49 protein-coding genes and 2 tRNA genes (1 of these 51 cut by a window edge) are annotated in these 52,848 nt (G+C 71.2%); 22 read left to right on the plus strand and 29 right to left on the minus strand.

Going from position 1 to position 52,848, the window contains the following annotated elements; all coding sequences use genetic code 11:
• Positions 1 to 831, minus strand: partial view of a pyruvate dehydrogenase (acetyl-transferring) E1 component subunit alpha gene (pdhA, locus tag ACWCV9_RS20255; RefSeq protein ID WP_450788373.1) — the 5' portion only. 324 nt of this gene lie to the left of the window's left edge; the window shows 831 of its 1,155 coding nt (coding positions 1-831); the start codon lies at positions 829 to 831; its stop codon lies beyond the left edge, outside the window.
• A gap of 175 nt (positions 832 to 1,006) precedes the next feature.
• Here pdhA and ACWCV9_RS20260 point away from each other — a divergent pair, with 175 nt between their 5' ends.
• Positions 1,007 to 1,531 (plus strand): Lrp/AsnC family transcriptional regulator, encoded by a 525-nt coding sequence (locus ACWCV9_RS20260; protein WP_450788374.1) that lies wholly within the window; start codon positions 1,007 to 1,009, stop codon positions 1,529 to 1,531.
• A gap of 113 nt (positions 1,532 to 1,644) precedes the next feature.
• Here the strand turns inward: ACWCV9_RS20260 and ACWCV9_RS20265 are convergent, their stop codons facing one another.
• The gene (locus tag ACWCV9_RS20265; protein ID WP_450788376.1) at positions 1,645 to 2,232 is read right to left on the minus strand and encodes a TetR/AcrR family transcriptional regulator; all 588 of its coding nucleotides are present in this window, start codon (positions 2,230 to 2,232) and stop codon (positions 1,645 to 1,647) included.
• On the minus strand, positions 2,229 to 3,743 hold the full coding sequence (locus ACWCV9_RS20270) for a 3-hydroxyacyl-CoA dehydrogenase (protein ID WP_450788378.1): 1,515 nt from the start codon (positions 3,741 to 3,743) through the stop codon (positions 2,229 to 2,231). Before ACWCV9_RS20270 ends, ACWCV9_RS20265 begins: the two co-directional genes overlap by 4 nt.
• 161 nt (positions 3,744 to 3,904) lie before the next feature.
• Here ACWCV9_RS20270 and paaN point away from each other — a divergent pair, with 161 nt between their 5' ends.
• A complete protein-coding gene (paaN, locus tag ACWCV9_RS20275) occupies positions 3,905 to 5,596 on the plus strand; it encodes a phenylacetic acid degradation protein PaaN (protein WP_450788379.1) in 1,692 nt (563 codons plus the stop codon).
• 24 nt (positions 5,597 to 5,620) lie between these two features.
• Here the strand turns inward: paaN and ACWCV9_RS20280 are convergent, their stop codons facing one another.
• Genes ACWCV9_RS20280 through ACWCV9_RS20290 form a run of 3 tightly spaced genes read right to left on the minus strand, consistent with a single transcriptional unit; the run spans position 5,621 to position 8,393 of the window.
• Entirely contained in the window at positions 5,621 to 6,376 is a 756-nt protein-coding gene (locus tag ACWCV9_RS20280) for a TrmH family RNA methyltransferase (protein WP_450788381.1), read from the minus strand.
• A complete protein-coding gene (locus tag ACWCV9_RS20285; RefSeq protein ID WP_450788382.1) occupies positions 6,373 to 7,632 on the minus strand; it encodes an HTTM domain-containing protein in 1,260 nt (419 codons plus the stop codon). The genes ACWCV9_RS20280 and ACWCV9_RS20285 overlap by 4 nt, the downstream gene beginning before the upstream one ends.
• On the minus strand, positions 7,629 to 8,393 hold the full coding sequence (locus ACWCV9_RS20290) for a DUF5819 family protein (protein WP_450788384.1): 765 nt from the start codon (positions 8,391 to 8,393) through the stop codon (positions 7,629 to 7,631). Before ACWCV9_RS20290 ends, ACWCV9_RS20285 begins: the two co-directional genes overlap by 4 nt.
• A gap of 398 nt (positions 8,394 to 8,791) precedes the next feature.
• Here ACWCV9_RS20290 and paaA point away from each other — a divergent pair, with 398 nt between their 5' ends.
• The 5 genes from paaA to ACWCV9_RS20315 are packed head-to-tail and all read left to right on the plus strand — an operon-like array spanning position 8,792 to position 12,519.
• Complete coding sequence (gene paaA / locus ACWCV9_RS20295) at positions 8,792 to 9,826, plus strand: 1,2-phenylacetyl-CoA epoxidase subunit PaaA (protein ID WP_450788386.1); 1,035 nt, start codon at positions 8,792 to 8,794, stop codon at positions 9,824 to 9,826.
• A complete protein-coding gene (gene paaB / locus ACWCV9_RS20300; protein ID WP_385841602.1) occupies positions 9,823 to 10,113 on the plus strand; it encodes a 1,2-phenylacetyl-CoA epoxidase subunit PaaB in 291 nt (96 codons plus the stop codon). The genes paaA and paaB overlap by 4 nt, the downstream gene beginning before the upstream one ends.
• Positions 10,110 to 10,907: a 1,2-phenylacetyl-CoA epoxidase subunit PaaC gene (gene paaC, locus ACWCV9_RS20305; RefSeq protein WP_450788388.1), complete on the plus strand. Its 798-nt coding sequence runs from the start codon at positions 10,110 to 10,112 to the stop codon at positions 10,905 to 10,907. Before paaB ends, paaC begins: the two co-directional genes overlap by 4 nt.
• Positions 10,901 to 11,455 (plus strand): 1,2-phenylacetyl-CoA epoxidase subunit PaaD, encoded by a 555-nt coding sequence (gene paaD, locus ACWCV9_RS20310; protein WP_450788389.1) that lies wholly within the window; start codon positions 10,901 to 10,903, stop codon positions 11,453 to 11,455. The genes paaC and paaD overlap by 7 nt, the downstream gene beginning before the upstream one ends.
• Positions 11,455 to 12,519 carry a 2Fe-2S iron-sulfur cluster-binding protein gene (locus tag ACWCV9_RS20315; RefSeq protein ID WP_450788390.1) on the plus strand — a complete coding sequence of 355 codons (1,065 nt, stop codon included), beginning with the start codon at positions 11,455 to 11,457 and terminating at the stop codon, positions 12,517 to 12,519. The genes paaD and ACWCV9_RS20315 overlap by 1 nt, the downstream gene beginning before the upstream one ends.
• Positions 12,520 to 12,586: 67 nt before the next feature.
• Here the strand turns inward: ACWCV9_RS20315 and ACWCV9_RS20320 are convergent, their stop codons facing one another.
• Positions 12,587 to 12,982: a hypothetical protein gene (locus ACWCV9_RS20320; protein ID WP_450788392.1), complete on the minus strand. Its 396-nt coding sequence runs from the start codon at positions 12,980 to 12,982 to the stop codon at positions 12,587 to 12,589.
• A gap of 147 nt (positions 12,983 to 13,129) precedes the next feature.
• Between ACWCV9_RS20320 and ACWCV9_RS20325 the strand changes: the two genes are divergently transcribed.
• The gene (locus ACWCV9_RS20325; protein ID WP_450788394.1) at positions 13,130 to 14,278 is read left to right on the plus strand and encodes an acyl-CoA dehydrogenase family protein; all 1,149 of its coding nucleotides are present in this window, start codon (positions 13,130 to 13,132) and stop codon (positions 14,276 to 14,278) included.
• Positions 14,279 to 14,370: 92 nt separating this feature from the next.
• Here ACWCV9_RS20325 and ACWCV9_RS20330 read toward each other — a convergent pair whose 3' ends face one another.
• From ACWCV9_RS20330 to ACWCV9_RS20345, 4 genes are all read right to left on the minus strand, one after another.
• Positions 14,371 to 14,700, minus strand: a complete 330-nt coding sequence (locus ACWCV9_RS20330) for a rhodanese-like domain-containing protein (protein WP_450788445.1) — start codon at positions 14,698 to 14,700, stop codon at positions 14,371 to 14,373.
• A 49-nt stretch (positions 14,701 to 14,749) separates the two neighbouring features.
• The gene (locus ACWCV9_RS20335) at positions 14,750 to 15,562 is read right to left on the minus strand and encodes a hypothetical protein (protein ID WP_385841596.1); all 813 of its coding nucleotides are present in this window, start codon (positions 15,560 to 15,562) and stop codon (positions 14,750 to 14,752) included.
• 138 nt (positions 15,563 to 15,700) lie between these two features.
• Complete coding sequence (locus ACWCV9_RS20340; RefSeq protein WP_450788447.1) at positions 15,701 to 17,131, minus strand: DUF2252 domain-containing protein; 1,431 nt, start codon at positions 17,129 to 17,131, stop codon at positions 15,701 to 15,703.
• Positions 17,132 to 17,413: 282 nt separating this feature from the next.
• Positions 17,414 to 17,497 (minus strand) — tRNA-Leu (locus ACWCV9_RS20345).
• Between the two features lie 399 nt (positions 17,498 to 17,896).
• On the opposite strand from ACWCV9_RS20345, the gene ACWCV9_RS20350 reads away from it, so the two are divergent.
• From ACWCV9_RS20350 to pknB, 6 genes are all read left to right on the plus strand, one after another.
• Positions 17,897 to 18,742, plus strand: a complete 846-nt coding sequence (locus tag ACWCV9_RS20350; protein WP_385841594.1) for an FhaA domain-containing protein — start codon at positions 17,897 to 17,899, stop codon at positions 18,740 to 18,742.
• A gap of 10 nt (positions 18,743 to 18,752) precedes the next feature.
• Complete coding sequence (locus tag ACWCV9_RS20355) at positions 18,753 to 19,286, plus strand: FHA domain-containing protein FhaB/FipA (RefSeq protein WP_385841592.1); 534 nt, start codon at positions 18,753 to 18,755, stop codon at positions 19,284 to 19,286.
• 143 nt (positions 19,287 to 19,429) lie between these two features.
• Positions 19,430 to 20,980, plus strand: coding sequence for a Stp1/IreP family PP2C-type Ser/Thr phosphatase (locus tag ACWCV9_RS20360; protein ID WP_450788449.1), 1,551 nt, complete (start codon positions 19,430 to 19,432; stop codon positions 20,978 to 20,980).
• A 27-nt stretch (positions 20,981 to 21,007) separates the two neighbouring features.
• Positions 21,008 to 22,459, plus strand: a complete 1,452-nt coding sequence (locus tag ACWCV9_RS20365) for an FtsW/RodA/SpoVE family cell cycle protein (protein WP_385841591.1) — start codon at positions 21,008 to 21,010, stop codon at positions 22,457 to 22,459.
• Positions 22,456 to 23,934 (plus strand): peptidoglycan D,D-transpeptidase FtsI family protein, encoded by a 1,479-nt coding sequence (locus ACWCV9_RS20370; protein ID WP_450788397.1) that lies wholly within the window; start codon positions 22,456 to 22,458, stop codon positions 23,932 to 23,934. Before ACWCV9_RS20365 ends, ACWCV9_RS20370 begins: the two co-directional genes overlap by 4 nt.
• Before the next feature lie 213 nt (positions 23,935 to 24,147).
• Positions 24,148 to 26,145 (plus strand): Stk1 family PASTA domain-containing Ser/Thr kinase, encoded by a 1,998-nt coding sequence (pknB, locus tag ACWCV9_RS20375; protein WP_450788398.1) that lies wholly within the window; start codon positions 24,148 to 24,150, stop codon positions 26,143 to 26,145.
• Positions 26,146 to 26,275: 130 nt separating this feature from the next.
• On the opposite strand, the gene ACWCV9_RS20380 is transcribed toward pknB, so the two are convergent.
• The 6 genes from ACWCV9_RS20380 to ACWCV9_RS20405 are packed head-to-tail and all read right to left on the minus strand — an operon-like array spanning position 26,276 to position 30,590.
• Positions 26,276 to 27,034 (minus strand): class E sortase, encoded by a 759-nt coding sequence (locus ACWCV9_RS20380; protein ID WP_450788400.1) that lies wholly within the window; start codon positions 27,032 to 27,034, stop codon positions 26,276 to 26,278.
• Between the two features lie 27 nt (positions 27,035 to 27,061).
• The gene (locus tag ACWCV9_RS20385; RefSeq protein ID WP_450788402.1) at positions 27,062 to 28,261 is read right to left on the minus strand and encodes a class E sortase; all 1,200 of its coding nucleotides are present in this window, start codon (positions 28,259 to 28,261) and stop codon (positions 27,062 to 27,064) included.
• Entirely contained in the window at positions 28,258 to 28,896 is a 639-nt protein-coding gene (locus ACWCV9_RS20390) for an aminodeoxychorismate/anthranilate synthase component II (RefSeq protein WP_385841584.1), read from the minus strand. Before ACWCV9_RS20390 ends, ACWCV9_RS20385 begins: the two co-directional genes overlap by 4 nt.
• Complete coding sequence (locus ACWCV9_RS20395) at positions 28,893 to 29,054, minus strand: hypothetical protein (protein WP_385841583.1); 162 nt, start codon at positions 29,052 to 29,054, stop codon at positions 28,893 to 28,895. The genes ACWCV9_RS20390 and ACWCV9_RS20395 overlap by 4 nt, the downstream gene beginning before the upstream one ends.
• Before the next feature lie 54 nt (positions 29,055 to 29,108).
• On the minus strand, positions 29,109 to 29,777 hold the full coding sequence (locus tag ACWCV9_RS20400; protein ID WP_450788404.1) for a class E sortase: 669 nt from the start codon (positions 29,775 to 29,777) through the stop codon (positions 29,109 to 29,111).
• A 24-nt stretch (positions 29,778 to 29,801) separates the two neighbouring features.
• On the minus strand, positions 29,802 to 30,590 hold the full coding sequence (locus ACWCV9_RS20405) for a DUF881 domain-containing protein (protein ID WP_385841580.1): 789 nt from the start codon (positions 30,588 to 30,590) through the stop codon (positions 29,802 to 29,804).
• Between the two features lie 102 nt (positions 30,591 to 30,692).
• Here ACWCV9_RS20405 and crgA point away from each other — a divergent pair, with 102 nt between their 5' ends.
• On the plus strand, positions 30,693 to 30,947 hold the full coding sequence (gene crgA, locus ACWCV9_RS20410) for a cell division protein CrgA (RefSeq protein ID WP_073887398.1): 255 nt from the start codon (positions 30,693 to 30,695) through the stop codon (positions 30,945 to 30,947).
• A gap of 255 nt (positions 30,948 to 31,202) precedes the next feature.
• On the opposite strand, the gene ACWCV9_RS20415 is transcribed toward crgA, so the two are convergent.
• The gene (locus ACWCV9_RS20415; RefSeq protein WP_450788406.1) at positions 31,203 to 32,093 is read right to left on the minus strand and encodes a rhomboid family intramembrane serine protease; all 891 of its coding nucleotides are present in this window, start codon (positions 32,091 to 32,093) and stop codon (positions 31,203 to 31,205) included.
• Between the two features lie 107 nt (positions 32,094 to 32,200).
• Positions 32,201 to 32,728 (minus strand): peptidylprolyl isomerase, encoded by a 528-nt coding sequence (locus tag ACWCV9_RS20420; RefSeq protein WP_450788408.1) that lies wholly within the window; start codon positions 32,726 to 32,728, stop codon positions 32,201 to 32,203.
• Between the two features lie 299 nt (positions 32,729 to 33,027).
• Here ACWCV9_RS20420 and ACWCV9_RS20425 point away from each other — a divergent pair, with 299 nt between their 5' ends.
• Complete coding sequence (locus tag ACWCV9_RS20425; protein WP_450788409.1) at positions 33,028 to 33,726, plus strand: DUF5324 family protein; 699 nt, start codon at positions 33,028 to 33,030, stop codon at positions 33,724 to 33,726.
• A 49-nt stretch (positions 33,727 to 33,775) separates the two neighbouring features.
• Here the strand turns inward: ACWCV9_RS20425 and ACWCV9_RS20430 are convergent, their stop codons facing one another.
• Together ACWCV9_RS20430 and ACWCV9_RS20435 are read right to left on the minus strand one after the other, a co-directional pair.
• Positions 33,776 to 35,284 carry a DUF4246 domain-containing protein gene (locus tag ACWCV9_RS20430; RefSeq protein WP_450788411.1) on the minus strand — a complete coding sequence of 503 codons (1,509 nt, stop codon included), beginning with the start codon at positions 35,282 to 35,284 and terminating at the stop codon, positions 33,776 to 33,778.
• 138 nt (positions 35,285 to 35,422) lie between these two features.
• Positions 35,423 to 35,495 (minus strand) — tRNA-Ala (locus ACWCV9_RS20435).
• 183 nt (positions 35,496 to 35,678) lie between these two features.
• On the opposite strand from ACWCV9_RS20435, the gene ACWCV9_RS20440 reads away from it, so the two are divergent.
• Together ACWCV9_RS20440 and ACWCV9_RS20445 are read left to right on the plus strand one after the other, a co-directional pair.
• Positions 35,679 to 36,227, plus strand: a complete 549-nt coding sequence (locus tag ACWCV9_RS20440; RefSeq protein WP_385841576.1) for a helix-turn-helix domain-containing protein — start codon at positions 35,679 to 35,681, stop codon at positions 36,225 to 36,227.
• A 161-nt stretch (positions 36,228 to 36,388) separates the two neighbouring features.
• Positions 36,389 to 37,819, plus strand: a complete 1,431-nt coding sequence (locus tag ACWCV9_RS20445; RefSeq protein WP_450788412.1) for a serine/threonine-protein kinase — start codon at positions 36,389 to 36,391, stop codon at positions 37,817 to 37,819.
• On the opposite strand, the gene ACWCV9_RS20450 is transcribed toward ACWCV9_RS20445, so the two are convergent.
• Both ACWCV9_RS20450 and ACWCV9_RS20455 read right to left on the minus strand, forming a co-directional pair.
• Positions 37,783 to 39,072, minus strand: a complete 1,290-nt coding sequence (locus ACWCV9_RS20450; protein ID WP_450788450.1) for a hypothetical protein — start codon at positions 39,070 to 39,072, stop codon at positions 37,783 to 37,785. The genes ACWCV9_RS20445 and ACWCV9_RS20450 overlap by 37 nt on opposite strands.
• Positions 39,073 to 39,400: 328 nt before the next feature.
• Complete coding sequence (locus ACWCV9_RS20455; protein ID WP_003999697.1) at positions 39,401 to 39,529, minus strand: DLW-39 family protein; 129 nt, start codon at positions 39,527 to 39,529, stop codon at positions 39,401 to 39,403.
• Positions 39,530 to 39,878: 349 nt separating this feature from the next.
• Between ACWCV9_RS20455 and ACWCV9_RS20460 the strand changes: the two genes are divergently transcribed.
• Positions 39,879 to 40,289: a DUF6344 domain-containing protein gene (locus ACWCV9_RS20460; protein ID WP_450788414.1), complete on the plus strand. Its 411-nt coding sequence runs from the start codon at positions 39,879 to 39,881 to the stop codon at positions 40,287 to 40,289.
• A gap of 193 nt (positions 40,290 to 40,482) precedes the next feature.
• Here the strand turns inward: ACWCV9_RS20460 and ACWCV9_RS20465 are convergent, their stop codons facing one another.
• Complete coding sequence (locus ACWCV9_RS20465) at positions 40,483 to 40,671, minus strand: ferredoxin (RefSeq protein WP_450788416.1); 189 nt, start codon at positions 40,669 to 40,671, stop codon at positions 40,483 to 40,485.
• 113 nt (positions 40,672 to 40,784) lie between these two features.
• Complete coding sequence (locus ACWCV9_RS20470) at positions 40,785 to 41,279, minus strand: hypothetical protein (RefSeq protein ID WP_450788418.1); 495 nt, start codon at positions 41,277 to 41,279, stop codon at positions 40,785 to 40,787.
• A 174-nt stretch (positions 41,280 to 41,453) separates the two neighbouring features.
• On the opposite strand from ACWCV9_RS20470, the gene ACWCV9_RS20475 reads away from it, so the two are divergent.
• From ACWCV9_RS20475 to ACWCV9_RS20485, 3 genes are all read left to right on the plus strand, one after another.
• Positions 41,454 to 41,987: a hypothetical protein gene (locus ACWCV9_RS20475; protein ID WP_450788420.1), complete on the plus strand. Its 534-nt coding sequence runs from the start codon at positions 41,454 to 41,456 to the stop codon at positions 41,985 to 41,987.
• A 403-nt stretch (positions 41,988 to 42,390) separates the two neighbouring features.
• Positions 42,391 to 46,590 carry an nSTAND1 domain-containing NTPase gene (locus ACWCV9_RS20480; RefSeq protein ID WP_450788422.1) on the plus strand — a complete coding sequence of 1,400 codons (4,200 nt, stop codon included), beginning with the start codon at positions 42,391 to 42,393 and terminating at the stop codon, positions 46,588 to 46,590.
• Positions 46,591 to 46,845: 255 nt separating this feature from the next.
• Positions 46,846 to 48,525, plus strand: a complete 1,680-nt coding sequence (locus ACWCV9_RS20485) for a SpoIIE family protein phosphatase (RefSeq protein ID WP_450788424.1) — start codon at positions 46,846 to 46,848, stop codon at positions 48,523 to 48,525.
• Positions 48,526 to 48,830: 305 nt separating this feature from the next.
• Here ACWCV9_RS20485 and ACWCV9_RS20490 read toward each other — a convergent pair whose 3' ends face one another.
• From ACWCV9_RS20490 to ACWCV9_RS20505, 4 genes are all read right to left on the minus strand, one after another.
• On the minus strand, positions 48,831 to 50,288 hold the full coding sequence (locus ACWCV9_RS20490; protein ID WP_450788426.1) for a DUF5131 family protein: 1,458 nt from the start codon (positions 50,286 to 50,288) through the stop codon (positions 48,831 to 48,833).
• Positions 50,285 to 51,286 (minus strand): hypothetical protein, encoded by a 1,002-nt coding sequence (locus tag ACWCV9_RS20495; RefSeq protein ID WP_450788427.1) that lies wholly within the window; start codon positions 51,284 to 51,286, stop codon positions 50,285 to 50,287. The genes ACWCV9_RS20490 and ACWCV9_RS20495 overlap by 4 nt, the downstream gene beginning before the upstream one ends.
• A 209-nt stretch (positions 51,287 to 51,495) precedes the next feature.
• Positions 51,496 to 52,008, minus strand: coding sequence for a restriction endonuclease (locus ACWCV9_RS20500; protein ID WP_450788429.1), 513 nt, complete (start codon positions 52,006 to 52,008; stop codon positions 51,496 to 51,498).
• 103 nt (positions 52,009 to 52,111) lie between these two features.
• Positions 52,112 to 52,441, minus strand: a complete 330-nt coding sequence (locus ACWCV9_RS20505; protein WP_450788431.1) for a hypothetical protein — start codon at positions 52,439 to 52,441, stop codon at positions 52,112 to 52,114.
• Positions 52,442 to 52,848 lie beyond the last annotated feature (407 nt).

Below are 52,848 nucleotides of genomic sequence, written 5' to 3' on the forward strand. Positions count from 1 at the left end.
GTTGGTGTGGGCATCGATGCGGTACGTCACCGCCTCGACCAGGGTGGGGCCGCCGCCCGCGCGGGCGTGCCGTACGGCGTCGCTGAGGACCTCGTGGACGGCGATGGCGTCGTTGCCGTCGACCAGCCGGCCCGGCATGCCGTAGCCGACGGCCTTGTGCGCCAGGGAAGGCGCGGCGGTCTGCTTGGCGAGCGGGACCGAGATGGCGAAGCCGTTGTTCTGGACCAGGAAGACGACCGGTGCCTGCCAGACGGCGGCGAAGTTCAGCGCCTCGTGGAAGTCGCCCTCGCTGGTGCCGCCGTCCCCGACCATGGCGAGCGCGACGACGTCGTCGCCCTTGAGGCGGGCCGCGTGCGCCAGACCGACGGCGTGCGGCAGCTGGGTGGCCAGCGGGGTGCTGAGGGGGGCGACGCGGTGGGCGTAGGGGTCGTAGCCGCTGTGCCAGTCGCCGCGCAGCAGGGTGAGGGCCTCGACGGGGTCCACGCCCCGGGCGACGACGGCGAGGGTGTCCCGGTAGCTGGGAAAGAGCCAGTCGCGCTCCTGGAGGGCCAGCGCGGCGGCCACCTCACAGGCCTCCTGGCCGGTGCTGGAGGGGTAGACGGCGAGGCGGCCCTGCTTGGTGAGCGCGGTGGCCTGCGTGTTGTAGCGGCGGCCGCGCACCAGTTGGGCGTGGAGTCGGCGCAGCAGCTCCGGGTCGGCCTTGGCGGCCGCCTCGGTGCCGAGGACGCGGTAGGGCTCGGCGTCGGGCAGCAGTGGCGCGGGGTCCATACGGGGCTGCCAGGCGGGCGGCGGGGCGGGCCGGTAGGCACCCCGCTGCTCCATCACCGTCATGACGGCACCTCCTCGTGGAAGCGGCTACGGGAGGCGCGTCGGCTGTGACCCGCCTCACCTACCGATTGTTCGGTCGACGGCACATTTTGGCTACAGGCCCCACCAGGCTGTGGACAAACGGTTCTCCACAGCCTGGAATGAACGCAGGACGTCCACAGCGATGAAGCGGGGGGACATGGCACCTGAACAAATGGCCGACGCGCCGTACGACGCGGCACGGGACATGTCCCAGGAGGGCGGTGTGCTGCCGCCGCCGCGCCCGCTGGACGCCATCGATCAGGACATCCTGAAGATCCTCCAGGCGGACGGCCGTGCCTCGATACGGTCCGTCGCCGAACGCGTCCACGTCTCGCGCGCCAACGCCTACGCGCGGATCAACCGGCTCGTCGAGGACGGCGTGATCCGCGGGTTCAGCGCGCGGGTGGACCATGAACGCGCCGGGCACGGCACCTCGGCGTACATCACGCTGAAGATCGTGCAGAACAGCTGGCGCACGGTCCGCGAGCAGCTGCGGCAGCTGCCCGGCGCCTCACACATCGCCCTCGTGGGCGGCGACTTCGACGTGCTGCTCCTGGTGCACACGCCCGACAACCGGGCGCTGCGCGAGCTGGTGCTCACCCGGCTCCAGGCGATCCCGGAGGTGCTGAGCACCCGCACCCTGCTGGTGTTCGAGGAGGAGGACCTGGAGCCGGATTCCTGAGCCGGACCCGAGGGCCGGCTCAGCCCGCCCTCAGCCCGCCCTCAGCCCCGCTCCAGGCCGGCGAATCAGCCCTGCTCCAGGCCGGCGAATCAGTCCTGCTCCAGGCGGGCGAATCAGTCCTGCTTCAGGCCGGTGAAGACCAGCCGGACGACCGCGTCGGCCACCTCCCGGCCGCTGGCGCCCCGCGCCTCCGGCCGGTACCACTCCACAATAGAGTTGATCATGCCGAAGACGAGTCGGGTGGCGAGCCGCACCTCCACGTCGTCGCGTACGTCGCCGTCGGCGGCGGCCGCCTTCAGCAGTTCGGCGACCTGGTGGTCGAAGTCCCGGCGGCGATCCAGCGCCCACCGCTCGGTGGCGGTGTTGCCGCGCACGCGCAGCAGCAGCGTCACATAGGGCAGCTCCGCTATGAGCACCTCGACCATGCGCCGTACGACGTGCTCCAGCCGGTCGACGGGCCGCCCCACGCGCGCGTGCTCCTCGCCCAGGATGCCGAACAGGCCGTCCAGGGCGCGGCTGACGGCCCGCCGCAGCAGCTCTTCCTTGCCGCTGACGTGGTGGTAGATCGACGACTTGGAGATGCCCGCAGCCTTGGACAGATGCTCCATGGACGTGCCGTCGTAGCCGCGCTGGTTGAAGACCTGGACGGCGACCGAGAGCAGTGTCTCGGGCGTGTAGGTGTCGCGCTTGGGGGTGGTCATTCCGCGCCCTCCCGGTTCTCGGCCGCGCATGCGTGGCGGTAGAGCGCGAGGGAGGGCGCGTAGCGCCCGGAGGGGTCGCGCTCGTGCATCTCGTCCAGGACCTCGAAGGCGAACTCGCGGCCGAGCCGGCGGTCCCACTCGAAGGGACCGAGCGGGTAGTTGACCCCCAGCCGCATGGCGGTGTCGATGTCCTCCTCGGTGGCCACGCCCTTGGCGACCGCGTCGTGCGCGAGGTCGATGATCCGGGCGACCGTACGGGCGACGATCATGCCGGGGACGTCCCCGATGACGCTGACGTCCTTGCCGAGCGCCTGGAACAGCCCGACGGCCTCGGCGAGGGTGCGGGGCGAGGTGTCCTGGCAAGTGGAGAGGGCGATACGGGTGGCCGCGCGGTAGTCCAGCGCGAGGTCGAAGTAGACGACGTCGCGGAACTCCACGGAGGTCTGGCCGTCGGCCAGCACCAGCTGGCCGCCGCTGGGCAGCACCAGACGGGTGCCGTTGTCCTCGTCCTCCTCACGGACCTGGAGGCCCGCCTCCCGGACCAGTGTGAGCACCTCGCGCGCGGGGCCGAGATCGCCCTCGGCGACGACGTACGCGGGCGGCTGCTCCTTGTCGGCGGTGTGCGGCTCGGGCCGCTCGGCGCCGTCGGCGTAGTCGTACCAGCCGTGTCCGCTCTTGCGGCCGAGCCGGCCGGACTCCACGAGCCTGCGCTGGGCCAGGGACGGGGTGAAGCGCACGTCCTGGAAGAAGGACTGCCACACCGAGTGGGTGACGGACTCGTTGACGTCCTGGCCGATCAGGTCGGTCAGTTCGAAGGCGCCCATCCTGAAGCCACCGCACTCGCGCAGCACCGCGTCGATGGTGGCCGGGTCGGCGGCCTGCGCCTCGTAGACGGCGAACGCCTCGGCGTAGAACGGCCGGGCGATGCGGTTGACGATGAATCCGGGCGTGTCCGCGCAGGCCACCGGGGTCTTGCCCCAGGCGCGGGCGGTCTCGTACGCGCGGGTGGCCGAGGTGACGTCGGTGGCGAAGCCGGAGACGACCTCGACCAGCGGGAGCAGCGGGGCCGGGTTGAAGAAGTGCAGGCCCACGAAGCGGCCGGGCCGGCGCAGGGCGCCGCCGATGGCCGTGACGGACAGGGAGGAGGTGTTGGTGGCGAGCAGACAGTCCTCGGCGACGATCTCCTCCAGCTCGCGGAAGAGCTGCTGCTTGATGTCCAGCCGCTCCAGCACGGCCTCGACGACCAGCGCGCAGTCCGCCAGTCCGGACAGGTCGTCCACCGGCGTCAGCCGGGCGCGGGCCGCGTCCCGCTCGGCGTCGCCGAGCCGGCCCTTGGCCGCGAGCCGGTCGAGGCGGGCGCCGATCGCTTCGGCCGCCTCCCGGGCCCGCCCGGCGACGGCGTCGTAGAGCCGCACGGGGTGGCCGGCGACCAGCGCGACCTGGGCGATGCCCTGGCCCATGGTGCCGGTGCCGACGACGGCGACGGGGCTGTTGAGGTCGAGTGCTGTCATGTGCGCGATCCTCCCGCACGGGGTTTTCCACAGATGCGGCAGGCCCCCTTGTCCCGACCGATCGTTCGGTTACTCTAGCTCTGACCGGCTGTTCCCGCCCCTGTTTCTGCCCAGGTCATGAACTCGACGAAGAGTTCCCCCAGACGAGGAGTTGGTCCCTCATGGCCGCCGTACCGACCGCGCCCGAGCTGATCGCGAAGCACCGGCCCACTCTCGACCAGGCCCTGGAAGCGATCCGCACGCGTGCGTACTGGTCCCCGCACCCCGAGCACCCGAAGGCGTACGGCGAGCACGGCAGCCTGGACGCCGCCGCGGGCAAGGCCGCCTTCGACGCCCTGCTGGGCACCCGTGTCGACCTCGGTCAGCCGGGCACCGACGACTGGGTGGGCGGCGAGGTCTCGCCGTACGGCATCGAGCTGGGCGTCACGTACCCGCACGCGGACCTGGACGTGCTGCTGCCCGCGATGAAGGCGGGCCAGGGGGCCTGGCGGGACGCGGGCGCGGAGGTCCGGGCCGTGGTCTGCCTGGAGATCCTCAAGCGGATCAGCGACCGCACCCACGAGTTCGCGCACGCCGTCATGCACACCAGCGGACAGGCGTTCATGATGGCGTTCCAGGCGGGCGGCCCGCACGCCCAGGACCGCGGCCTGGAAGCGGTGGCGTACGCGTACGCGGAGCAGGTCCGCACCCCGGGCACGGCGGAGTGGAGCAAGCCGCAGGGCAAGCGGGACCCGCTGGTCCTCACCAAGCACTTCACGCCGGTTCCGCGCGGCATCGGCCTGGTCATCGGCTGCAACACCTTCCCGACGTGGAACGGCTACCCGGGCCTGTTCGCCTCCCTCGCGACCGGCAACGCCGTCCTGGTCAAGCCGCACCCGCGCGCGGTGCTGCCGCTCGCGCTGACCGTGCAGGTGGCCCGGGAGGTGCTCACCGAGGCGGGCTTCGACCCCAACCTGGTGGCGCTGGCGGCCGAGCGCCCGGGAGAGGGCATCGCCAAGACCCTCGCCACCCGCCCCGAGATCAGGATCATCGACTACACCGGCTCGACGGCCTTCGGCGACTGGCTGGAGACCCACGCCCGCCAGGCGCAGGTCTACACGGAGAAGGCCGGCGTCAACACGGTGATCGTGCACTCCACCAGTGACTACAAGGGCATGCTGTCCAACCTGGCGTTCTCGCTGTCCCTGTACAGCGGCCAGATGTGCACCACCCCGCAGAACCTGCTCATCCCCCGGGACGGCATCCGCACCGACGAGGGCCCCAAGACCTTCGACGAGGTCGCCGCCGACCTCGCCCGCGCGGTCGACGGCCTGCTCGGCGACGACGCCCGCGCGAACGCCCTGCTGGGCGCCATCGTCAACCCGGACGTCAAGGCCCGCCTGGAGGCCGCGGCCGGTCTCGGCGAGGTCGCCCTCGCCTCCCGCGAGATCAGCAACCCGGAGTTCCCGGACGCCGTCGTCCGCACGCCCGTCATCGTCAAGCTGGACGGCGCCAAGCCCGACGACCAGGCCGCCTACATGAGCGAGTGCTTCGGCCCCGTCTCCTTCGCCGTCGCGGTCGACTCGGTGACCGACGCGGTGGAGCTGCTGCGGCGCACGGTCCGCGAGAAGGGCGCGATGACGGTCGGCGCGTACACCACCGACGCCGAGGTCGAGCGGGCGATCGAGGAGGTCTGCCTGGAGGAGGCCGCCCAGCTGTCCCTCAACCTCACCGGCGGGGTGTACGTCAACCAGACCGCCGCCTTCTCCGACTTCCACGGCTCGGGCGGCAACCCGGCGGCCAACGCCGCACTGTGCGACGGCGCCTTCGTGGCCAACCGGTTCCGGGTGGTGGAGGTCCGCCGCGAGGGCTGACGGGAGGGCCGAAGAACCCCCGGGCTAGGAAGCCGGGGGTGCGCCCCCGGTGAGGCTCCAGTGGTACAGCGTCATCGCCACGCTGGTGGCGAGGTTGTAGCTGGAGACCTGGGGGCGCATCGGCAGCCGCAGCAGATGGTCGGCACGCGCGCGCAGCTCGGCCGAGAGCCCGCTGCGCTCCGAGCCGAACGCCAGGACGGCGTCGTCGGGCAGCGCGGTGCCGCGGATGTCCCGGCCCTCGGGGTCCAGGGCGAACAGCGGCCCCGCGGGCAGCTCCTCGACGCCGAGCCGCTCCACGACGGTCGCGAAGTGCAGGCCCGCGCCGCCGCGCACCACCGTGGGGTGCCAGGGGTCGAGCGTGCCCGTGGTGACCACCCCGGTCGCCCCGAACCCGGCGGCCAGCCGGATCACGGCGCCCGCGTTGCCGAGGTTGCGCGGGTTGTCCAGGACCACGACCGGCGCGGTGCGGGGCGTGCGGGCGAGCGTCCGCAGCCCGGCCTCGCGGGACGGTCGTACGGCGAGGGCGGCGACCCCGGTCGGATGCGGGCGCGGGACGAGCGAGGCGTACGTCTGCGCGGACACCTCGGTCAGCAGCGCGTCCAGCGTGTCCCGCACGTCCTCGGCCAGCTCCGCGGCGAGCGCGAGTGCGGCCCCCCGGTCGATGGCGACCGCGACCGGCACCTCGGCACCGAAGCGCAGCGCATGCTTCAGGGCGTGGAAGCCGTCCAGCAGCACGGCATCACCGGCGTGCTCGCGCCAGCGGATCAGCGGGTCGGTCATGCGGTGAACCCTACGGGTCCGGGCGCGCTCTCCTCGGGGCTCGCACCGGGGCTCGTCCCGGAGTCCGTCTCGGGGCTCGCTTCGGAGCGCGGCGCGGGCACCGCGCCGTCACCCTGCCCGGCGAACCGCCCACGCGCGCGCAGCGCCAGCGCCTGGATCCGGCGCAGGAAGGACGTCGGCAGGAAGACCGCGTCCGCGGTGATCATCGCCAGGGAGAAGAACGGCAGACCGAGGACGACCGCGATCACCGCGTGCTCGGCCATCATCAGCACCAGCAGGACGTTCTTGACCCGCCGGTTGAACACCGTGAACGGGAAGGCGACCTGCACCATGACCGTGCCGTAGGCCGCGATCGTCATCATGATGCCGCTGGCCGACATCAGATCGGCGAGACCCGGCCAGGGCGTGAAGTAGTCCAGGTGCAGCGGGTAGTAGACGGCGGTGCCGTCCTGCCAGCGCGAGCCCTGGATCTTGTACCAGCCGGCCGTGGCGTAGATCAGGCACGCCTCCGCCGCGATCACGAACATGGCGCCGTTGTGCAGCACGTTCGCGATCACGTCCAGCAGGATCCGCGGCTGCGGCGACTTCGCCGCCCGGCGTCCGACCACCCACCACAGGCCGAGCCCGGCCCAGGCCGTCCACAGCAGCGCGGGGAGCAGCCAGCCGTTGTCGAACCGGCCGGTCGCCGTCACCGTGACCAGGGCCAGTCCGAGCACCGTCCACAGCGCGGGGCCCGTCCAGTCGGCGGGCACCCGCTCGCCCCGCTCCCGTGCCGCCGCCTCGCGTGCCGCCCGCCGGGCGTCCAGCGACCACAGCCGACCGCAGCGGGTGAACACCAGGTAGAAGGACATCAGGTGCAGCACGTTGTCGCCGCCGTCGCCCACGAAGACACTGCGGTTCTGGAGCGACAGCACGCCCACCATGAACAGCACCGACGCGGTCCGGGTGCGCCAGCCGAGCAGTAGGGCCGCGCTGGCCAGGATCGCCAGCACGTAGAAGCACTCGAACCAGAGCTGCCCGTCGGACCACAGCAGGGCCGTGAAGGCGTGGTTGTCGGTGGTCAGCTGCTTGGCGAGGTGCCAGCCCCAGGGGCCGGTGGGCCCGTACAGCTCCTGGCGGTGCGGGTACTCGCGGAGCAGGAACAGCAGCCAGGTCCCGGCGAAGCCGATACGGATCACGGCGCTCTGGTAGGGCGCGAGCGCCTCCCCGGTGACCTTGGCGATCCCACGCGAGAGAGTCAGGGAGAACCGGTTCACCGCACACCTCCGGCGGCCTCGTCGGCGGTCACCGTCCACCACGGCAGCACGCGGTAGACCGGCTTGTCGGGCACCTGTTCGTGGCTCCACTTCGGTGGCTGCACATTGGTGGTGACGGAACGGACCTGCACGCGCTGGATGACACCGTCGCGGCTGGTCGGATCGGTCCGGTAGAGCCGCATCACCACGATCCGGCGCACGTACTGCTCGGACAGCGAGCCGCGCATGCCGACCGGGCGGTTGTCGTTGGTGTGCGTGGCGACGAGGAAGTCCCAGGCACGGCGGACCTCGTTCTGCTGGGTGTGGCTGGGCAGCGGGTTGCCGTCGATCGCGGCACCGTCCTGCGCGGACAGGTCGATCCAGCCGGTGGTCCGCACACTGCCGTCCTTCATCTGCACCTCGGCGCGCACCTGGACGGCGATGTTCTGCTGGAGCGGGTTCGGTGCGAACAGCTTCCAGTTCTGCTCGAACTCCGGGTAGACCCAGTCCTCCACCATCGTGCCGTGCTGCTTGGTCACCGCGTTCGCGGGGGCGACGCTGAGGAACACCATCAGCAGATGCACCCCGGCGGCGACCGCGACCACCGCGAGCGCCAGCGCCGCCGCGACCTGGTAGCGGGGGGAGAGGGCGGCGACACCGGTGCGCGGCGGGGACGGCGGGGTCGGATCCGGCACCGGAACCTCGCCCGGCACCGGAGCGCCCCCTCCGGGCTGCTGGGCCGGGGTGTCCGGGGGCCCCGAGTCCTCGTCGTACGCGTCCATTGCGCCCCGTCCCCCGTTTCGGTCAGTGGTCAGCTCGATGTCCGGGCCGGCGCTTGGGCTGAGCGGGTGACACGGCCGCACCCTGGGCACCGCATGTGTCACGAGCACCTCTCCCTGCCCGGCACTAGCACGGAACGGTACTCAGCCCCCGGCACTCGGCGCAGCCCCGGGTGCGACCGAGGGCCGTGGCGCTCACCACGCAAGGCCGCCGCCGCTCGGCCGGCCCTACCCGTCCCCACCTGCTCGGCGCACTGATCCGCCGGGTTGTCCACAGGTGGCGCGGGGAGTTTTCCACAGCGGTTGACACCCCGCGGCGGCCCGGCACACCATGGATGCGCACGGACCGAACGATCGGTCGGGACGGAATCAATCACAGAGCCCGAGGTCAGGGGGACCGCATGGCCACAGCAGCCGCCGCGCAGCGCACGGCCGGCACGGAACCGGACGGCGCACCGGACGCCACCGTCGACACGACGGAGTACCAGCGCGCCTTCGACGCGGCCGTGGCCGCCGACGAGCGCATCGAACCGCGCGACTGGATGCCCGACGCCTACCGCTCGACCCTGGTCAGGCAGATCGCCCAGCACGCCCACTCCGAGATCATCGGCATGCAGCCGGAGGCGAACTGGATCACCCGCGCCCCCTCCCTGCGCCGCAAGGCCATCCTGATGGCCAAGGTCCAGGACGAGGCCGGCCACGGCCTGTATCTGTACAGCGCGGCCGAGACCCTCGGCGTCAGTCGCGAGGAGCTGCTCGACAAGCTGCACAGCGGCCGCCAGAAGTACTCCTCGATCTTCAACTACCCGACGCTGACCTGGGCCGACGTCGGCGCGATCGGCTGGCTGGTGGACGGCGCCGCGATCACCAACCAGGTCCCCCTGTGCCGCTGCTCGTACGGCCCGTACGCGCGCGCCATGGTGCGGATCTGCAAGGAGGAGTCCTTCCACCAGCGCCAGGGCTACGAGCTGCTGCTGGCCCTGAGCAAGGGCACCCCGGAGCAGCACGCGATGGCACAGGACGCGGTGGACCGCTGGTGGTGGCCCTCGCTGATGATGTTCGGCCCGCCCGACGACGAGTCCCAGCACTCGGCGCAGTCGATGGAGTGGAAGATCAAGCGCCATTCCAACGACGAGCTGCGCCAGCGTTTCGTCGACATCTGCGTCCCCCAGGCGGAGTCCCTCGGCCTCACCCTCCCCGACCCGGAGCTGCGGTGGAACGAGGAGCGCGGGCACCACGACTTCGGCCCGATCGACTGGACCGAGTTCTGGGACGTCCTCAAGGGCAACGGCCCGTGCAACGACCAGCGGATCACCCAGCGCCGGCGCGCACACGACGAGGGCGCGTGGGTCCGGGAGGCCGCCGCGGCGCACGCGGCCAAGCACACCGGCGCCCCTGCCGGGGCGGCACACGAGACAGGAGCAGCGCGAGCATGAGCAGCACCACCGACTGGCCCCTGTGGGAGGTCTTCGTGCGTTCCCGGCGCGGCCTGTCCCACACCCACGCCGGCAGCCTGCACGCCCCCGACGCCGAGCTGGCCCTGCGCAACGCCCGCGATCTGTACACCCGGCGCGGCGAGGGCGTGTCGATCTGGGTGGTCCCGGCCACCGCGATCACCGCGTCCTCCCCGGACGAGAAGGACCCGTTCTTCGAGCCGGCCGCCGACAAGCCCTACCGGCACCCGACCTTCTACGAGATCCCGGAAGGGGTGAAGCACCTGTGACCGCCACCGGACCCGCCACCGGCACCCCGCCCGAGCCCGGCACCACGCCCGAGCAAGCGGCCAACCCCGCAGCCGGCCCCGCCACCCTCCCGGTGGGCGCCGCGCTCGCGCTCGGTGACGACGCCCTGGTGCTCTCCCACCGCCTCGGGGAGTGGGCCGGACACGCCCCGGTGCTGGAGGAGGAGGTCGCCCTGGCCAACATCGCCCTGGACCTGCTCGGTCAGGCCCGGGTGCTGCTGTCCATGGTGGGCGACGAGGACGAACTGGCCTACCTCCGCGAGGAGCGGGCCTTCCGCAACCTCCAGCTGGTCGAGCAGCCGAACGGCGACTTCGCCCACACCATCGCCCGCCAGCTGTACTTCTCCACCTACCAGCATCTGCTCTTCACCGAACTCGCCGCCGGGGACGGCCCGTTCGCGCCGCTCGCCGCGAAGGCGGTGAAGGAGGTCGCCTACCACCGCGACCACGCCGAGCAGTGGACGCTGCGGCTGGGCGACGGCACGGCCACCAGCCAGGAGCGGATGCAGCGCGCCTGCGACGCGCTGTGGCGGTTCACCGGGGAGATGTTCCAGCCGGTGGAGGGCCTGGCCGTCGACTGGCCGGCCCTGGAGTCCCGCTGGCTGGAGTCGGTGACCGAGGTGCTCGGCCGGGCCACCCTGGCCGTCCCGGAGGGACCGCGCACCGGCGCCTGGTCGGCCGGGGCCGGCCGGCAGGGCCTGCACACCGAACCCTTCGGCCGGATGCTCGCCGAGATGCAGCACCTGCACCGCAGCCACCCGGGGGCGTCATGGTGACCGCCACCGCCCTGGAGGCGGAGCTGCTGGAGCTGGCCGGCTCGGTGCCCGACCCCGAGCTGCCCGTGCTCACGCTCCAGGAGCTGGGCGTGGTGCGCGCGGTGCACATCAGCGGCCCGGACGCGGTCGAGGTCGAGCTGACCCCGACCTACACCGGCTGCCCTGCCCTGGAGACGATGACCCTCGACATCGAACGGGTCCTGCACCAGCACGGCATGCGCGAGGTCACCGTGCGCAAGGTGCTCAGCCCCGCGTGGTCGACCGACGACATCAGCGAGGAAGGGCGCCGAAAGCTGCGGGAGTTCGGGATCGCTCCGCCCCGCGTGCGCAGCGCCGCCGGCCCGGTGCCGCTGGCCCTCGGCCCCACGCGCACCCTCGAGGCGGACAGCCCCACGCGCACCCTCGAGGCGGACACCGAGCCCGTCCACTGCCCGCACTGCGGTGCGGCCGAGACCGAGCTGCTGAGCCGGTTCTCCTCCACCGCCTGCAAGGCGCTGCGCCGGTGCCTGTCCTGCCGGGAACCGTTCGACCACTTCAAGGAGTTGTGATGGCCCGCTTCCACCCGCTCCCGGTGGCCGCGGTCGACCGGCTCACCGACGACTCCGTCGCCCTCACCTTCGCCGTCCCGCCCGGACTGCGCGAGGAGTACCGGCACGCACCCGGACAGCACCTCGCACTGCGTCGGCAGGCCGACGGCACGGAGATCCGGCGCACCTACTCGATCTGCTCCCCGGCGCCCGACCCGGCCGGACCGGGACCGGACACCCTCCAGGTCGGGGTGCGGCTGGTCGAGGGCGGGGCGTTCTCCACCTACGCGCTGAAGGAGATCGCCGTCGGGGACGAGCTGGAGGTGATGACCCCGGCCGGCCGCTTCACCCTGGAACCGGCCCCGGGGCTGTACGCGGCGATCGTCGGCGGCAGCGGCATCACACCGGTCCTGTCCATCGTCTCCACCCTGCTGGCCCGGGAGCCGGAGGCCCGGTTCTGCCTGATACGGAGCGACCGCACGGCCGCCTCGACGATGTTCCTGGAAGAGGTCGCCGATCTGAAGGACCGCTACCCGGAGCGGTTCCAGCTGGTGACCGTGCTCTCCCGGGAGGAGCAGCAGGCGGGCCTGCCGTCCGGGCGGCTGGACGAGGAGCGGCTGACCGGGCTGCTGCCCGCGCTGCTGCCGGTCGGACAGGTCGCGGGCTGGTTCCTGTGCGGGCCGTACGGGCTGGTGCAGGGCGCGGAGCGGACACTGCGCACGCTGGGCGTGGACGGCTCCCGGGTCCACCAGGAGATCTTCCATGTGGACGCGGGCTCGCCCCAGGCGGCCACGGCCCAGGCCCCCGCGCACAGCACCGTCACCGCCCGGCTCGACGGACGCGGCGGCTCGTGGCCGGTGCGGGACGGCGAGTCCCTGCTGGAGACGGTGCTGCGCAACCGCCCGGACGCGCCCTACGCCTGCAAGGGCGGGGTCTGCGGGACCTGCCGGGCCTTCGTGGTCTCGGGCGAGGTCCGGATGGACCGCAACTTCGCGCTGGAGAAGGAGGAGACGGAGGCCGGCTATGTCCTGGCGTGCCAGTCGCATCCGCTGACCGAGGAGGTGGAGCTGGACTTCGACCGCTGACGGAGACGCCCCGCCTCACCCCCGCCCCCCGCCTGTGACCGAGTGCTTCAGTCGGCGGATGAGCGCTTCAGCTGGCGAGTCGGTTCGCGGAGACCAGCCACCGCCAGCGTCGACGCTCCGTGACGAGGGTGGCGGCGACCAACAGGGTCACAGGGACCGCCGCCCAGGCGGGCCAGGCCAGCCAGGAGGAGACCACGGCCGCGACGAGTTGGAGCAGCACCAGCAGGATCGTGGCCCAGCCCGGCACCGCGATGATCACATTGGCCTTGTCCCCCGGGGTGGAGAACAGCGTCGGAAGGCCGATCAGGACCAGCACGGACAGGGCGGCGAGCAGGACCGAGTGGCCGGCCAGGGCCCAGGGGGTGGCCACCCACGCGACGAGTTCCGCCGCGAAGCGCAGGGCGGACGCAGCGCGGTCGTCCGGTCGTCTCGAGGTTGGTGCCCCACCAGCAGCGTCGGTCACCAGCGGACGATCTCATGGCGCGTGGCTGACTGCCAGAGGTGGGGACGCCTCCGCCGTTCCCTTCTCCTAGAACCTGTTCTATCTTGACGGGCCGTCAGATGCTGTGTCGGACGGATCGGATGTCGGTTTCCGCCGGGAGGACAGGCCGTGGACTTCACCTTCAGCGAGGAACAGCGGGCGGCGGCCGAGGCGGCGCGGGGGGTGTTCGCCGGGGTCGCGCCGGATGCGGTGCCCAGCCCGGCCCTCACCACCGGTGCCGTGGCCGAGGACTTCGACCGGGAGCTGTGGTCCCGGCTCGCCGGCGCGGACCTGCTGAGCCTGCTGCTCGACGAGGCGCACGGAGGCGCCGGGTTGGACGCCATCGCGCTCTGCCTGGTGCTGCGCGAAGCGGCGAAGGTCCTCGCGCGGGTGCCGCTGCTGGAGCACAGCGCCGCCGCCGCGGCCGTACAGACCTACGGCGACCGGGAGTTGGCGCAGCGGCTGCTGCCCCGGGCGGGGCGGGGCGAGCTGGTGCTCACCGTCGCGGCGCACGGCCGTACCGGCCACGAGCCGGCCGAACTCGCCGTCGGTGCGCGGCGGGAGGGCTCGGCATGGGTGCTGGACGGGGTGCAGACGGCGGTGCCGTGGGCGTACGACGCGGACCTCGTCGTCGTACCGGCGCACATCGGGGAGGCGGGGGCGGGGGCGGGGAGGACCGTGCTGGCGCTCGTGCCGCGCGAGGGGGACGGGGTGGCCCTCGCCGAGCAGGTGTCCACCAGCGGGGAGCGGCTGGCCGAGCTGCGGCTCACCTCCGCCCGGATCGGCGCGGACGAGGTCATCGAGGCCGAGGGGGCGTGGGAGTGGCTGCACGCGCTCCTCGCCACCGGGATCTGCGCGCTGGCGCTCGGGCTGGGTGAGCGGGTGCTGCGGATGACCAGCGAGTACACCGGAAAGCGCGAGCAGTTCGGGTATCCGCTCGCCACCTTCCAGGCGGTGGCCGTCCAGGCCGCGGACCGGTACATCGACCTGCGCGCCATGGAGGCCACGCTCTGGCAGGCGGCGTGGCGGATCGCCTCGGGGGCACCGGGGGCGCTGCCCGCCGCCGGGGACGTCGCCGTGGCGAAGATCTGGGCGGCGGAAGGCGTGCGCCGGGTGGTGCAGACGGCACAGCATCTGCACGGCGGGTTCGGCGCGGACACCGACTACCCGCTGCACCGCTATCACGCCTGGGCCAAGCACCTGGAGCTGGCGCTGGGCCCCGCGGCGGCGTACGAGGAGCGGCTCGGGGACCTGCTGGCCGCCCACCCCCTGGGCTGACGGCCACGCACTCCGGCGCCGGACCGGATCAAACAGAACCGGACCGAACCGGACCAGACCGGCGCGATCCGGATCGGAGTCGGAGTCGGGGTCTACAGGACGTGACCCGGGTGGCCCTCGTCCGTGATCACCGGGCGGCCCGCGGCCTGCCAGACCTGCATGCCGCCGTCGACGTTCACGGCGTCGAGACCCTGCTGCACCAGGTACATGGTGACCTGGGCGGAGCGGCCGCCGGAGCGGCAGATGACATGGACGCGGCCGTCCTGCGGGGCGGCCTCGGTCAGCTCGCCGTACCGGGCCACAAAGTCGCTGAGGGGGATGTGCAGCGCCCCCTCGGCGTGGCCCGCCTGCCACTCGTCGTCCTCGCGGACGTCCAGCAGGAAGTCGCCGTCCTTGAGGTCCGTGACCTCGACCGTGGGCACACCAGCTCCGAAATTCATGCCTCCGACGCTACCCGACGGCCGCGACGGCTCAGTCCTGCGCGAGCAGGGCCGCCAGTTCCGCCTCCCGCTGGGCGATGTCGGCGCGCAGCCGCTCGCCGATCTCGTCGAGCAGGCCGTCGGGGTCGTCCGGGGCGAGCCGGAGCATGCCGGCGATCGCGCCGTCCTCCAGTTCCCGGGCGACGAGGGTGAGCAGTTCCTTGCGCTCGGCGAGCCATTCGAGGCGGGCATACAGCTCCTCGGCGGGGCTCGGACGCCGCTCGGGCGGCACCGGACCGGCCGCCCACTCCGCGGCCAGCTCCTCCAGCAGCGTGACGTCGCCGCGGGCGTAGGCGGCGTTGACCCGGGTGAGGAAGTCCTCACGCCGCTGCCGCTCGTCCTCCTCCTGTGCCAGGTCGGGGTGGGCCTTGCGGGCCAGCTCGCGGTAGAGCTTGCGGGCCTCCTCGCTGGGCCGCACCCGCTCGGGCGGCCGTACCGCCTGATCGGTGAGCATGGCGGCGGCTTCCGGGAAGAGCCCGTGGCCGTCCATCCAGCCGTGCAGCAGCTCCTCGACACCGGGGATGGGCAGCACCCGGGCGCGGGCCTCCTCGGCGCGGCGGAGGTCCTCCGGATCGCCGGTGCGGGCGGCCTTCGCCTCGGCGATCTCGGCGTCCAGCTCCTCGATACGGGAGTAGAGCGGGCCGAGTCGCTGCTCGTGCAGCCGGGAGAAGTTCTCCACCTCGACCCGGAACGTCTCGACGGCGATCTCGTACTCGATCAAGGCCTGCTCGGCGGCCCGTACGGCCTTCTCGAGCCGTTCCTCGGGCCGCGGGGCCTGGGACTGGTCGGCTTCCGGGGTCGTCACCCGCCCAGCGTAGCCGCTGCGCCCGCCCCCCGGCCCGGGCGCCGGGCACCCCACCAGGCCCCGGCCCCCTGTCTCCCGAGCACTCTCCCCCAGCCCTCTCCCCGAGCCCTCTCCCCGGGCCGTCCCGCCCGCCCCTTCTCACACCCCCAGCTCGGCCGCGATCCGGCCGTTCCGTATCCCTGCGACCAGCTCGGCGTGGTCGGCCTCCGTGCGGTCGGCGTAGGCGACGGCGAAGCCGGCCATCGCCTCGTCCAGCTCCTCGTTCTTTCCGCAGTAGCCGGCGATCAGGCGCGGGTCGGCGCTGTGGGAGTGGGCGCGGGCCAGGAGCGCGCCGGTCATCCGGCCGTAGTCGTCGACCTGGTCGGCGGCGAGCGCGGCCGGGTCGACGCTGCCCTTGCGGTTGCGGAACTGGCGCACCTGGAAGGGGCGCCCCGCCACGCTCGTCCAGCCCAGCAGCAGGTCGCTCACGACCTGCATCCGCTGCTGCCCCAGCACCACCCGGCGGCCCTCGTGCGCCACCGGCGCCGTCGCGAAGCCGGCCGTGGCCAGATGCGGCAGCAGGGCCGAGGGGCGGGCCTCCTTCACCTGGAGGACCAGCGGCTGCTCGCGGTGGTCCAGGAGCAGGACGACGTACGACCGGGTGCCGACGCTGCCGGTGCCGACCACGCGGAAGGCCACGTCGTGCACCGCGTGCCGGGCGAGCAGCGGGCGCCGGTCCTCGCCGAGGGTGTCGACGTACGGCTCCAGGGCGGCGGCGACCGCCGCGGCCTCGGCGTCCGGGATCCGGCGCAGCACCGGCGGGGCATCGACGAAACGGCGTCCGCCGTCCGCGGCCGCCTCGGTCGCCTTCGCCGCGAACCGGCCGCTGGTGTTGGCCCGCGCCTTCTCCGAGACCCGCTGGAGGGTGCCGAGCAGATCATGGGCGTCGGCGTGGGAGACGAGTTCCTCGTCGGCGATGGCGTTCCAGGCGTCCAGCACCGGCAGCCGGGCGAGCAGCCGCATGGTGCGGCGGTAGGCGCCGGCCGCGTCCCGGGCCGCCGCGCGGCAGGTGTCCTCGTCGGCGCCGGCTTCCCGCCCGGCCAGTACGAGGGAGGCCGCGAGCCGCTTGAGGTCCCACTCCCAGGGGCCGTGCACGGTCTCGTCGAAGTCGTTCAGGTCGATGACCAGGCCCCCGCGCGCATCGCCGTACAGGCCGAAGTTGGCCGCGTGGGCGTCGCCGCATATCTGGGTGCCGATCCCGGTCGTCGGGGTGCGGGCCAGGTCGTGGGCCATGAGCCCGGCCGAGCCGCGCAGGAAGGCGAACGGGGTGGCGGCCATCCGGCCCACCCGGATCGGGGTGAGTTCCGGGATCCGGCCGGCGTTGGACTCCTCGACCGCGCGCACCGCGTCCGGGCGGGAGGGGTCGAGGTCGAGAGCGCGGTGCGCGGTGCGCGGCACGCGCTCCCGGAGCGCCTTGCCCTCCTGCTTGGGCGAGCCCTGCGGGGGCCAGTGACCGAAGCCACGCACCCGCGGCAGCCGGCGCCCGGCCGCCTCCGCCCCGTCCGTATCCAGCACGCCCGTCACACCCACACCGGCATCGGCCACCGGGACCGCCTCCCCCGCACACGCCACGTCGAATCGATGTCGAATCAATTGCGAGCAGACGGTACAGCCGATGCCGGTCCGGCGGACCACCGCCCGAACCACCGCCCGAACTGCCGCGGGCGGAGCCGCCGCTGAGGCCTTCCTCACAACACGCCTCACAACACGCCTCACAACAGGCGTCGCAACACGCGTCACAACACGCGGCGAAAACACAGCACAAAGAAGAGTGGGCGGCATCGTGATCACGATGCCGCCCACTCCGTGGTGTGCGCGAGGGGGGAGTTGAACCCCCACGCCCTTGCGGGCACTGGAACCTGAATCCAGCGCGTCTGCCTATTCCGCCACCCGCGCATTGGGTGTGTCTTCCGGTTCCTTCCCTTTCGGGCTGGCCCCTTCCGACATCGAGAACATTAGCACGTCGGACGGGGTGGGTTCACATCCCTTCCGGCCGCCCGGCCGGCGGCGCACCCGCCGCGCGGGTTCGCCGGTGCCGTCCCGGCCGTCCCGGGGAGCCCCGCGTCTCGTATCAACCTCGTACCGTTCCGGGGGCATCTCCCCAGGAGCGGGCCGGGTCCACAGCCGGGTGCGGGACACTGGTCTTCACCCGGCTCTACGATCCTTGCGAGGAGAGTTCGAAGGGGAGCCGCTGGGGGAACCGGCTGATTGCCGGACGCGTAGATACGATCAGTGAGCAGTAACAGCACAACCACGTAAGCGAAGGCAGAGCGGCAGGGACGGAGGAGGTGCCCCATGGGAGTCCTGAAGAAGTTCGAGCAGCGTCTCGAAGGTCTGGTGAACGGCACCTTCGCCAAGGTCTTCAAGTCCGAGGTCCAGCCCGTGGAGATCGCCGGCGCGCTCCAGCGGGAGTGCGACAACAACGCCACCATCTGGAACCGTGACCGGACGGTCGTACCCAACGACTTCATCGTGGAGCTGAGCACGCCGGACTACGAGCGGCTGAGCCCCTACTCGGGCCAGCTCGGCGACGAGCTGGCCGGCATGGTGCGCGACTACGCCAAGCAGCAGCGCTACACCTTCATGGGACCGATCAAGGTCCACCTGGAGAAGGCCGACGATCTCGACACCGGCCTGTACCGGGTGCGCAGCCGTACCCTCGCCTCCTCCAGCAGCCAGCAGGCAGCACCGGCGCCGCAGGCCCCGCAGGCCCCCGGCGGCTACGGCCGCCCGCCGGCCGCCGCGCCCGCCGGCGCGCCCCCGATGCCCGCCACGCCGCCCCCCGGCGCCCGGCCCGGCGGCTACGGCTACCCGCAGCCCGCCCCGCAGCGGCCCGGAGCCGCGCCGGCGAGCGGCGGGCGCACCCGCTACTGGATCGAGATCAACGGCACCCGCCACCAGATCTCCCGCCCGACGCTGGTGCTGGGCCGCAGCACCGAGGCCGACGTGCGGATCGACGACCCCGGCGTCTCCCGCAGACACTGCGAGATCCGGACCGGGACGCCCTCCACGATCCAGGACCTCGGTTCCACCAACGGCATCGTGGTGGACGGGCAGCACACCACCCGCGCTACGCTCCGCGACGGCTCGCGGATCGTCGTGGGCAGCACCACCGTTATCTATAGGCAAGCCGAAGGGTGAAGCGGGGGCAATGTCAGAGCTGACCCTCACGGTCATGCGGCTGGGTTTCCTGGCCGTACTGTGGCTGTTCGTGATCGTGGCCGTGCAGGTCATCCGCAGCGACCTGTTCGGTACGCGCGTCACCCAGCGCGGATCGCGTAGGGAGGCCGGGCGCCAGCAGCAGACGGGCCGGCAGCCGGCGGCCCGGCAGCAGGCCGCGCCCCCGCAGCAGCGCGGGCAACAGAGCGGCGGCCGGCGCGGTGGCCGCAACGCCCCCACCAAGCTGGTCGTGACCGAAGGCACACTGACCGGCACCACCGTCGCGCTCCAGGGCCAGACGGTCACGCTGGGCCGGGCGCACGACTCCACGATCGTGCTGGACGACGACTACGCCTCCAGCCGCCATGCCAGGATCTACCCGGACCAGGGCGGTCAGTGGATCGTCGAGGACCTGGGCTCCACCAACGGCACCTACCTGGACCGGTCCCGGCTGACGACTCCCACGCCGATCCCGCTGGGCGCGCCGATCCGCATCGGCAAGACCGTCATCGAGCTGCGGAAGTAGTGCTACATCATGAGTGAGCGCGAGCGGAGCGAGCACGCAGCGGCAGGCCGCCACCCGGCCGCCGCCGGCGCGCTCCCGACCGGAGGGTGGGCAGTGTGGCTCGACACGACCGGCTGTACCCGGAGCCGACGGGCGAGGTGGGCATGAGTCTGTCACTGCGCTTTGCCGCCGGATCGCACAAGGGCATGATCCGCGAGGGCAACGAGGACTCCGGTTACGCCGGCCCGCGGCTGCTCGCGATCGCCGACGGCATGGGCGGCCAGGCCGCCGGCGAGGTCGCCTCCTCCGAGGTGATCTCCACCCTGGTCACGCTCGACGACGACGTGCCCGGCTCCGACATCCTCACCTCGCTCGGCGCCGCCGTGCAGCGCGCCAACGACCAGCTGCGCACCATGGTCGAGGAGGACCCCCAGCTCGAGGGCATGGGCACCACCCTGACCGCGCTGCTGTGGACCGGCCAGCGGCTCGGTCTCGTGCACGTCGGCGACTCGCGCGCCTATCTGCTGCGCGACGGCGCCCTCACCCAGATCACCCAGGACCACACCTGGGTGCAGCGGCTGGTGGACGAGGGCCGGATCACCGAGGAAGAGGCCACCACCCACCCGCAGCGCTCCCTGCTGATGCGCGCCCTCGGCAGCGGCGAGCACGTCGAGCCCGACCTGTCGATCCGCGAGGTCCGCGCCGGCGACCGCTATCTGATCTGCTCCGACGGCCTGTCCGGCGTCGTCTCCCACCAGACGATGGAGGAGACCCTCGCCAGCTACCAGGGCCCGCAGGAGACCGTGCAGGAGCTGATCCAGCTCGCGCTGCGCGGCGGCGGCCCCGACAACATCACCGTCATCGTCGCCGACGTCCTCGACCTGGACACCGGTGACACCCTCGCGGGGCAGCTGTCCGACCAGCCGGTCGTGGTCGGCGCCGTCGCCGAGAACCAGCACCACCTGCACGACAACGGCATCATGCAGACCCCCGCCGGCCGCGCCTCCCACCTGGGCCGGCAGTCCGGCAAGCACGCCCACGGCGGCGGCGAGTTCGGCCCGCCCGGCTCCGGCGACACCACCGGCTACATCCCGGCCGGCTCCTTCGGCGACTACGCCGACGGCGAGTTCACCAAGCCGCGCGCCCGGCGCCCCTGGCTGAAGAGATCCCTGTACGGCGCCCTCGCCCTCGCCGTGATCGGCGGCGGCCTGTACGGCGGCTACCGGTGGACGCAGACCCAGTACTACGTCGGCGCCAACGGCGAGCACGTCGCGCTGTACCGCGGCATCAGCCAGAACCTGGCCTGGGTGTCGCTGTCGCAGGTGGAGAAGGACCACCCCGAGATCGAACTCAAGTACCTGCCGCCCTACCAGCAGAAGCAGGTCAAGGGCACGATCGCGGCGGGCGGTCTGCAACAGGCCCAGACGAAGATCGACGCGCTGGCCGTGCAGGCCTCCGCCTGCCGCAAGCAGGCCGAGCGGGCGGCCGCGGAGAAGAACGCCAAGACGGACCGGATCAAGGCCGCGGGCGGCACCGGAACCACCGCCGCCTCTTTCACGTCCAAGGCATCACCGACGCCGCACCCATCGGCGCCGACCTCCCCGACGTCCCCGACCGCGCCCTCCAAGTCCCCGTCCGCGACCGCCACTCCCCACCCCGGCCCGAGCCTCTCCGAGGATGAGCAGAAGGTCGTCGATCAGTGCGGCAAGCAGTGAGCCAGCCGTGAGAGGCCCCGTCACACGATGAGCAGTACGACAAACCCGCCGACGCACCACACGTCCACGATCGGCGCCATCGGCGCGCCGAGCCGTCGCAACACCGAGCTGGCCCTGCTGGTCTTCGCCGTGGCCATCCCGGTGTTCGCCTATGCCAACGTGGGCCTGGCCATCAGCGACAAGGTGCCCTCCGGGCTGCTGAGCTACGGACTGGGCCTCGGTCTGCTGGCCGGCGTCGCCCATCTCGTCGTACGGAAGTTCGCGCCGTACGCCGACCCGCTGCTGCTGCCGCTGGCGACGCTGCTCAACGGACTCGGCCTCGTCGTGATCTGGCGCCTTGACCAGTCCAGGCTGCTCCAGAACCTGCCCCACTTCGCCCCGTCCGCGCCCAAGCAGCTGCTGAACAGCGCGCTGGGCATCGCCCTGTTCGCCGCGGTGCTGTTCTTCCTGAAGGACCACCGGGTCCTCCAGCGCTACACCTACATCTCGATGTTCGGCGCGCTGATCCTGCTGATCCTGCCGCTGGTGCCGGGCCTCGGGGCCGACATCTTCGGCGCCAAGATCTGGATCAGGGTCCCCGGCCTGGGCTCCCTCCAGCCCGGCGAGTTCGCCAAGATCGTCCTGGCGGTCTTCTTCGCCGGCTACCTGATGGTGAAGCGGGACGCCCTGGCCCTGGCCAGCCGCCGCTTCATGGGGCTCTACCTGCCGCGCGGCCGCGACCTCGGCCCGATCCTGGTCGTCTGGGCGATCTCGATCCTCATCCTGGTCTTCGAGACCGACCTCGGTACCTCGCTGCTGTTCTTCGGCATGTTCGTGATCATGCTGTACGTCGCCACCGAGCGGACCAGCTGGATCGTCTTCGGTCTGCTGATGTCCGCGGTCGGCGCCGTCGGCGTGGCCAGCTTCGAGCACCACATCCAGACGCGTGTGAACGCCTGGCTGGACCCGATGCGCGAGTACCAGCTGAGCCGTCAGATCACCCACGACGGCGTCCTCCACTCCGACCAGCTCCAGCAGTCGCTGTGGGCGTTCGGCTCCGGCGGCACCCTCGGCACCGGCTGGGGCCAGGGCCACTCGGACCTGATCAAGTTCGCCGCCAACTCCGACTTCGTCCTCGCCACCTTCGGCGAGGAGCTGGGCCTCGCCGGGATCATGGCGATCCTGCTGGTGTACGGCCTGATCGTGGAGCGGGGCCTGCGCACCGCCCTTGCCGCCCGCGACCCGTTCGGCAAGCTGCTCGCCGTCGGTCTGTCCGGCGCCTTCGCCCTCCAGGTCTTCGTCGTGGCCGGCGGTGTCATGGGGCTCATCCCGCTGACCGGTATGACCATGCCGTTCCTGGCCGCCGGTGGTTCGTCCGTGCTCGCCAACTGGGCACTGATCGCCATCCTGATCCGGATCAGCGACACGGCCCGCCGCCCGGCGCCCGCGCCCGCCGCCAACCCCGACGCCGAGATGACCCAGGTGGTCCGCCCGTCATGAACAAGCCCCTGCGCCGGATCGCGATCTTCTGCGGCCTGCTCGTGCTGGCCCTGCTGATCCGCGACAACTACCTCCAGTACGTCCGGGCCGACCAGCTGAGCAGCGACAAGGACAACCGCCGGGTCGCCATCGAGCGCTACGCCCACCCGCGCGGCGACATCATCGTCGACGGCAAGGCGATAACCGGATCGGTCGAGGCCCAGAACGGCGACTTCAAGTACAAGCGGACCTACAAGGACGGCCCCATGTGGGCCCCGGTCACCGGCTACTCCTCGCAGGCCTTCGACGGCAGCCAGCTGGAGAAGATCAACGACGGCATCCTCAGCGGCACCGACGACCGGCTCTTCTTCCGCAACACCCTCGACATGCTCACGGGCAAGCAGAAGCAGGGCGGCAACGTCGTCACCACCCTCAACGCGGCCGCGCAGAAGGCCGCCTGGGACGGGCTGAAGTCGCGGGGCGGCAAGGGCGCCGTGGTCGCGCTGGAGCCGTCCACCGGCAAGATCCTCGCGCTGGCGTCCTACCCGTCGTACGACCCCTCGTCCTTCGCGGGCAACTCCACCAGCGTGGACGCCAAGAACTGGAACGCGCTCCAGAAGAAGAACAACCCCGCCGACCCGATGCTCAACCGGGCGCTGCGCGAGACCTACCCGCCGGGCTCCACCTTCAAGGTGGTCACGGCCGCGGCCGCGCTGGAGAACGGGCTGTACACCTCGGCCGACCAGAACACGAACTCCCCGCTGCCGTGGATCATGCCGGGCACCCGGACCGAGCTGAAGAACGAGGGCAGCATCCCCTGCAAGAACGCCAACATGCGCGAGGCGCTGCGCTGGTCCTGCAACACCGTCTTCGGCAAGATCGGCGCGGACCTCGGCAACGACAAGATGCTGGCGGAGGCGAAGAAGTTCGGCTTCGACTCCGAGCAGTTCACCCCGGTCCGCTCCAACGCGTCGGTGTTCTCCAACGGCATGAACCAGTCGCAGACCGCGCTGTCCTCCATCGGCCAGTACAACACCGCCGCCACCCCGCTCCAGATGGCCATGGTCGTCTCGGCGGTCGCCAACGACGGCAAGCTGATGAAGCCGTACATGGTCGACAAGCTCCAGTCGTCCAACCTCGACACCCTGGAGCAGACCCAGCCGAAGGAGCTGAGCCAGCCGCTCTCCTCCAAGAACGCCCAGATCCTCCAGGACATGATGAAGACGGTCGTGGAGAAGGGCACCGGAACCAGGGCCCAGATCCCCGGCGTCACCGTCGGCGGCAAGACCGGCACCGCCCAGCACGGTGTGGCGAACAGCGCCAACCCGTACGCCTGGTTCATCTCCTTCGCCAAGCTCCCGGACGGCAGCAGCCCGGTCGCGGTGGCCGTGGTGATCGAGGACGAGAGTGCCAACCGTGACGACATCTCCGGCGGCGGCCTGGCCGCGCCGATCGCGAAGAACGTGATGGAGGCGGTCATCAAGTCCAAGAAGTGAGACCGTGGGCCCAGGGAGGCACGACAGTCACTCACACAAGTGAGCCCCCTCACACCTCCTTCACATCAGCGCACGTTGCGATACCGGTCCTGTATCGGGTTCCGGGCTTGGCCAGGTCATACAAAGCGAGCCGGGTACCGTAGGCCCGGACGGCAGCCTCGGACGCACACCTCTGTGACGGCCGAGACCGACGGAGAGGGCTGGTAGGTAGCTATGGAAGAGCCGCGTCGCCTCGGCGGCCGGTACGAGCTGGGCCAAGTGCTCGGCCGTGGTGGCATGGCGGAGGTCTACCTCGCGCATGACACCCGCCTCGGCCGCACCGTGGCGGTGAAGACCCTGCGCGCGGACCTCGCGCGTGACCCGTCCTTCCAGGCCCGCTTCCGCCGGGAGGCCCAGTCGGCCGCCTCGCTCAACCATCCCGCGATCGTCGCGGTCTACGACACGGGCGAGGACTACATCGACGGGGTCTCCATCCCGTACATCGTGATGGAGTACGTCGACGGCTCCACGCTCCGTGAGCTGCTGCACTCCGGCCGCAAGCTGCTGCCCGAGCGCGCGATGGAGATGACCATCGGCATCCTCCAGGGCCTGGAGTACGCGCACCGCAACGGCATCGTGCACCGCGACATCAAGCCGGCCAACGTCATGCTGACCCGCAACGGCCAGGTCAAGGTGATGGACTTCGGCATCGCCCGGGCGATGGGCGACGCCGGCATGACCATGACCCAGACGGCCGCGGTCATCGGCACGGCCCAGTACCTCTCGCCGGAGCAGGCGAAGGGCGAGCAGGTCGACGCCCGCTCCGACCTGTACTCCACCGGCTGCCTGCTGTACGAGCTGCTGACCGTCCGGCCGCCCTTCGTCGGCGACTCCCCGGTCGCAGTCGCCTACCAGCACGTCCGCGAGGAGCCCCAGCCGCCGAGCGTCTTCGATCCGGAGATCACCCCGGAGATGGACGCGATCGTGATGAAGGCGCTGGTCAAGGACCCGAACTACCGCTACCAGTCGGCCGACGAGATGCGCGCCGACATCGAGGCGTGCCTGGACGGCCAGCCGGTCGCCGCCACGGCCGCGATGGGCGCGGTCGGCTACGGCGGCTACCCCGACGAGCAGCCCACCACCGCCCTCCGCCAGGAGCAGGGCGGCGGGGCGACCACCGTGCTCCCGCCGATGGGCCCGGACGACGGCTACGGCTACGACGACCGGCCCGACCGGCGCCGCCAGCAGCCGAAGAAGTCCCACACCTCCACGATCCTGCTGGTGGTCGCGGGCATCCTGGTGCTGATCGGCGCGATCCTGATCGGCAAGTGGGTGACCAGCAGCCACAACACGGGCGACGGTCAGGTGGAGGTCCCGAACTTCGTCGGCCAGACGGTGAGCAGCGCGCGCAGCATGGCCGACAACGTCGATCTGAAGGTGACGGTCGGCTCCCGCAAGGCCTGCCAGGAGCAGCCCAAGGGCAATGTCTGCGCGCAGAACCCGGACGCCAAGACGAGCGTCGACAAGGGCACCACGATCACTCTGACGGTGTCCACCGGCGCCCCGAAGGTCCAGGTGCCCGACGTCCGGGGCCTCCAGTTCGACCAGGCGGAGAGCCAGCTCAAGGGCAAGGGCTTCCAGGTCGAGAAGAAGACCGTGGTGTCCACCCAGACCCCCGGTGTCGTCACCGCGCAGGACCCGGTGAACGTCGAGAAGGAGAAGGGCACGGTGATCACCCTCACCGTGGCCAAGGCGGAGGAGAAGGTCACCGTCCCGAACGACGTCGTCGGCAAGTCCTGTGACGACGCGAAGACCGAGCTCCAGAACCTGGGCCTGGCCCCCACCTGCAACGACGTCGCGGTGACCGACCCCGCCCAGGACGGCAAGGTGCAGAGCACCAACCCGGCGGCGGGCACGCAGGTCTCCAAGAACACGCCCATCGCGGTCAACGTCGGAAAGCTCCAGAACAACCAGGTGCAGGTGCCGGGCATCCAGGGCCAGAAGCTCAAGGACGCCAAGCAGATGCTCGCGCAGGCCGGCCTCCAGCTCGGCAACGTCCAGGGCTCGAACGACGACAACGCGGTCGTCGTCTCCTCGAACCCGACGCCGGGCAGCACGGTCAACTCCGGCCAGACCGTCGATGTGATCACCATCGGCGGCGGGGGCAACGGCAACAACAACGGCGGTGGCAACAACGGCGGAGGCACCCTCTTCGGCGGTCTCAACGGCTGACGCCTCCCCGCTCCTACGAAACGAGCCCCTGCCGGTGCATCACCGGCAGGGGCTCGTTCGTGGCGTCAGGGCGCCGGCTTCAGGGCGCGTGGCTTCAGGGCGCGTGGCTTCAGGGCGCCGGCTACAGGGTTCAGCGCAGCTCCGCCGGAGGCGTCCGCTTGCTGTCGACCTTGTCCACCCGGACCAGCTCGCCCCAGACCACATAGCGGTACAGGGACGTGTACACCGGGGTGCAGGTCGTCAGGGTGATGTAGTGGCCCGGCTTCTTCCGGCCGGCCTCGGTGGGGATCTGGGAGATGACCTTGACGTTGTACTTCGAGGTCTCGGGGAGGATCGCGAAGACCTTGTAGACGTACCAGTCGTCCCGCGTCTCGAAGACGATCGGGTCGCCCTTCTCCACCTTGTCGATGTTGTGGAACTTGGCGCCGTGTCCGTCGCGGTGGGCGGCCAGGGTGAAGTTGCCGTCCTTGCCGGACATGGGCAGCACCGCCTTGACCGGGTCGGTGTAGTAGCCGGCCACGCCGTCGTTGAGGACGTCCGTGCCGGTGCCCTTCTCGACCAGCACCTCGCCGTTGTGCATCGACGGCACGTGCAGGAAGCCGATGCCGTCCTTGGTGTCCAGCGCACCGGGGGTGTCGTCCGTGGAGCGGGCCCAGTGCTGGCGGACCCGGTCGGCCCGCTGGTCCGCCTTGCGGTCCGCTATCACGTTCGTCCACCACAGGGAGTAGACGACGAAGAGGGCGAGCAACAGACCCGCCGTGATGAGGAGTTCGCCGAGGACGCTGACCGCGGTCGCGATCCTGCCGAGGCGCCGGGGGCGCTCCCCGGCGGGCGGGGCGGGGTCGGACGCGTCCGTGTGTTCTTCGGTCTCGTCGGCGGTCGCTGCCACAGTTCCTCTGCCCTTACTCGCTGAGCCCTACTCGATGAGCGCGTCCGGCTTTCCCTTGCTGCGCGGGCGTTCCTCGACCATCTTGCCCCAGACGATCAGCCGGTACGTGCTGGTGAACTCCGGGGTGCAGGTGGTCAGGGTGATGTACCGGCCCGGCTTGGTGAACCCGGAGCCCTTGGGTACGGGGTCCAGCACGCTGGTGTTGGCGGGCGAGGTGACCGGCAGCGTCGAGGTCACCTTGTACACGAAGTACGTGTCCTGCGTCTCGACCACCACCGCGTCGCCCGGCACGAGCCGGTTGATGTAACGGAACGGTTCGCCATGGGTGTTGCGGTGCGCCGCGAGACCGAAGTTGCCGGTCTTCGCGTCGGGCATCGCCGTCTTCAGCGGGGGCTCGCCGTAGTGCCCGACCATGCCCTTGTCGAGCACCTTCTCCTTGCTGACGCCCTCCGCGATCGGCGCGACCACGTCCAGCTTGGGGATGTGCAGGATGGCGAAGCCCTGGCCGGGTTCGAAGACGCCCGGGTTGCGCCGGCCGTTCGCCCAGTCGTCCTGGAGCTGGTGCGTCTCGTTTCCGGCCTGCGCGTGCGCGCGGATGTTGGTCCACCACAGCTGGTAGGTGACGAACAGCAGCATCAGGACGCCGGTGGTGATGAACACCTCGCCGATCACCCGGCTCGCGATGACCGCCGGCCCGGGCTTCGCCAGCCGCGCCTGCCGTCGGGCCTCCACCCGGGACAGCGGCCGCCGCGCCGGCTGCGCAGAGGACGCGGGGGACGCGGGGGACGCGTTCTCCGGGCCGCTGTGGCGCCCGCCGCGCCGCTTGGCGGCCTTTCTGCGGGCCGCACGGCCGCCGGCGGGGGTTCCAGCCGCGGGAGGGGCTGTTGGGGCCGCAGGGGCCCGTAGCGGGAGCCGCAGCGCCATCGTCTGCTCGTCCCCGCCGGCCGCCGGGCGGATGCGGGACAACACCACCGTCGACTCGCCGGTGACCGGCGGCAGCACGGCCGTCTGATCCCCGGAAACGGGTGGCAGGACCATCGTCTGCTCCCCGGAAACGGGCGGCAGGACGGCCGTCTGATCCCCGACGGGCGGCAGGACCACCGTCGGCTCCCCGGACGCGGGGGGCGGCGGTGCGGTCCGGGGGTCGGCGTAAGGCGCACCGCCGTAGGGCTCGTACGGTCTCTCCCCGCCGTACAAGTCCTCGCGCTCGGGGCGCAGCGAGGTCACGCCGTGGCCCTGCCCACCACCGGGGCCAGCCCCGCCGACCTCGCCACGGCACCCTGGTCGCCGCACTCCACCAGCCAGTTGGCCAGCATCCGGTGCCCGTGCTCGGTCAGGACCGACTCGGGGTGGAACTGCACGCCCTCGACCGGGAGTTCACGGTGGCGCAGGCCCATGATGATGCCGTCGTGGGTGCGGGCCGTGACCTCCAGCTCGGCGGGAACGGTGGCCGGTTCGGCGGCCAGGGAGTGGTAGCGGGTGGCCGTGAAGGGGGAGGGCAGGCCGGCGAAGACGCCCTTGCCCTCGTGCTCCACCGGCGAGGTCTTGCCGTGCAGCAGTTCCGGCGCCCGGTCGACCACACCGCCGTACGCGACCTGCATCGACTGCATGCCCAGGCAGACCCCGAAGACGGGGACGCCGGTGGCCGCGCAGTGCCGGACCATGTCCACGCAGACCCCGGCCTCCTCGGGCGTGCCCGGGCCCGGCGAGAGCAGGACGCCGTCGAAGCCGTCCTGGGCGTGCGAGGTCGACACCTCGTCGTTGCGCAGCACCTCGCACTCGGCACCCAGCTGGTACAGGTACTGGACGAGGTTGAAGACGAAGCTGTCGTAGTTGTCGACGACGAGAATCCGCGCAGTCACTGGTTGTCCACCGTCACATCGTTGAAGGGCAGCAGCGGTTCCGCCCACGGGAAGACGTACTGGAAGAGGACGTAGACCACGGCCAGAATCAGTACGAGCGAGATGAGTGCCTTCATCCACGCGTTCCCCGGCAGATGCCGCCAGATCCAGCCGTACATGCCGTCCCTTCCGTTTCGCCACGGCACCGGAAACCCACGCCGTACCGCACCAGACTAACGGCGCAGGGCCTTCGGTGGCCCGGACTCCACAGGCTGCGTGGAGTCCAGGTGCGCCCACACGATCAGCCGGTGGCTGTGCCCCCATTCCGGATCGCAGGTGGTCAGGGTGAGATACCGGCCCGGGCGCCGGTAACCGGACGCGCCGGGCACCGGATCGATCACCGCGACATCCGTGGGAACCGTCCGGTAGGGCCCTTTGTCGATCCGGTACGTGAACCAGGTCGTCCCGTCCGTGAGGACGACGGCGTCTCCGGGGCGCAGCCGGGGGAAGTCCTTGAACGGGTCGCCGTAGGTGCGCCGGTGCCCGGCGACCGCGAAGTTGCCCGTCCGCCCGAGCCGGGCCGTCCCCCGGTAGTGGGCGAGGCCCTTCGCCAGGACGTCGCGGCCGGTGCCCTCCAGCACCGGCTTGTTCCACGTGAAACCGAGCCGCGGGATGTACATGATCGCGAAGGCCGTGCCGTAGTGGTACGGCGCGGGGCGCGAGGGGGCGGAGGCCTCCGGCACGGTCCTCCTCGACCACTGCCGGTGCAGCTGGTCGATCTGGTCGCTCATCGCGCCGTCGGCCCGCACTCCGGTCCAGAACAGCACGTACACGACGAAGAGCACGATCAGGGTGCCGGCGGTGATGCACAGTTCGCTGAGCGTCCTCACGATCACGCGCACCGGCGGCTCCTGACGGGGGCCTGGCTACTCCACTGGCTTCGCGTAGTGCAGGTCCACTGTGCCCGAGTAGCCGGGCAGAGTCACCGTCCCGTCCTCGGTGACTTTCCAGCCGAGGCCGTAGACGTTGACGTACACCATGTAGGTCTGGATCGCCTTGCTCGCCGCGAGCGCCTTCTGGAGCCGCCCCGGGTCCCCGATCGCCGTGATCTTGTACGGCGGTGAGTAGACCCGGCCCTGGAGGATCAGCGTGTTGCCCACGCAGCGCACGGCGCTGGTGGAGATCAGCCGCTGGTCCATGACCCGGATGCCCCGGGCGCCGCCCTGCCAGAGCGCGTTCACCACGGCCTGGAGGTCCTGCTGGTGGATGACCAGGTAGTCGGGCTGCGGCTCGGGATAGCCGGGGAGCTTGGCGGTGGCGTTGGGCGGGGCGTCGTTGAGGGTGACGGTGAGGCCGTCGCCGGTGAGCGGCTGGGTGCCGGCGCTGCGCTCCAGCCCGGTCAGCCGCCGGTCCTGGGCCTTGCTGCTGCCGTCGTCGCTCTCGGCCAGCGACTCCACGCCATGGCGCAGGGCCGCGTTGGAGTCGTCCAGCTCCTTGTTCTTGCGGCTGCGCTCCTGGATCAGGTCGGACAGCTTCAGCAGCGAGCCGTCCTGCCGGATGTCGGTGCCCTTGGCGGTGTCGAAGCTGGTGAAGAAGATGAGCCCCGCGAGGGCGAAGACCGCGGCCGTCAGAATCCGCACCGGCCGGACGCGCAGCCCACGGCCGGGGCGGGAACCCATTGATCCCGTCCCGGGGGAGTCGGCAGAATTGCTCAACGTACCCTTATCTCCTTCGGCGCCACGGAAGCACTACGCTAACGGACGCGCCCGACCCAGTTACCTGCGCGGCCACGCAGCGCATCGACAGGAGAGACCCTCGTGCCGAAGTCACGTATCCGCAAGAAGGCCGACTACACGCCGCCGCCGGCGAAGCAGGCACAGGCGATCAAGCTGAACAGTCGCGCCTGGGTCGCCCCCGTCATGCTGGCCATGTTCCTGATCGGCCTGGCCTGGATCGTGGTCTTCTACGTGACCGACGGCTCGCTGCCCATCGACGCACTCGACAACTGGAACATCGTGGTCGGCTTCGGCTTCATCGCGGCCGGGTTCGGTGTCTCCACGCAGTGGAAGTAGCGGGCGAGTGACCGTTTGAGTTATCCACAGGCCTGAGCTTCTGTCCACATGTTCCTGGGGAAAGAAACTACGATCTGTGGATAACTCCTCGGGGGTTGACGCCGGTACGACTGCACAGCTGGCCCTCGCACATCTCTTCGCCCCCTGCCTGACCTGCGGGAACTCATTCGAGCGGCAGGGGGCGCAGGCGTGCCCGCACAGTGTGCACAAGATCCGCCACCCGCTGTGGACAACGGTTCGCCCGGGGCCGGTCGATCAGGTCAGCTGAGCCGTTCTCACCAGGGTCAGGACGACCACCACGGCCAGGACCAGCGCACATGTGCCGTACTGGACCAGCGTCCGCTTCTGGCGCGGGGCGTGGATCATGGCGTAGCCGGTGATCACACCGGCGACCAGACCGCCGATATGGGCCTGCCAGGCGATGTTCATACCGGGGCTGAAGGTGATGACCAGGTTGATCACCAGCAGGGCGAGGAGCGGGCGCAGGTCGTAGTTGAGCCGGCGCATGAGGACGCCCGTCGCGCCGAACAGTCCGAAGATCGCTCCGGAGGCGCCGAGCGAGGGCTGGTTGGGCGCGGCCAGCAAAAAGGTCAGCGCGCTGCCGGCGAGACCGGAGACGAAGTACAGGGTCAGATAGCGGGCGCGGCCGAGGGCCGCCTCCAGGGGGCCGCCGATCCACCACAGGCTGAGCATGTTGAACGCGATGTGGGCATAGCCGCCGTGCAGGAACATCGCGGTCAGCAGGCGGTAGTACTGGCCCGCGGCGACGCCCTGCACCCCGTTCAGATCGGGGGCGTAGGCCTGGCCGATCAGCTCGAACCGGTGGGTGAAGCCGTCACCGACGACCGTCTGGACCAGGAAGACCGCGAGGTTGATCCCGATGAGGATCTTGGTGAGCAGGCGCGGGTCGGCGGTCAGCGTGCCGCCGGCGACGGTGCGCGGGCGGGCTGCGGCCGCCGCCCGGCCGGCCCCGGAGTCTCCGCGCACACAATCGGGGCACTGGAAGCCGACCGAGGCGCTGACCATGCACTCGGGGCAGATGGGCCGCTCACAGCGGGTGCAGCGGATGCCGGTCTCGCGGTCCGGGTGCCGGTAGCACACGGGCACGCGAGGGGCCTGCTGCGCGCTGCCTGCGGGCTGGTCCATCGGTTCCCCTCGCATTCGTGATGCATGTCCCGCTCATCCTGACGGACGAGCGGGGCGTTTTGTTCCCGTGCGGCCCGGCTCCCGGCGATCCGCGGCCGGGAGCGGCCTCAGCGCTTCTCGATGACGACCGACTCGATGACGACGTCCTCGAGCGGGCGGTCGGTGCGGGGGTTGGTGGGGACGCTCGCGATGGCGTCGACGACCCTGCGGCTGGCGTCGGCGACGACCTCGCCGAAGATGGTGTGCTTGCGGCTCAGCCAGGCGGTCGGGGCCACCGTGATGAAGAACTGCGAGCCGTTGGTGCCCGGGCCGGCGTTGGCCATGGCCAGCAGGTACGGCTTGTTGAACGCGAGATCCGGGTGGAACTCGTCCTTGAACGTGTAGCCGGGACCGCCCATGCCGGTGCCCAGCGGGTCACCGCCCTGGATCATGAAGCCGCTGATGACCCGGTGGAAGATCGTGCCGTCGTAGAGCCGGTTCTTGCCCTTCACACCGGTCTCGGGGTGCGTCCACTCCCGCTCGCCCTGCGCCAGCTCGACGAAGTTCCTGACCGTGGCCGGCGCATGGTTCGGGAGTAGCAGGATCTCGATGTCGCCGCGGTTGGTCTTCAGGGTGGCGTAAAGCTGCTCGGCCACGGTCTGCCTTCCGTTGTCCTCCTGTGGTGCCCCGATCCTCGCACGGCCCGGAACGCTCGCCGCGCGTCGGTCATCAGGTGCATGAGATGCGCCGACACGGCCGGTGAGGCGGCGCGCGGCGGCGATTCGTGGCAGGGTCGACGGAAGGTGCGGTTGCCCGGAATTCACCTGTGATGGAGGCGAACGAAGCGATCGGCACCCATATGCCCGACCGCGCATGCCGCACTGGCTGTCGGCAGGCATGATCCGTAAAAGGGTGGAAAGTCGAAATACCGTACGCCACCGAGGAGGAGGAACCCGTGACCCGCATCGACAGCGTGCGCGCCGCGACCGGCTCGGCGAAGGACAGCGTGCTGCACGCCGCGGAAGTGGTGGCGCCCTACGCCGACACGGCCAAGGAGCGTGCCGCGTACTACGCGCAGGAGGCACGCGTACGGCTGGCGCCCGTGGTGTCGCAGGCCGCCGAACAGGCCCGCGTGCAGTACGACGCCCGGCTCGCCCCGCGTCTGGAGCAGGCTCGTACCCATGTGCCGACCAAGGTGGACCTGGCCGCGCACGAAGCCGCCGTACGCACCCGCAAGGCGGCCCAGCAGGCCGCCGAGTACTCCCGTCCGAAGATCGAACAGGCCATGGCCGCGGCCGCGCCCGTGTACGACGAGGCAGCGCTGCGCGGTGCCGCCGCGCTGGCCGCGCTGCGCGGTCATGTCTCGGCCGAGGAGATCCAGAAGCTGGCCGAGCGCAATGTCCGCCGGTCCCGGCGCGGCCGGGCGCTGAAGGGGCTGGCGGTGCTCACCGTGCTGGCGGCCGGCGCCTTCGCGGCCTGGAAGTGGTGGGACAAGCAGGCCAACCCCGACTGGCTGGTCGAACCGCCGGCCGCGACGGAGGTCCCGGAGACCGGCCGGCTGAGTTCGGTGGACGGCACCGGACCCTCGGTGCTGGACCCGGAGGTACAGGCCAAGCAGGCGGAGGAGGAAGGGGACGGGGACGACCGGGGGTGAGCCGGCCGGCACCGCGAGAGGGCTCGGCGAGAGGGCGCAGTGAGAGGACTCAGTGCTCGCAGAGGGAGAACTCCCTCTCGTAGAGCTGCTCGTTGTGTTCGTCGACGAAGAACTTGCGTTCCTGCATGAGCTGTTCGCGGTATCCCCTGGCCTCTTCCAGGGTCATGGTCGAGGTGTCGGACCACGGCTGCTGCGGTGGCACATCGGAGGTCGAGACGATCTTCTGATCCGGGTCGACCAGGAAGAACGCGAGGATCTTGCGGTGCCCGGGGCGGCTGGGGTCGGCGAGGCGGAACGGGCCGACCCGGTGTTGCAGGACGTTCGGGAACGCCAGGCAGCGGCCCGCCGGGGTCGCTGCCGATCCCAGTACCTGGTTGAGCGCGTCCTCGTTCTCCAGGCCGTAGACCTCGCGCATGCCGTTGTCGTCGTTCTGCTCGTACTCCGGGTCGTCGAGCGCGGTCCGGAAGCTCAGCCGGCTCTCGGTGATGTTCTCGCTGTCCCAGTAGTAGAGCGCGGTCGAGACGATCCGCTCGTTCAGCATCCCCTCGACATGCCAGGAACCGCCGGGGTACTCGGGCTTGTCCGGGGTGAGATGGATCGTGGCGAGCTTGACGATGACCTGGAGACCGCGGCCGCGCAGATCGACCCGGGCACCGTCCCCGGGCGGCTCCGGCGGCGTGAAGGCCGGGGCGTCCGGGACGACCGGGCGGCGGTTCTCCCACCACTCGTCGCGGGCCGTCTCCCAGGCACGGATGGCTTCGCCGTAGTCCTCCTTGTCACTGTAGGAGGATTTGTCCGGATACTCGGGCTCCGAGGCGTACCAGCCGTAGGGATCGACCTCGATCCGCAGCGGCCGCGGATGGCGCAGATCGGTGAGCACGTTCTCCAGGAGCGGGCGCATGCGCGCGAACACGTCCGGCAGGACGGCGGCCAGGTCCCGGTGGTTCTCCGGGTGGACGTTGTTGACGTACGACCGGAAGGTGACGTCACCGTCGTCACTGACGTCGACGTCCGTGGGCAGCCACTGGAACCGCTCCGAGAACTCGTACCGCGCATGCCGGTCCGTCGGGTTCCGCCAGGCCCGCTCCGGCTCGCCGCTCACCCCTCTGACCAGGCAGAACAGCGACGGATGCACCAGGTCCAGCACCAGGCCGCCGGAGCCGGGATGCCAGTCCCGTTCCGCTTCGGGGACCTCTTCCAGAACCCGGACCGCCTCGCGCAGCCGGGCCCTGAGCCCGTCGTCGACCAGCGTGTCCGACTGCCACACCCCGTCGACGGCGGACACCTCGACGCCGGTCCGAGCGTCCCGCAGCGCCGCGTAGTGCCCGAGCTCGTCGAGCACATAGCGGACCTGCGCCTCGGTGAGGCCCTGGGCGAGCGCTTCCCGCGTCCACCGGGCGACGATGCCGACGTCGTGCATCTTGTCGAACCACCCCGGCTTGGCCCGGATGTGGGCGCTGCACTCCATGATCTCGAGCTCCCGCAGCGTCCGGGGTGTCGCGTACGGCAGGGAACGGGAAGCGTGAAAGGGGAGCGGGAAGGCAGGCAGGCCGGTCAAGTCTCTTGTTCCTCCGGGGCGATGTGCGGTGACCGGAAGGCTACGGGAGGGCACTGACACCGCGGCCCGGGCGGGGCACGGCGGGGACAAGAACACCCCCCTGCCAGCGTTTCCGCAGGTCAGGGGGGTGTAAGGGAGTGGAGCCTAGGGGAGTCGAACCCCTGACATCCGCCATGCAAAGACGGCGCTCTACCAACTGAGCTAAGGCCCCGGGAAGGAGCGGCCGACCGGAGGAAGCGGGTTCCGGTGGCGCCGCAGACCAGAGTACCGGGTGACCCCGGGTATCCCGCAAAAAGATTGGGGGTCCCCGCCGATGACCACTCTCCGTAAGATGCTCGACGTGGTTCGCGTGAGCGAACCGCGGTTTTTTTAGGGGAAGCGATGGGGAGACGCAATGGACGCCGCACAGCAGGAAGCCACCGCCAGAGCGCGGGAGCTCCAGCGGAACTGGTACGGGGAGCCGTTGGGGGCGCTCTTCCGTAAGCTCATCGACGATCTCGGGCTCAACCAGGCCCGTCTCGCGGCGGTCCTCGGCCTGTCCGCTCCGATGCTGTCGCAGCTGATGAGCGGCCAGCGGGCGAAGATCGGCAATCCTGCGGTGGTCCAGCGGGTGCAGCTGCTCCAGGAGCTGGCGGCCCAGGTCGCGGACGGCAGCGTCAGCGCCGCCGAGGCGACCGAGCGGATGGACGAGATCAAGAAGTCACAGGGGGGCTCCGTGCTCAGCAACACCACGCAGACCACGAGCAGCTCGGGGGCGCCCACGGTCAAGCGGGTGGTCCGGGAGATCCAGTCGCTGCTGCGCTCGGTCGCGGCCGCCGGCGACATCATCGAGGCCGCCGACAGCCTCGCCCCCGCCCACCCCGAACTCGCCGAGTTCCTGCGGGTGTACGGCGCCGGGCGCACCTCGGACGCGGTCGCGCACTACCAGTCCCACCAGAACTGACCCGAGGCGGCCGCGCGGGGCTCGGGGGGAAGAGCACCGGGGCGCGACGCCACGGGCGTACCGCCCGTCACGGGGGCGTTCGTATCGCTCATCACCGGGGAAGCAAGGGGTAACCGCACGGGGGACCGGGGTGAGCCGAGGGGGAGGAGCGTCGGGCTGTCATGGGTGAGGTCTTCGCCGGCCGGTACGAGCTGGCCGACCCGATCGGACGCGGCGGCGTGGGGGCCGTATGGCGCGCCTGGGACCACCGCCGACGCCGTTATGTGGCCGCAAAGGTGCTCCAGCAGCGCGATGCCCACTCCCTGCTGCGCTTCGTCCGCGAGCAGGCGCTGCGGATCGACCACCCCCATGTCCTCGCCCCGGCCAGCTGGGCCGCCGACGACGACCAGGTGCTGTTCACCATGGACCTGGTCGGCGGCGGTTCGCTGGTCCACCTGGTCGGCGACTACGGCCCGCTCCCCCCGGCCTATGTGTGCACCCTGCTCGACCAGCTGCTGTCCGGCCTCGCCGCCGTCCACGCCGAGGGCGTCGTCCACCGTGACATCAAGCCCGCCAACCTGCTGCTCGAAGCCACCGGCACCGGCCGGCCGCGGCTGCGGCTGTCCGACTTCGGCATCGCCATGCGGCTCGGCGAACCCCGGCTGACGGAGACCAACCTCGTCGTGGGAACGCCGGGCTATCTCGCCCCCGAGCAGATGCTGGGCGCCGACCCCGACTACCCGGCGGACCTGTTCGCCGTGGGCCTGGTCGCCCTGTATCTCCTTCAGGGCGCCAAGCCGGACGCCAAGGCGCTGGTGGAGTACTTCGTGGAGCAGGGCACGCCCGGTCCGCCCAAGGGCGTCCCCGAACCGCTCTGGCAGGTCGTCGCCGGCCTGCTCCAGCCCGACCCCGCGGCCCGGTTCCGCACCGCCACCGGCGCGCGCAAGGCCCTCGCCGCCGCCGCGGAACTCCTGCCGGAGCCCGGCCCGGACGACGAGCTGATCGAGGTCTTCGACCAACTCGGCCCGCTGCCGCCCGGTTTCGGACCCGAGGGCCCGCTCAAACCGGCCCGCGGGGTGCACGCGTTCAGGGACCGTGCCGAGGACGCGGGCAGCGGCACGGGAAGCAGTACGGGGTCCGGCGCGGCCGGGTCCGCGGTTTCCGAGCGGGTCTCCGACGTGCCGACCCCCTCCGACACCGGCAGCTTCCGGCTGCCGCCGCCCCCGGAGGAGCGGGCCGCTTCCTTCGGGCCGTACACCCCGCCGCCCGCCTCCCAATCCCCCTACGGGCACCCGGCGTTCGATCCGGCGCAGCACCCGGCCTGGCCCCCCGCGACTCCCCCCACCGCGACTCCCTCCTCCCCGACTCCCCCCACCGCCGCGTACACCGCCCGGGACCCGCGGACCCCGCCTCCCTTCGCCCCGCCGATACCGATGCCGGCGGCGGCTCCGGTGCGGGCGGTGGCTCCGGTGCGGGCGGTGGCTCCGGTGCGCGGCCGGCGAGCGCGCCGGAGCCGCCGCCGGGCCGGGCCTCCGGCCAGGGCCGCGATCCCGATCCTGCTGCTGGCGCTGGCCTGTTACGCGGTCGGCTTCTGGGCGCTGGCCCGGGTCTGAGCCCGCCGGGCGGCCAGCGTCCACACCGCGAGCACCAGCAGCAGCGCGGTCCCGAGCCCGATCCCGGTGGCCGCGACCAGCTTCATCCGGGTGCCGCCCCCGGTGGCCCCGACAAGCGCCACCTCACGGTCCCGGGCCGTGACCGTGAAGACGCCGGCCGGCTCCGGCCGCCCGGCGTACTCCGGCCCGGCCTGCGCCGCCCCGGACAGCCGGACCCGCAGCGTCACGGCGAACGGCCCCTGCCCGAAGGTGGCCGCCACCCGCTCGCTGAGGTGCAGCACCAGGTAGTAGTCCCCGGCGAAGCGGACCGAGGTCACCGCGGCGGGGACGGCGTACCGGTTGGCGTACGCCACCGGCGGGAGCGGGGGGAGGGCGGCCGACTTCGGGGTGCCGGTGTAGCCCAGGGAGGTGTCGTCGACGAGGCCGCGCACCGGGTTGTGCAGGGAGAGGGTCAGGGCGCCGCCGACATAGCCGTGGCCGGGGGAGCCGGCCAGCTCGGCGGAGGCGTGCAGCTGCCGCCCCCAGTCCAGCGGCACCTTGTAGAACTGGGTCGCGCCGGGCACCAGGGCGGTACGCCAGACGCCCGGGCCGAGGGAGCGGGCCCAGGCGAAGCCGGCGCCGCCGGAGCGGTCGCGGGGCTCGCCGCCGAGCGGTTCCGGTGTGGCGGAGTCCCAGGTCCGCGGCGCGCCGGTGGGTCCGGGGCGGGCCAGGCGCGGTTCCGTGACGGGCGCGATCTCCAGATCCCAGGGCCGCGCCGCCGCCCCGTTCCCGCCGACCGCTCCGGTAACGGCGGTGCCGAGGCGTTCGACCACCACGTAGTACGTCCCGGCGCCCTGGCACACCGTCCTGTCCGTCTCCCGCCGCCCCAGTGCGGTGACCGGCCGCGGGCTGATCGCGGCGCCGAAGCGGGCGGCGGAGTAGGAGCACGGCGTGCCGCGCGCGTCCTGCACGGACACCCGGATGCCGTCGGTGGCGGAGACGGTGGCGTCCGCCGGGGGTACGGCGGTGACCGGGACGTAGGCCGTGTCGGCGGCGGTGAGGTCCAGGCGGTAGGAGAGGGTGCCGTGCGCCGGGAGGCGGCTGCGGTAGGTGCGGCCGGGGGCGAGTTGCCCGGCGTCCGCCCGTCCGGCCGCGCCCTCGACACTCCGGGCGCCGGGCGCGAAGGCGTACGGCCCCGGTCCGGACGGCGCGGCGACGGCAGGCCCGGCCGACACCCCGACGAGCAGTCCGGTCAGCACGGTAAGCACAGCCAGAACGGCCGGAACGGCGCGAGTGGTCGAACGCCGGCCGCCCCGCCTCGACCACGCTGTACGCCCCCGCACGCGCCACCCCCTGTCGCTCACCGCCCGGCCGCCGCAGTCACCGGCCCATCCTGCCCCGTGTGTCACTGCGCCATCCGGACAACGCACACGTCCGTCCGAAACACCCCGCGAGCACGTTGCCCCGCACACCGCCCCCGATCACCGCCGTACCCCACCCTCCGCGACCTCGCAACGCGAGCCGCGAGCCGCCAGCCCGGAACAGCACAGGACCCCGGCCGCGACGGCGGCCGGGGTCCTGGTCAGATTCTGGTGTCGGTACTCACGAACCCGTGGGCACGGAGTCAGTCGCCTCCGTCCACAGGTCCTGCTCGGCGCGATCCGCCTGGATCTGGCGGTACACGAGGAGACCGCCGATGGCGGCCAGTGCGACCAGGAGCAGCTTCTTCACCGCGCGACCTCGTCTTTCGTTGACGTAGGGGACCTCTGGCGCCCGACTATACACACCGACCGATATCGATCGGTGACCTACGTCGGGCCCCAACTCCCGCCCGCGGGAGCCCAGTAGGCACGCCCCGCACCGTTCCGATCGGAGGGTGATCACACCCCCACGGACGGTCACTTTTGCTCCCCCTTCGCTCACTCTCGCCAGCTTTCAGGGGTTTTGCGGGCCTCTTACGGCCATCCGAGTGGTGTTCATCTGAACATCGCCGCGCCACGGGCGTCGGTCCACCACTTCGCGATCCGCATACACATCATGAGGAAAGTACGCAAATCGCCCAACCCGAAAGTGAGGGGCCATGACCCAGAACAAGGTCATGAAGCTGTGGACCGCCATCGTCACCGCCTTCCTCGCGCTGTGCACGGCGCTCGGACTCGCCTCCGCCACGACCGCCACGGCCGCGGCGGCCACACCCCGGACCGAGAACACCGGCACCGGAACGAGCACCGCGACGAAGACCGCGACCAGGACCGTCCCGACGATCCCGGCACCACGCCACTGGGCCTGGTCCCACGGCAAGGCCCTGCCCCCCACGATGAAGCAGCGGATCCGGGCCGAGGCCCACGGCAAGACCCCCCGCTGCCGGCGCCGGGGACTGCCCGGCACGCAGGAGAACGCCCAGGACGACCCGCAGGAGCCCGCCCATCCCTCCGCGACCGGGACCGGACACCGGACGGACGACCAGCGGTCGGCACCCCTGGCCTGCTGACCCCCGGCTCACCCGCAGTACCGCAACGTCTCGACCCAGGCGACTTGCGTACGCACCAGTCGACACGGAAAGACCCCCGGCCGGGCTCGGCCGGGGGTCTCGCGCTGTACCGGGCACCCCGGACCGGACGCCATGCCCGGACGCCATGCCCGGACGCCATGCCCGGACGCCATGCCCCCGAGGAGCCCTCGGCTCACTCCGTCAGCAGGATCGCCTGCGAGGGGCACCGCTCGGCCGCCTCCAACACCTCCGGCGCGCCGCCCGACTCCTCCCGTCCGGGCCGTACGACGCCGTACCCGTCCTCGAACGCGAACACGGCCGGCACCCGGTGCGCGCACTCGGCGGAGCCGTAGCACAGCGAGCGGTCGACGGAGACCTTCATGCATCCTCCAGCCCTCAGCGGTGACTTCCTGACTGCCTGACTTCCAGGACGTCACTGCCCGGCGGAGGACACACCGAACCGAGCGGCCCCGCGCGGTCCTTCCCGCCCTCCGGCTACCGCTCCCCGCCCGCGGCCGACAGCCAGTGGGCCACCCGGCGGACCGTGGGCTCGTCGAGCCGGTCGGCCAGCGCCCGGACCGCCGCCTCGTCCTCGGGCCCCAGCTCGTACAGGCCCGCCTTGGCCAGCCCGGCGACGAGCACCTGGTGCCGACGGCCCGCCATGCGCTCCGCGAACCGGGCGGGTGCCGGGGCGGAGCCTGGGGCTGGGGCGTGCGGAGCGGGCGGCCCGGACCGATGGGCGGCGGCGGCCTGGGCGTCGTAGCGGTGCCAGGCGCCCTCGCGCGGCCCCCACAGCGCGACCGTCACCTCCTCCCCCCGCGCGCGCAGGGTCCGGGTCATGTCCCCCACCGCGTACAGCACGGGAGCCCGGTACGGCGACTGCGCGCCCACGTTCCAGGAACCATCGCCGGATCCCCGGGCGGGCCGGTGGAACAGCGCGACCCAGCGCGGCTCGCCGGACGGTCGCGGGCAGGCAGGACTGCTCTCCATCCCTCACTCACCCCTTCTCTCCCCGGCACACAGGCTCTGGGGGGACGGCCGGAGGGCGACCGTAGCTGACATACCGTCAGATAGCCATGGCGTTCTTCTGGCCTCTTCACGGCCGGCGTGACACCCTGCCCGCGCCCACGCCCGCCCCGGGACGGACCGAGAGGGAGGCCGAGGATGAGCTCAGAGACAACGGAAGAGAGCGCGGGGGCCGCGAGCGAGGCCGCCGTGTGCGCGGCCCACCGGGCCCGGGCGCACAGCGCCTACGCCCGTGCCGTCGCCGCGTGCCGGTACGCCGGAGTCGGCCGGGAAGCCGCCGAGACCGTGCCCAGGGACCTGGCCGCCAGGGCCGCGAGCGCGCTGCGGCTGACGGAACGGTCGCTCGCCGCGCTGGCCGCGGCCGCACCGGACCCCGCGGCCGACGCCCGCTGCGCTCGCAACGCCGCCGCCGGCGCGGCCCTGGCCGCCCAACTGGCCGCGTCGGGGCACGAACCCGGTTCGGTCGGAGCATCCGGGGCATCCGGTCCGGGCGGGGCATCCGAGGCGGCGGCGGCCCTGCGGGCGGCGCTGGCGGCCTCCCTGGCGGCCGCGGCCGCGGCGGGCGGCAGTGCGCCGGGCCAGGATCCGACGCGGAACGCCGCCGCCGAGCGAGCCGAGCACGACGCCCGTACGGCGGCACGCGCGGCGGGCTGGCCGGAGCCTCGCCCCTAGCGGGACTCAGTGGTTTCTCCCGCCCGTCCGGTACCGGTCCCTCCCCTCGTGGGGACCGGTACCGAACGGTGCAGGAGCGTCGGCCCGTGCCTGGTCGGCGAAACGGCACGGGTCGAAGCAAAGGGGGCGAAACATCTCCGGGCGACCCCCATGGGCTCACCCCATGGAGCGGTCGTCGCTCCCCGCGTTCGGCATCGACAGAAGTTGACCGAGAACATTCGGCGCCATGGGCTGCCTCTTTCGAGCACTGAGCCGGTGGCCTGTTCGGACGGTCCGTGACCGTCCCGCTACCGGGGTTGCGATCCTGCCATCTGTTCCGGCCCACGAGGAGATTCCGGTGTCCGGTCCAGGCCTTATCCGCAGGTCAGGCGTATAAGGTGAGTTTTCCGGTCCGGACGTCCAGATGCGGGGGGAAGTAAGGGGTGGGACCTTGGGTTCCGACTCAGGGGCACGCACAGCTTTCGCCGAGCGCCTCGCGCTGCTGTACAAGGAGGCCGGAAACCCTCCCCTCAAGAGCGTCGCGGAGTCGGTCGTACGGCTCCAGCGTGTCGACGAGCGCGGCCGGCCCGTACGGGTGTCGGCCCAGCGGATCAGCGACTGGCGCCGTGCCAAGAACGTGCCGGCCCAGTTCGCCGCCCTGGCGGCCGTCCTCCAGATCCTGATCCCGGAGGCCCGGCGCGCCCGGCCCACCCCGGTCTCCAGCGGGCTCTACGACATCGGCCACTGGCAGCGGCTGTGGGAACGCGCCCTGGCCGACCCGGTCGGCGACCGTCCGGTGGCCGCCGGATCGGCCGAGGAGCAGAACCAGCCGCCACCGGCCCAGGCGCCGCCCCTCAGCGGAGGCGTGTGCCCGTACCGCGGGCTGGCCCCGTACCGGCAGGAGGACGCCCGCTGGTTCTTCGGCCGCGAACGCAGCACCAACGCGCTCGTCGAGCAGCTCCGCGCCGCCGCGCGCACCGGCGGGCTGGTGATGCTGGTCGGCGCCTCGGGCGCCGGCAAGTCCTCCCTGCTGAACGCCGGTCTGGTCCCCGTGGTCCGGGACGGCTGCCTGAACGGCATCACCGGCACCGGCCGCCCCGATCCGGCGGGCACCGCACCGGCCGGGGGCGGAGGCGGGACCTCCGCGGACGCCGGAACGGCCGCCGAAGCCCCCGCCGCCGCCCCGGGCGGCACCACCACAACAGCACCCCCCGCCCCGCACGGCCTGGTCGTCCAGCTGGTCCCCGGCGCCGACCCGCTCGCCGAGCTGGTGCGCCGTATCCCCGACCTCGGCCCGGTCGCCACGAAGGCACGCGAAGCGGAGCGGGAGGCATCCCGGAACCCGGCCGTGCCGGGCTGTGACGCCCCGGAGATCGCCGCCGCCGTACGCGAGGCCGTCACCGCATGGGCGGACCGGGAAACCTCGTCCGCCTGCCGACCGGTCGTGGTGGTGGACCAGTTCGAGGAGGCCTTCACCCTCTGCCCGGACGAGGCGGACCGCCGTACCTTCATCCAGCTTCTGCACGCCGCCTGCACCCCGCCCGCCGACGCCTCCGCGGACGCCCCCGTCCTGGTCGTCCTCGGCATCCGCGCCGACTTCTACGAGCAGTGCCTCGGCTATCCGGAGCTGTCCGACGCGCTCCAGCACCGGCACATGGTGCTCGGCCCGCTGACCAGCGGCGAGCTGCGCGAGGCGGTGACCGGCCCGGCCAAGGCGGTGGGCCTGGAGCTGGAGCCGGGGCTCGCCGAGCTGATCGTGCGCGAGGTCAGCGCCGACGGCCCGCGCGGGGCGCACGACGCCGGTGTGCTCCCGCTGCTCTCGCACGCCCTGCTGGCCACCTGGCAGCGCCGCAAGGCCGGAAAGCTGACGCTGGCCGGCTACCGCGCGGCGGGCGGCATCCAGGGCGCGGTGGCCGCCACCGCCGAGCGCGCCTGGTCCGGCCTGGACCCGGCCGCCCGGTCCGCCGCCCGGCTGCTGCTGCTGCGCCTGGTCCGGCTCGGCGAGGACACCCAGGCCACCCGGCGGCGCGGCACCCGGCGCCAGCTGGCCGAGGAGTCGGCGGACCCCGGCAAGACGGAGGAGTCCCTCGAGGCGCTGGTCCAGGCCCGGCTGGTGACCCTGGACGCGGACACCGTGGAGATCACCCACGAGGCGCTGCTGCACGCCTGGCCGCGGCTGCGCCACTGGATCGACGACAACCGCAACGACCATCTGCTGCGCCAGCGGCTGGAGGAGGACGGCCGGGCCTGGGAGGACTCGGGCCGGGACTCCTCGCTGCTGTACCGGGGCTCCCGGCTGGAGCAGGCCCGCAGCTGGGCGCGGTCGGCCGGGGACACCTATCTGACCCGCAGCGCGGTGGAGTTCCTCGCCGCCTCGGTACGGCTGCGCAAGCGCACGGTGTGGATCAGCCGGGCCGCGGTGGCGGCGCTGGTGGTGCTGGCGATCCTCGCCGGCGGTACGGCCGTGATCGCCTGGCAGCAGCGGGACGACGCCGTGTTCGAACAGGTGCTCGCGGAAGCCGACCGGGCGCAGCGCACGGACCCCTCGCTCGCCGCCCAGCTGGACCTGGTCGCCCACCGGCTGCGCCCCGACGACGAGGGCACGTACAGCAGGCTGATCTCCATCGTGAACGCCCCGCTGGCCACCCCGCTGTCCGGGCACACCGGCGCGGTCTACCTGACCTCCTTCAGCCCCGACGGCCACACGCTGGCCACCGCCAGCTACGACCGGACCGTCCGGCTGTGGAACGTCACCGACCCGAGCCGCCCCAAGCCCCTCGGTATCCCGCTCACCGGCCACACCAGCTGGGTGAGCAGCGCGGTCTTCAGCCCGGACGGCCACACGCTGGCCAGCGCCGGCGACGACGGCACCATCCGGCTGTGGGACGTGACCGACCCCGCCCACCCGTCCCCCGTCGGCCGGCCGCTCACCGGTCACAAGGGCACGATCTACCTGGTCGCCTTCAGCCCCGACGGCCACACCCTGGCCTCGGTCGGCGAGGACAGCACGGTACGGCTGTGGGACGTGGCCGACCCGCACCGGGCGCGGCAGCTCCAGGCGCTGCACGGGCACACCGCCGCCGTGCGCTCGGTGGCGTTCAGCCCCGACGGGCGGCTCCTCGCCGCGGGCAGCGACGACGACACGATCCTGCTGTGGAACACGGCCGACCCGCGCCACCCCAAGGCGCTGCCGGCCGTCCTCCGGGGCCACACCGACATCGTGCACTCGGTGGCCTTCAGCCCGGACGGCCACACCCTGGCCAGCGGCAGCGCCGACGACACCATCCGGCTGTGGGACCTCACCGACCCCGCGCACCCGGCCCCGCTCGGCCAGCCGCTGACCGGGCACACCGGCCCCATCTGGTCGGTGGCGTTCAGCCCCGACGGCGGACGGCTGGCCGCGGCGAGCGCCGACTCCACGGCCAGCCTGTGGAACGTCAGCGACCCGTCGTCCCCCTCGCAGATCGGCGAGCCGCTCACCGGCAGCAGCGGGGAGATGTACGCGCTGGGCTTCAGCCCGGACGGCCGCACCCTCGCCACCGGCAGCGGTGACAGCAAGGTGCGCCTGTGGTCGGTCCCGGCCTCGGACATGATCGGCCGCAGTGCCGCCTTCCGGCCGGACGGGCGGGTCCTCGCCACGGCCGCCCGGGACGGCAGGCTCCGGCTGTGGAACGTGACGCGGTCCGGCCGGCCGGTGGCGCTGGGCAAGCCCTTCATGCGGGCCGACGACGGCTCGCGCGACCTGCGCTTCTCGCCGGACGGCCGCACCCTCGCCGTCCTCACCGGCGCCCGCCGGATCTATCTGTGGAACGTCACCGACCCGGCCCACCCGGTCGTCGCCGGACCGCCGCTGGTCCTGGCGACCCGCTTCATGGGCCCGGACGCGCTCGCGTTCAGCCCGGACGGCCGCACCCTCGCCACCGCCTGGGACGACCACACGCTACGGCTGTGGAACGTCTCCGACCCGGCCCGCCCCGCACCCCTCGGCGCCCCGCTCACCGGGCACCGCGGCTATGTCAACGCCCTGGTCTTCAGCCCGGACGGCCGCACCCTGGCCAGCGGCAGCGCGGACAGCACCATCCGGCTCTGGCGGGTCACCGACCCGGCCCGCCCGGTGCCGCTCGGCCGGCCGCTCGCCGAACACTCCGGCCCCGTCAACTCGCTCGCCTTCACCCCGGACGGGCACACCCTGGCCAGCGGCAGCGACGACGACACGGTCCGGCTGTGGAACGTCACCGACCCGACCGCCGCGAGCGCGCTCGGCGCCCCGCTCACCGGGCACACCGAGGCCGTCACCTCGCTGACTTTCAGCCAGAGTGGCAGCACGCTGGCGAGCGGCGGCAACGACAACACGGTCCGGCTGTGGAACGTCACCGACCCCGCCGCGGCCGCCCCGATCGGCCAGTCGATGACCCCCAACGCCAAGACGGGCAACTTCCTGGCGTTCAGCCCCGGCAGCCGCGTCCTGGGCGTGTCCAGCGGCACCGACACGGTCCGGCTGTGGAGCCTGGACGACGAGGCGGCGATCCGGCACATCTGCTCGGTGACCCGCGGCGTCCTCACCCCGGAGAAGTGGCACGAGTACCTCCCGCGCCTCTCCTACGACCCTCCGTGTGGTCGATGATCGGCCAACCCGCCTTATTTCCCTCCGACTTGGCCCCGCGGACCGCCCAAAGTTGTTACCCTTGGCCATAGCCCGATCGCTGGTGCATCCCCCGTCGCCAGCGGTCGGGTCTTTTCATGCCCCGGTCACCACGACTCGGCCTCGACGAACAGCAGGTCGGGTAAGCAGTGTCCCAGCGGGAACCCGGATCAGCGGCGGCCCAGGCAATCTCCGGGGCGGGAGTCCGGCGGGAGTCTCTGGTGACGGGAGGCGGCGATGACGGGCCCGGTCGGTTCACAGGAAGCGGTTGCGCGGGCACTCGACAGCCTCGGCACGGGTGCTTACCTGACGGACGAGCAGGGGGTGATCGTCGCCGTCAACACGCGTGGCGAACAGCTCCTGGCCCGGCCCGCCGATCATCTGGTCGGCCGGGACGCCCACGATCTGCTGCACCGCACCGGTTGCGGGGAGCCCGTGCCGCTGGTCCAGTGCCGCCTCAGGCAGAGCGCGCTCGGCGGGCACACGGAGCAGGGTGAGGACGAGTGGTTCGAGCGCGGAGACGGCACGCTGTTGCCGGTGGGATGGCTGGTCACGCCCGTCCGCCCGGCGGCCACGCTCGTCCTCTTCCACTCCCCGGGGCGCCCCACGCGCCCCGCCCAGCGGCCACCGGCCGGCGGACGCCTCTCCGAACTGGAACGGCTCGCGCTGCTCGCCGAGACGACCACCCTGCTCACCTCCACCCTGGACATCCACGAGGCGCTGCGCCGCCTGATCAGCCTCGTGGTGCCCCGGATCGCCGACTGGAGCGTCATCGACCTGATCGGCGAACGGGACGAAGTCCGGCGCTTCGCGGTCGCCCACGCCGAGAACGGCACCGTGGTGTTCCGGGAGGACCTCCAGGGGCCCATGCCGCCGGTGCCGCAGGAGTCCTCGATGCCCCTTTCCCTCGCCCTGCGCGGCGTCGCGTCCTCCATGGCCGGCCCCGAGACCTATCAGGGCCCGCCCGACTCCGGGATCGCGGTGGAACAGCGGCGCCTGTTCGAGGTGACCGGCATGCACTCGGCCACCGTGGTCCCGCTGCGCAGCCTGCACGAGGTGATGGGCGCCCTCACGCTGGGCCGCGCCGACCAGCCCGAGCGGTTCACCGCGGCGGAGACCGCCCTGCTGGAGGACATCGCCCGGCGGGCCGGCCTCGCTCTGGAGAACGCCCGCCTCTACCAGCGCCAGCGCCAGGTCGCCGAGACCATGCAGCGCCATCTGCTGCCGAAGCTGCCGCGTTCGCCCGGCCGCAGCATGAGCGCCCGCTACCTGCCCGCGCCGGACGCCTCCCACGTCGGCGGCGACTGGTACGACGCGTTCACCCTGACGGACGGCACCACCGCACTCGCCGTGGGGGACGTCGTCGGCCACGACCTGGAGGCCGCGGCCGGCATGGCCCAGCTGCGCAACATGCTCCGGGCGTACGCCGTGTCCCAGCAGAAACCACCGAGCAAGATCGTGGAATGGCTCGACCAGGCGACCCTGCACATCGCCGAGGTCTCCATGGCCACGCTGATCTTCGCCCGCATGAGCGAGACACCCGACGGCCGGTGCGAGCTGTCCTGGACCAACGCGGGCCATCCGCCTCCCCTGCTGGTCACCAGCGAGGGTGAGGCCCACTATCTGACCGACGGCCACGGGATCCTCCTGGGCGTCACCCCCGAGCAACCCCGCCCCGACGCAACGGCGGAACTGCCACCCGGCTCGACCCTGGTCCTCTACACCGACGGTCTGATCGAGTCCCCGGGCCACACCCTGGACGAGGGCCTGGACCGGCTGCGCCGGCACGCCGCAGCCCTGGCCGGTCGCCCCCTGGACCCCTTCACCGACGAACTCCTGGCCCGGGCCCGCCCACCGGACAACGACGACGACGTGGCCCTCCTGGCCGTCCGCCACGGCACGGACACGGCTTGCTGACGTGAACGTCCCGCCGTTCAAGCATGGGTGTCAAAAACCCCCGGCCCAATGGACCGGGGGTCTTTTCGTTGGTGGGGCTAACAGGATTTGAACCTGTGGCCTCATCCTTATCAGGTCGATCAAGGGGAGCCGACGACACCGGCTAACTCCCTGCCGTCCTGGGTCGGGTGTCCGCTGAGAACCGGATCCGGTCGCCGCTGTCCGCGCCTGTTGGTGTCAGCCGTTGGTGTCATACTCAGGCTCCCTCTTGACAGGGCGACCCAGCGCACCCTCAAGTCACACGTGTACCGTTGGTGGAGATGTCGCTACACAGGGTACTCATCGGGCAGTTGCATCCCGGGGCGACCGTTCACCAAATTTGGTTTTAGATGCACACGACAGCCGGCTTCCCGGGCTTGCGCCACTAGACGAGTCACCCAGTCGAAGGGCGGAGCGAAGGCAGGAACCTGCTTGCGATCCACACCTTCCCCCTGCCAGGTCTCTGTCTGCGCGCCGATGACCACCCAGTCGAACATGGAGAGGTCGCTGAACTCCAGAGGCTCCTTGAGCGGCTCCAAGGACAACCACTTGACCTTGACGCCTTCAATCTGCCGGAAGGCATCCTCGGCGATCCGTACGCGCTTCTGCTCGTCAACACTCGTGCCGACCCAGGCTGACGGTGGGAGGTCGACCTTGTTGTACCGGGCAGGGAACTTCGTCAGCAGCAGGTACTCCCACATCGGGTTACTGAGCATGGCCGAGTGCACCTCCAAGAGCCACTCCTCAGGAACCCAACGCCCGTAGAGGTCCGCCATGGAGCACACGAAGACTCGTCGCCAGGAAGGATCATCAAGATGCTGCTCTGGGATCTTCGTGTTAGCGGGCGCCAGCAGGCGTTCGTGATGGAACAACGGCGTGAAGCCGGCAGGATTCACCTGCTTGAAGCGCAGAGTGATCTCCCGCGCATAGCAGTAGTCACACCCGTGCAGGCAGCCGGTGATGGGGTTCCACGACCACCGTGCCCACGAGATTCCGTCCCCGTCGGTTTGGTTGAAGGTCGCCTTACCTTCGGGCTTGGCGTACTCGACTTCCCTGCCGTCATGTGTACGGAGAGTGAGCATCATGGAGGTGGGCTTCTCAACCGGAGCCTTCTCCGCCATCTCTTTGCGTCGTTGCCGAGCCTGCTTTTCTGCTTGGTCCAGCGGCATGGCCCCTGAGCGAACCTTCTCCACCAGCTCCGGCGCGTACGTCTCGACGGACTTGGCGCGCTGCACTGCGCGTGGAGAAGCACCGACCGCTCGTGCGGCCTTGGTGCGGGACTTGGCCTCTTCTCGGTCTGCCGCTTGTGGCGGATCCGCCACAAGCGGCGAATCTTCGTCGTCTCCTTGCCGCTGCTTCAACGCCTGGAGGGTCTGGCGGCCAGCTTCGCGCTGTTGCTCCTTCGCCTCTTCAGCGAACGCCTTCTCGTACTCAAGTGCCAAGAAGGCCCGCTGTCCCGCAGTCAACTGGCGCCGCGCGATGTTCTTGGAGACGATCAGGTCCAGGATCTCAGCTTCTGAGCAGCCCGCCGGCAGGGTCTCGAACTCTGCTTCCACTCCTGCGGCGTCGCAGGCGCGGTATCGGTTCCGGCCATCAATGAGAACTGTACGATCATGGTTGAGCAGGATCGGATCCCGGAGGCCATTGCGCTTCACATCCAGGACCATGTCGTCGAACTCTTCCCCTTCAATTAGAGGGAAGACGTCGGCGAAGGGGTGGACCTCGAAGGGGCCAAGGGTGCTCATGCAGGAGTGTCCTCAACATCGGTAGGCCAGAGGCCCATCTGTACGGGAGCCTCTGGCACTGGGGCCTCTTCGGACGCCCCGATCATTTCGATTCGTTGAACAAGGGGAGCAGTCAGCCAGCGGTCCTCATGGCCGCGGATGCCTTCGCGTTCGGCCTTGGTCAGGAACAGTCGGAGCATGTCTCCACGGAACTGCCCTGCCGCCGTCCGGTACCAGCTGATCGATGTCCCCCGGTCGTACTTCTTGAACGCGCCCCTCACAAGCTGCTCAGTCTTCTCTCTCCACTTGTCAGACGTCTCGATGAGGTACGCCCACTGGGCGTCGTCACGGATGATCGCAGCGAAGCATAGGTCTCGAAAACGAGGGACGCTCCTCTGGAAGGCACCCACCCGGTCAACACATTCAATACGGGTGCGCCGCGTTTCCTTGTTTCGTTTCAAGCCGCTAGCGTTGCACCCCATGGTCGTGAGGCTCCGGAAGAAGGTCACGTTGCGGCTGCTGATCTCACGGGAGAAAGACATCCTCATGGCCCACTCCGTGATCGAGTTTGGGTCATTGATCACAAAGACAGCGTCATACGAACGGACGTCGCCGATGTCCGCGTCTACGCCGCTCTGATTGAAGACCTGTAGGACCGACCGTCCGCACCGCCAGCGGTTCGGTTCCTCCTTCCGGTAGCCGAACTCGGGCAGCTTCACGGCAAGGTTCGCCAGCAGACGCCCGTAAGTCTCTGGGTTGATCTCGTACAGGTTCACCACTACGGGGAGCTGCGACTTCGAGGCGTGATAGGCGAGGATGCCTGGCGAGCAGGAACGGCGCCACTCTTCGTCGCCGGGGACCGCTGCGTCACCAGCTGTGAGATCGAACCACACAAGTCTTCGAGGCGCCTTCGGCAGGCGCGGGCTGGCCCCGACCTCCTGGCCGATCAGCTGATTCAGCATGTTGTGCTTGGCGTTGGTTCGCCAGCCACTACGACCAACATCCATCCGCTTGGCCACGCCGCGATTCCTCCCCCTGCGAGGCCCGCAGCATGAAGCGGGCCGTACCAATGGTGCGGAGTGCTGATGACGGTTATAGCGGTTTAGGGGCGTGATGAGATGACGAGTGGCAATTCGTGCTCACTCCTGACCGTTCATGACCGAAACACTTCCTTCTTTGGTGTGCCACGGCGGCCGGCGATGGGCCCGGAACGATCACGGGGCGTGGACTAGGACCAGAACTTGGACCACTCCCCCTCGGTGAGGAAGCGCCGGAAGGCGTCCTCGTCCATCTCCTCCAGCCACTGAGGTGCTTGGTCCTGGACCAGGAGGTCAGCCGGGTAACCCGGAGCCGCACGCTCGATGATCTCTGGTGTGTCGAGCGCGATGGTCATGACGCTCGGGTTGGATGACCCGACGGCCCGGGACACTGCGCTGCTTGAGAACCCCGAGTACGAGTAGAGAATCCCTCGGTCGGCTCCAATATCCAGAATCTTGCCTATGAACTGGTCCACGACCTCGATGCTGGACGGCCGCTGGTGGCGCTTACATTCAACGGCAACAGTGATCTCCAGGCCCAGTACTTTCCCAGTCACCAGAACATCCACCTGTCGTCGCGTCCCGCTCAAGCGCCCCATGACATGTTCGTCGTGGACAACCGTGGCGTCAGGGTCCAACGCCTTCAGCATCTCGCGAACGGACAGTTCATAACGCTGCCAGAGCGGGTTCGATGTTGAGGTCACGAAGGCAAGCTAGCCCCTCCGCACCGACGCTCGCTCCAAGTTGGAGTGGCCCGCTGGGGCGGTAGCGTCCCAAGTGGAGAGATCACGTACGTTGTGGGCGGCCTCACCTGGTCAGCAAGGCAGACTGGCGTCCGTGAATGACACCGTAGCTGTCGCCTTGATCACGGCAATTTCCACCTTGTCTGCGGGGGCAGTCACCGGCGGGTTCGCCTTCTGGGGCGTTCGTCGGCAGACCCGGGAACAGGCGCAACAAGCCCGAGAAGAGCGCTCTGAGCAACGCGCTGTCCGACATCGCGAGGTCCGACGTGAGGCCTATGTCCGCTTCCTCGATCTCGCTGTTCAGGTCGACCAGACAGCGACTGCCCTCTGGATTGACGAACCTTCGTCGCTCGACTCTGACCGTATCCGGCGTATACATGATCTGACTGATCAACTCTGGAGGGCGCTACCCGGCGTCTTACTCGAAGGACCGCCTGATGTTGCTGAGGCAGCCAGGGAACTGAGTGGCCTCGCTGCCGAGGAATGCGACTACCTAGCTGAGGTCACAGGGTAGACCGGCGATCTGCCACTCTTTGTCCGCCTAAGTGATGGGTTCGCGACCTTCTCTGGTCGTCGAGGTGATCTCCAACGTCGGTTCATCGACGGAGCGCGGGAGACGCTCGGGGGCCATCTTCCGACTGCTGAATGATCAGTCTGGAGGCGAATCGGTGGAGACTCGTGTGTCCTTCCCAAGCCACCACTACCTCAGCTCCCATCCCGTACGCCGTCGACCCACACACCGTGGAGCAGGCGTGGTTCCTGGCGTCCAGGTGGAGCGCGCCACTGTACGAACGACCTGGA

Source organism: Streptomyces sp. NPDC001606, from assembly GCF_053596835.1.

Bases quoted from the DNA above. Each gene is read 5' to 3' on its own strand.
- ACWCV9_RS20260 (WP_450788374.1), top strand. From the start codon at position 1,007: ATGGCACCTGAACAAATGGCCGACGCGCCGTACGACGCGGCACGGGAC.
- ACWCV9_RS20265 (WP_450788376.1), bottom strand. From the start codon at position 2,232: ATGACCACCCCCAAGCGCGACACCTACACGCCCGAGACACTGCTCTCG.
- ACWCV9_RS20270 (WP_450788378.1), bottom strand. From the start codon at position 3,743: ATGACAGCACTCGACCTCAACAGCCCCGTCGCCGTCGTCGGCACCGGC.
- paaN (WP_450788379.1), top strand. From the start codon at position 3,905: ATGGCCGCCGTACCGACCGCGCCCGAGCTGATCGCGAAGCACCGGCCC.
- ACWCV9_RS20280 (WP_450788381.1), bottom strand. From the start codon at position 6,376: ATGACCGACCCGCTGATCCGCTGGCGCGAGCACGCCGGTGATGCCGTG.
- ACWCV9_RS20290 (WP_450788384.1), bottom strand. From the start codon at position 8,393: ATGGACGCGTACGACGAGGACTCGGGGCCCCCGGACACCCCGGCCCAG.
- paaA (WP_450788386.1), top strand. From the start codon at position 8,792: ATGGCCACAGCAGCCGCCGCGCAGCGCACGGCCGGCACGGAACCGGAC.
- paaB (WP_385841602.1), top strand. From the start codon at position 9,823: ATGAGCAGCACCACCGACTGGCCCCTGTGGGAGGTCTTCGTGCGTTCC.
- paaD (WP_450788389.1), top strand. From the start codon at position 10,901: ATGGTGACCGCCACCGCCCTGGAGGCGGAGCTGCTGGAGCTGGCCGGC.
- ACWCV9_RS20315 (WP_450788390.1), top strand. From the start codon at position 11,455: ATGGCCCGCTTCCACCCGCTCCCGGTGGCCGCGGTCGACCGGCTCACC.
- ACWCV9_RS20350 (WP_385841594.1), top strand. From the start codon at position 17,897: ATGGGAGTCCTGAAGAAGTTCGAGCAGCGTCTCGAAGGTCTGGTGAAC.
- ACWCV9_RS20355 (WP_385841592.1), top strand. From the start codon at position 18,753: ATGTCAGAGCTGACCCTCACGGTCATGCGGCTGGGTTTCCTGGCCGTA.
- ACWCV9_RS20360 (WP_450788449.1), top strand. From the start codon at position 19,430: ATGAGTCTGTCACTGCGCTTTGCCGCCGGATCGCACAAGGGCATGATC.
- ACWCV9_RS20365 (WP_385841591.1), top strand. From the start codon at position 21,008: ATGAGCAGTACGACAAACCCGCCGACGCACCACACGTCCACGATCGGC.
- ACWCV9_RS20370 (WP_450788397.1), top strand. From the start codon at position 22,456: ATGAACAAGCCCCTGCGCCGGATCGCGATCTTCTGCGGCCTGCTCGTG.
- pknB (WP_450788398.1), top strand. From the start codon at position 24,148: ATGGAAGAGCCGCGTCGCCTCGGCGGCCGGTACGAGCTGGGCCAAGTG.
- ACWCV9_RS20395 (WP_385841583.1), bottom strand. From the start codon at position 29,054: ATGTACGGCTGGATCTGGCGGCATCTGCCGGGGAACGCGTGGATGAAG.
- ACWCV9_RS20415 (WP_450788406.1), bottom strand. From the start codon at position 32,093: ATGGACCAGCCCGCAGGCAGCGCGCAGCAGGCCCCTCGCGTGCCCGTG.
- ACWCV9_RS20440 (WP_385841576.1), top strand. From the start codon at position 35,679: ATGGACGCCGCACAGCAGGAAGCCACCGCCAGAGCGCGGGAGCTCCAG.
- ACWCV9_RS20445 (WP_450788412.1), top strand. From the start codon at position 36,389: ATGGGTGAGGTCTTCGCCGGCCGGTACGAGCTGGCCGACCCGATCGGA.
- ACWCV9_RS20460 (WP_450788414.1), top strand. From the start codon at position 39,879: ATGACCCAGAACAAGGTCATGAAGCTGTGGACCGCCATCGTCACCGCC.
- ACWCV9_RS20465 (WP_450788416.1), bottom strand. From the start codon at position 40,671: ATGAAGGTCTCCGTCGACCGCTCGCTGTGCTACGGCTCCGCCGAGTGC.
- ACWCV9_RS20470 (WP_450788418.1), bottom strand. From the start codon at position 41,279: ATGGAGAGCAGTCCTGCCTGCCCGCGACCGTCCGGCGAGCCGCGCTGG.
- ACWCV9_RS20475 (WP_450788420.1), top strand. From the start codon at position 41,454: ATGAGCTCAGAGACAACGGAAGAGAGCGCGGGGGCCGCGAGCGAGGCC.
- ACWCV9_RS20480 (WP_450788422.1), top strand. From the start codon at position 42,391: ATGCGGGGGGAAGTAAGGGGTGGGACCTTGGGTTCCGACTCAGGGGCA.
- ACWCV9_RS20485 (WP_450788424.1), top strand. From the start codon at position 46,846: ATGACGGGCCCGGTCGGTTCACAGGAAGCGGTTGCGCGGGCACTCGAC.
- ACWCV9_RS20490 (WP_450788426.1), bottom strand. From the start codon at position 50,288: ATGAGCACCCTTGGCCCCTTCGAGGTCCACCCCTTCGCCGACGTCTTC.